General features: G+C 62.4%; 65 protein-coding genes and 1 pseudogene (2 of these 66 cut by a window edge). 21 read left to right on the top strand and 45 right to left on the bottom strand.

The window, feature by feature from the left end:
- The 5 genes from AC07WT_RS24955 to AC07WT_RS24935 form a co-directional block, all read left to right on the top strand.
- Window positions 1-681, top strand: the 3' portion of a protein-coding gene (locus AC07WT_RS24955) for an SDR family oxidoreductase (protein WP_494948988.1). It extends 195 nt beyond the left edge of the window; 681 of the gene's 876 nt are visible here — the last part of the coding sequence; its start codon lies beyond the left edge, outside the window; it ends in the stop codon at window positions 679-681.
- A gap of 542 nt (window positions 682-1,223) precedes the next feature.
- Window positions 1,224-2,831 carry a methyl-accepting chemotaxis protein gene (locus AC07WT_RS24950; protein WP_494948987.1) on the top strand — a complete coding sequence of 536 codons (1,608 nt, stop codon included), beginning with the start codon at window positions 1,224-1,226 and terminating at the stop codon, window positions 2,829-2,831.
- Between the two features lie 270 nt (window positions 2,832-3,101).
- Window positions 3,102-3,395 carry a DUF1330 domain-containing protein gene (locus AC07WT_RS24945; RefSeq protein ID WP_492594624.1) on the top strand — a complete coding sequence of 98 codons (294 nt, stop codon included), beginning with the start codon at window positions 3,102-3,104 and terminating at the stop codon, window positions 3,393-3,395.
- A gap of 320 nt (window positions 3,396-3,715) precedes the next feature.
- Window positions 3,716-4,594: a cyanophycinase gene (locus AC07WT_RS24940; RefSeq protein WP_492594623.1), complete on the top strand. Its 879-nt coding sequence runs from the start codon at window positions 3,716-3,718 to the stop codon at window positions 4,592-4,594.
- 230 nt (window positions 4,595-4,824) lie between these two features.
- Complete coding sequence (locus AC07WT_RS24935; protein WP_494948986.1) at window positions 4,825-5,649, top strand: cyanophycinase; 825 nt, start codon at window positions 4,825-4,827, stop codon at window positions 5,647-5,649.
- A 127-nt stretch (window positions 5,650-5,776) separates the two neighbouring features.
- Here the strand turns inward: AC07WT_RS24935 and AC07WT_RS24930 are convergent, their stop codons facing one another.
- The 4 genes from AC07WT_RS24930 to AC07WT_RS24915 form a co-directional block, all read right to left on the bottom strand.
- Window positions 5,777-7,486 (bottom strand): transglutaminase-like domain-containing protein, encoded by a 1,710-nt coding sequence (locus AC07WT_RS24930; protein WP_494948985.1) that lies wholly within the window; start codon window positions 7,484-7,486, stop codon window positions 5,777-5,779.
- Between the two features lie 147 nt (window positions 7,487-7,633).
- Entirely contained in the window at window positions 7,634-7,942 is a 309-nt protein-coding gene (locus AC07WT_RS24925; protein WP_492594620.1) for a hypothetical protein, read from the bottom strand.
- 130 nt (window positions 7,943-8,072) lie between these two features.
- On the bottom strand, window positions 8,073-10,862 hold the full coding sequence (cphA, locus tag AC07WT_RS24920; protein WP_494948984.1) for a cyanophycin synthetase: 2,790 nt from the start codon (window positions 10,860-10,862) through the stop codon (window positions 8,073-8,075).
- A 472-nt stretch (window positions 10,863-11,334) separates the two neighbouring features.
- A complete protein-coding gene (locus AC07WT_RS24915) occupies window positions 11,335-11,526 on the bottom strand; it encodes a hypothetical protein (protein WP_492594618.1) in 192 nt (63 codons plus the stop codon).
- A gap of 367 nt (window positions 11,527-11,893) precedes the next feature.
- Here AC07WT_RS24915 and AC07WT_RS24910 point away from each other — a divergent pair, with 367 nt between their 5' ends.
- On the top strand, window positions 11,894-12,967 hold the full coding sequence (locus tag AC07WT_RS24910) for an ROK family transcriptional regulator (RefSeq protein WP_494948983.1): 1,074 nt from the start codon (window positions 11,894-11,896) through the stop codon (window positions 12,965-12,967).
- Window positions 12,968-13,010: 43 nt separating this feature from the next.
- On the opposite strand, the gene AC07WT_RS24905 is transcribed toward AC07WT_RS24910, so the two are convergent.
- The 5 genes from AC07WT_RS24905 to AC07WT_RS24885 form a co-directional block, all read right to left on the bottom strand.
- The gene (locus tag AC07WT_RS24905; RefSeq protein ID WP_494948982.1) at window positions 13,011-14,015 is read right to left on the bottom strand and encodes a M14 family metallopeptidase; all 1,005 of its coding nucleotides are present in this window, start codon (window positions 14,013-14,015) and stop codon (window positions 13,011-13,013) included.
- Window positions 14,016-14,046: 31 nt separating this feature from the next.
- A complete protein-coding gene (locus tag AC07WT_RS24900) occupies window positions 14,047-15,393 on the bottom strand; it encodes an MFS transporter (protein WP_494951037.1) in 1,347 nt (448 codons plus the stop codon).
- A 179-nt stretch (window positions 15,394-15,572) separates the two neighbouring features.
- Window positions 15,573-16,481 carry a LysR substrate-binding domain-containing protein gene (locus tag AC07WT_RS24895; RefSeq protein ID WP_494948981.1) on the bottom strand — a complete coding sequence of 303 codons (909 nt, stop codon included), beginning with the start codon at window positions 16,479-16,481 and terminating at the stop codon, window positions 15,573-15,575.
- Window positions 16,482-16,946: 465 nt separating this feature from the next.
- On the bottom strand, window positions 16,947-17,213 hold the full coding sequence (locus tag AC07WT_RS24890) for a DUF1488 family protein (RefSeq protein ID WP_492594614.1): 267 nt from the start codon (window positions 17,211-17,213) through the stop codon (window positions 16,947-16,949).
- Window positions 17,214-17,399: a hypothetical protein gene (locus AC07WT_RS24885; protein WP_492594613.1), complete on the bottom strand. Its 186-nt coding sequence runs from the start codon at window positions 17,397-17,399 to the stop codon at window positions 17,214-17,216.
- 838 nt (window positions 17,400-18,237) lie between these two features.
- Here AC07WT_RS24885 and AC07WT_RS24880 point away from each other — a divergent pair.
- The 5 genes from AC07WT_RS24880 to AC07WT_RS24860 all read left to right on the top strand — a co-directional run bounded on the left by AC07WT_RS24880 (window position 18,238) and on the right by AC07WT_RS24860 (window position 20,787).
- A complete protein-coding gene (locus AC07WT_RS24880; RefSeq protein WP_494948980.1) occupies window positions 18,238-19,113 on the top strand; it encodes a transglutaminase family protein in 876 nt (291 codons plus the stop codon).
- A 24-nt stretch (window positions 19,114-19,137) separates the two neighbouring features.
- Complete coding sequence (locus AC07WT_RS24875) at window positions 19,138-19,947, top strand: transglutaminase-like domain-containing protein (protein ID WP_494948979.1); 810 nt, start codon at window positions 19,138-19,140, stop codon at window positions 19,945-19,947.
- 146 nt (window positions 19,948-20,093) lie between these two features.
- The gene (locus tag AC07WT_RS24870; RefSeq protein ID WP_494948978.1) at window positions 20,094-20,252 is read left to right on the top strand and encodes a hypothetical protein; all 159 of its coding nucleotides are present in this window, start codon (window positions 20,094-20,096) and stop codon (window positions 20,250-20,252) included.
- 104 nt (window positions 20,253-20,356) lie between these two features.
- Window positions 20,357-20,524: a hypothetical protein gene (locus tag AC07WT_RS24865; protein ID WP_494948977.1), complete on the top strand. Its 168-nt coding sequence runs from the start codon at window positions 20,357-20,359 to the stop codon at window positions 20,522-20,524.
- A 56-nt stretch (window positions 20,525-20,580) separates the two neighbouring features.
- Window positions 20,581-20,787: a hypothetical protein gene (locus tag AC07WT_RS24860; RefSeq protein ID WP_492594609.1), complete on the top strand. Its 207-nt coding sequence runs from the start codon at window positions 20,581-20,583 to the stop codon at window positions 20,785-20,787.
- A 204-nt stretch (window positions 20,788-20,991) separates the two neighbouring features.
- Here the strand turns inward: AC07WT_RS24860 and AC07WT_RS24855 are convergent, their stop codons facing one another.
- The 21 genes and pseudogenes from AC07WT_RS24855 to nifH all read right to left on the bottom strand — a co-directional run bounded on the left by AC07WT_RS24855 (window position 20,992) and on the right by nifH (window position 37,520).
- Window positions 20,992-21,198: a hypothetical protein gene (locus AC07WT_RS24855; protein WP_492593449.1), complete on the bottom strand. Its 207-nt coding sequence runs from the start codon at window positions 21,196-21,198 to the stop codon at window positions 20,992-20,994.
- 128 nt (window positions 21,199-21,326) lie between these two features.
- A complete protein-coding gene (locus AC07WT_RS24850) occupies window positions 21,327-21,788 on the bottom strand; it encodes a type II toxin-antitoxin system HicB family antitoxin (RefSeq protein ID WP_494948976.1) in 462 nt (153 codons plus the stop codon).
- A 31-nt stretch (window positions 21,789-21,819) separates the two neighbouring features.
- Window positions 21,820-22,104 carry a hypothetical protein gene (locus tag AC07WT_RS24845; protein ID WP_494948975.1) on the bottom strand — a complete coding sequence of 95 codons (285 nt, stop codon included), beginning with the start codon at window positions 22,102-22,104 and terminating at the stop codon, window positions 21,820-21,822.
- A gap of 418 nt (window positions 22,105-22,522) precedes the next feature.
- A pseudogene (locus AC07WT_RS24840) lies at window positions 22,523-23,086 on the bottom strand (TOBE domain-containing protein); the annotation flags it as partial.
- Window positions 23,087-23,103: 17 nt separating this feature from the next.
- Window positions 23,104-23,895 (bottom strand): ATP-binding cassette domain-containing protein, encoded by a 792-nt coding sequence (locus AC07WT_RS24835; RefSeq protein WP_494948974.1) that lies wholly within the window; start codon window positions 23,893-23,895, stop codon window positions 23,104-23,106.
- A 12-nt stretch (window positions 23,896-23,907) separates the two neighbouring features.
- Window positions 23,908-24,657, bottom strand: coding sequence for a molybdate ABC transporter substrate-binding protein (modA, locus tag AC07WT_RS24830; RefSeq protein WP_494948973.1), 750 nt, complete (start codon window positions 24,655-24,657; stop codon window positions 23,908-23,910).
- Between the two features lie 19 nt (window positions 24,658-24,676).
- The gene (modB, locus tag AC07WT_RS24825; protein ID WP_494948972.1) at window positions 24,677-25,351 is read right to left on the bottom strand and encodes a molybdate ABC transporter permease subunit; all 675 of its coding nucleotides are present in this window, start codon (window positions 25,349-25,351) and stop codon (window positions 24,677-24,679) included.
- A gap of 85 nt (window positions 25,352-25,436) precedes the next feature.
- Entirely contained in the window at window positions 25,437-26,429 is a 993-nt protein-coding gene (locus AC07WT_RS24820) for an LLM class flavin-dependent oxidoreductase (RefSeq protein ID WP_494948971.1), read from the bottom strand.
- Between the two features lie 102 nt (window positions 26,430-26,531).
- Entirely contained in the window at window positions 26,532-27,164 is a 633-nt protein-coding gene (locus tag AC07WT_RS24815) for a globin family protein (RefSeq protein ID WP_492593455.1), read from the bottom strand.
- Window positions 27,165-27,325: 161 nt separating this feature from the next.
- Window positions 27,326-27,904 (bottom strand): nitrogen fixation protein NifQ, encoded by a 579-nt coding sequence (locus AC07WT_RS24810; RefSeq protein WP_494948970.1) that lies wholly within the window; start codon window positions 27,902-27,904, stop codon window positions 27,326-27,328.
- Window positions 27,905-27,915: 11 nt separating this feature from the next.
- Window positions 27,916-28,221, bottom strand: a complete 306-nt coding sequence (fdxB, locus tag AC07WT_RS24805) for a ferredoxin III, nif-specific (RefSeq protein ID WP_494948969.1) — start codon at window positions 28,219-28,221, stop codon at window positions 27,916-27,918.
- 27 nt (window positions 28,222-28,248) lie between these two features.
- A complete protein-coding gene (locus tag AC07WT_RS24800; RefSeq protein WP_494948968.1) occupies window positions 28,249-28,449 on the bottom strand; it encodes a CCE_0567 family metalloprotein in 201 nt (66 codons plus the stop codon).
- A gap of 46 nt (window positions 28,450-28,495) precedes the next feature.
- Window positions 28,496-28,993, bottom strand: a complete 498-nt coding sequence (locus AC07WT_RS24795; RefSeq protein ID WP_494948967.1) for a NifX-associated nitrogen fixation protein — start codon at window positions 28,991-28,993, stop codon at window positions 28,496-28,498.
- Window positions 28,986-29,399, bottom strand: a complete 414-nt coding sequence (gene nifX / locus AC07WT_RS24790) for a nitrogen fixation protein NifX (RefSeq protein ID WP_494948966.1) — start codon at window positions 29,397-29,399, stop codon at window positions 28,986-28,988. Before nifX ends, AC07WT_RS24795 begins: the two co-directional genes overlap by 8 nt.
- A gap of 22 nt (window positions 29,400-29,421) precedes the next feature.
- A complete protein-coding gene (gene nifN, locus AC07WT_RS24785; protein ID WP_494948965.1) occupies window positions 29,422-30,813 on the bottom strand; it encodes a nitrogenase iron-molybdenum cofactor biosynthesis protein NifN in 1,392 nt (463 codons plus the stop codon).
- A 24-nt stretch (window positions 30,814-30,837) separates the two neighbouring features.
- Entirely contained in the window at window positions 30,838-32,319 is a 1,482-nt protein-coding gene (gene nifE, locus AC07WT_RS24780) for a nitrogenase iron-molybdenum cofactor biosynthesis protein NifE (protein WP_494948964.1), read from the bottom strand.
- 165 nt (window positions 32,320-32,484) lie between these two features.
- Window positions 32,485-32,967: a hypothetical protein gene (locus AC07WT_RS24775; RefSeq protein ID WP_494948963.1), complete on the bottom strand. Its 483-nt coding sequence runs from the start codon at window positions 32,965-32,967 to the stop codon at window positions 32,485-32,487.
- 79 nt (window positions 32,968-33,046) lie between these two features.
- Window positions 33,047-33,394 carry a hypothetical protein gene (locus AC07WT_RS24770; RefSeq protein WP_492593464.1) on the bottom strand — a complete coding sequence of 116 codons (348 nt, stop codon included), beginning with the start codon at window positions 33,392-33,394 and terminating at the stop codon, window positions 33,047-33,049.
- Between the two features lie 16 nt (window positions 33,395-33,410).
- Entirely contained in the window at window positions 33,411-34,970 is a 1,560-nt protein-coding gene (nifK, locus tag AC07WT_RS24765; protein WP_492593465.1) for a nitrogenase molybdenum-iron protein subunit beta, read from the bottom strand.
- A 101-nt stretch (window positions 34,971-35,071) separates the two neighbouring features.
- Entirely contained in the window at window positions 35,072-36,535 is a 1,464-nt protein-coding gene (gene nifD, locus AC07WT_RS24760) for a nitrogenase molybdenum-iron protein alpha chain (protein WP_494948962.1), read from the bottom strand.
- A gap of 103 nt (window positions 36,536-36,638) precedes the next feature.
- Window positions 36,639-37,520, bottom strand: a complete 882-nt coding sequence (nifH, locus tag AC07WT_RS24755) for a nitrogenase iron protein (RefSeq protein ID WP_011491824.1) — start codon at window positions 37,518-37,520, stop codon at window positions 36,639-36,641.
- A gap of 411 nt (window positions 37,521-37,931) precedes the next feature.
- Between nifH and AC07WT_RS24750 the strand changes: the two genes are divergently transcribed.
- The 6 genes from AC07WT_RS24750 to AC07WT_RS24725 all read left to right on the top strand — a co-directional run bounded on the left by AC07WT_RS24750 (window position 37,932) and on the right by AC07WT_RS24725 (window position 41,195).
- Entirely contained in the window at window positions 37,932-38,351 is a 420-nt protein-coding gene (locus tag AC07WT_RS24750) for a group II truncated hemoglobin (RefSeq protein ID WP_494948961.1), read from the top strand.
- A 36-nt stretch (window positions 38,352-38,387) separates the two neighbouring features.
- Complete coding sequence (locus tag AC07WT_RS24745; protein ID WP_494948960.1) at window positions 38,388-38,996, top strand: hypothetical protein; 609 nt, start codon at window positions 38,388-38,390, stop codon at window positions 38,994-38,996.
- 76 nt (window positions 38,997-39,072) lie between these two features.
- Complete coding sequence (locus AC07WT_RS24740) at window positions 39,073-39,636, top strand: ankyrin repeat domain-containing protein (RefSeq protein ID WP_494951036.1); 564 nt, start codon at window positions 39,073-39,075, stop codon at window positions 39,634-39,636.
- Between the two features lie 75 nt (window positions 39,637-39,711).
- Window positions 39,712-40,479 carry an ankyrin repeat domain-containing protein gene (locus tag AC07WT_RS24735; protein WP_494948959.1) on the top strand — a complete coding sequence of 256 codons (768 nt, stop codon included), beginning with the start codon at window positions 39,712-39,714 and terminating at the stop codon, window positions 40,477-40,479.
- Between the two features lie 11 nt (window positions 40,480-40,490).
- Window positions 40,491-40,940, top strand: coding sequence for an ArsC/Spx/MgsR family protein (locus AC07WT_RS24730; protein ID WP_494948958.1), 450 nt, complete (start codon window positions 40,491-40,493; stop codon window positions 40,938-40,940).
- A gap of 18 nt (window positions 40,941-40,958) precedes the next feature.
- Entirely contained in the window at window positions 40,959-41,195 is a 237-nt protein-coding gene (locus AC07WT_RS24725; protein WP_494948957.1) for an FmdB family zinc ribbon protein, read from the top strand.
- 156 nt (window positions 41,196-41,351) lie between these two features.
- On the opposite strand, the gene AC07WT_RS24720 is transcribed toward AC07WT_RS24725, so the two are convergent.
- The 15 genes from AC07WT_RS24720 to nifA form a co-directional block, all read right to left on the bottom strand.
- Window positions 41,352-41,726 (bottom strand): ribonuclease HepT family protein, encoded by a 375-nt coding sequence (locus AC07WT_RS24720; RefSeq protein WP_492593473.1) that lies wholly within the window; start codon window positions 41,724-41,726, stop codon window positions 41,352-41,354.
- Window positions 41,723-41,938: an FAD-dependent oxidoreductase gene (locus tag AC07WT_RS24715; protein WP_494948956.1), complete on the bottom strand. Its 216-nt coding sequence runs from the start codon at window positions 41,936-41,938 to the stop codon at window positions 41,723-41,725. The genes AC07WT_RS24720 and AC07WT_RS24715 overlap by 4 nt, the downstream gene beginning before the upstream one ends.
- Window positions 41,939-41,946: 8 nt before the next feature.
- Window positions 41,947-42,243, bottom strand: coding sequence for a 2Fe-2S iron-sulfur cluster-binding protein (locus tag AC07WT_RS24710; protein WP_492593475.1), 297 nt, complete (start codon window positions 42,241-42,243; stop codon window positions 41,947-41,949).
- A gap of 56 nt (window positions 42,244-42,299) precedes the next feature.
- Window positions 42,300-43,142 carry an SIR2 family NAD-dependent protein deacylase gene (locus AC07WT_RS24705; protein WP_494948955.1) on the bottom strand — a complete coding sequence of 281 codons (843 nt, stop codon included), beginning with the start codon at window positions 43,140-43,142 and terminating at the stop codon, window positions 42,300-42,302.
- A gap of 10 nt (window positions 43,143-43,152) precedes the next feature.
- Window positions 43,153-44,316, bottom strand: a complete 1,164-nt coding sequence (locus tag AC07WT_RS24700) for a DegT/DnrJ/EryC1/StrS family aminotransferase (protein WP_494948954.1) — start codon at window positions 44,314-44,316, stop codon at window positions 43,153-43,155.
- Window positions 44,303-44,581, bottom strand: coding sequence for a hypothetical protein (locus AC07WT_RS24695; protein WP_494948953.1), 279 nt, complete (start codon window positions 44,579-44,581; stop codon window positions 44,303-44,305). The genes AC07WT_RS24700 and AC07WT_RS24695 overlap by 14 nt, the downstream gene beginning before the upstream one ends.
- A 132-nt stretch (window positions 44,582-44,713) precedes the next feature.
- On the bottom strand, window positions 44,714-44,932 hold the full coding sequence (gene nifT, locus AC07WT_RS24690) for a putative nitrogen fixation protein NifT (protein ID WP_481362997.1): 219 nt from the start codon (window positions 44,930-44,932) through the stop codon (window positions 44,714-44,716).
- Window positions 44,929-46,119, bottom strand: a complete 1,191-nt coding sequence (locus AC07WT_RS24685) for a cysteine desulfurase family protein (protein ID WP_494948952.1) — start codon at window positions 46,117-46,119, stop codon at window positions 44,929-44,931. The genes nifT and AC07WT_RS24685 overlap by 4 nt, the downstream gene beginning before the upstream one ends.
- A gap of 22 nt (window positions 46,120-46,141) precedes the next feature.
- A complete protein-coding gene (locus AC07WT_RS24680; protein WP_494948951.1) occupies window positions 46,142-46,513 on the bottom strand; it encodes a DUF3024 domain-containing protein in 372 nt (123 codons plus the stop codon).
- Window positions 46,510-46,785 (bottom strand): nitrogen fixation protein NifZ, encoded by a 276-nt coding sequence (locus AC07WT_RS24675; RefSeq protein WP_492593481.1) that lies wholly within the window; start codon window positions 46,783-46,785, stop codon window positions 46,510-46,512. Before AC07WT_RS24675 ends, AC07WT_RS24680 begins: the two co-directional genes overlap by 4 nt.
- Entirely contained in the window at window positions 46,782-47,162 is a 381-nt protein-coding gene (locus tag AC07WT_RS24670) for a nitrogen fixation protein NifZ (RefSeq protein WP_494948950.1), read from the bottom strand. Before AC07WT_RS24670 ends, AC07WT_RS24675 begins: the two co-directional genes overlap by 4 nt.
- A 131-nt stretch (window positions 47,163-47,293) precedes the next feature.
- Window positions 47,294-47,698 (bottom strand): HesB/IscA family protein, encoded by a 405-nt coding sequence (locus tag AC07WT_RS24665; RefSeq protein ID WP_492593483.1) that lies wholly within the window; start codon window positions 47,696-47,698, stop codon window positions 47,294-47,296.
- 50 nt (window positions 47,699-47,748) lie between these two features.
- A complete protein-coding gene (locus tag AC07WT_RS24660; RefSeq protein ID WP_007177249.1) occupies window positions 47,749-47,943 on the bottom strand; it encodes a 4Fe-4S binding protein in 195 nt (64 codons plus the stop codon).
- A gap of 40 nt (window positions 47,944-47,983) precedes the next feature.
- Window positions 47,984-49,579, bottom strand: a complete 1,596-nt coding sequence (gene nifB, locus AC07WT_RS24655; RefSeq protein ID WP_492593484.1) for a nitrogenase cofactor biosynthesis protein NifB — start codon at window positions 49,577-49,579, stop codon at window positions 47,984-47,986.
- Between the two features lie 205 nt (window positions 49,580-49,784).
- Entirely contained in the window at window positions 49,785-51,503 is a 1,719-nt protein-coding gene (gene nifA / locus AC07WT_RS24650; protein ID WP_494948949.1) for a nif-specific transcriptional activator NifA, read from the bottom strand.
- A 319-nt stretch (window positions 51,504-51,822) separates the two neighbouring features.
- On the opposite strand from nifA, the gene AC07WT_RS24645 reads away from it, so the two are divergent.
- The 4 genes from AC07WT_RS24645 to iscA form a co-directional block, all read left to right on the top strand.
- Entirely contained in the window at window positions 51,823-53,073 is a 1,251-nt protein-coding gene (locus AC07WT_RS24645) for an IscS subfamily cysteine desulfurase (protein ID WP_494948948.1), read from the top strand.
- A 70-nt stretch (window positions 53,074-53,143) separates the two neighbouring features.
- Entirely contained in the window at window positions 53,144-53,590 is a 447-nt protein-coding gene (gene iscU, locus AC07WT_RS24640; RefSeq protein ID WP_494948947.1) for a Fe-S cluster assembly scaffold IscU, read from the top strand.
- A 28-nt stretch (window positions 53,591-53,618) separates the two neighbouring features.
- Entirely contained in the window at window positions 53,619-53,993 is a 375-nt protein-coding gene (gene erpA / locus AC07WT_RS24635) for an iron-sulfur cluster insertion protein ErpA (RefSeq protein WP_494948946.1), read from the top strand.
- Window positions 53,994-54,000: 7 nt separating this feature from the next.
- Window positions 54,001-54,143, top strand: partial view of an iron-sulfur cluster assembly protein IscA gene (gene iscA, locus AC07WT_RS24630; protein WP_492593489.1) — the 5' portion only. The gene runs 181 nt beyond the window's last position; 143 of the gene's 324 nt are visible here — the first part of the coding sequence; its start codon is at window positions 54,001-54,003; its stop codon lies beyond the right edge, outside the window.

Here is a 54,143-nt window from a genome sequence, read left to right as displayed (position 1 = left end):
CTTGTCGTGGACATTCGCGACGAGGAACGTGTAAAAGCAGCAGTTGCCGAGACGGTCGGGCTATTCGGCGGCATCGATATACTCGTGAACAATGCGAGCGCCATTCGACTGACCGGCACGCTTGACACCCCCGTAAAACGGTATGACCTGATGCATGGGGTCAATGGCAGAGGCACTTTCGTATGCGCACAAGCATGCCTGCCGCATCTCCTCAATTCGCCGAACCCGCACATCCTCACAGTGTCACCGCCGTTGGTCAGCGATGCGAAGTGGTTTAAGGATTTTCCGGCGTATACGATCTCAAAGTACACGATGAGTCTGTTCACGCTGGCGTTTGCTGGCGAATTCAAGAACCGTGGTGTCGCTGTCAACTCGCTGTGGCCCCGAACGGCTATCGCAACCGCTGCGGTGCGAAACGAAATTGGCGGCGAGGAAATGATTGGGGCGTGTCGCACACCTGAGATAGTCGCCGACGCGGCTCACTATATCCTGACGCGTCCTGCCAAGGCGTGTACGGGAAACTTTTTCCTCGATGACGAGGTGCTGATGGCGGCGGGTGTGCGCGACTTCGCCCAGTACGACGTCCAGGCTGGAACCGCGTTGCAAGCAGACTTCTTTGTAGAGGCCTTGCCAGGCATGTTACCGGCAGACAGTATGATGAAGCGTACCGGCGCCTCTTGAGACACAAACGGCTATCCGTATCTCGGCCTGCGTTCCGCATTTCCGCCAACGACGCGCTGCAGGTCGGTTTTGCCCCTCTCCTTTTAACGGCTTGTCCACGCTTCTCGAAACAGCCGATGTATAGGCCATGAACGAGAAAACGGTGGATAAACCGTTCTGATCCATCCTGCCGCGTTGTAACTGCGATCACCTCGGACGCAGCCGCCTCAGCAATCCGACAAGCTTCCACTCCGCTTTTCACGAGTCGGACTCCAAACGATTCCTGCTGACCACACCGTAGCAAACGGAACGATGGAACAGGCCTTCATAGGAATATCCCTAGCAAATTTTCAGCTACCCCTTACACAAATTTCTCTTCAGCAATCGTCAACCACCGCCGTATATCCATGTTCGACGCCAATTTTTTTGGATTCGCACCAGCGCTTGAACAAGATTGCAACCGCCAGGTACAACTTGATTAAGTCTTTGGATCTGGCAGCTGACGCCACGTCGGGTCCGAGACCTATAGCTTTGCAAATTACCCATGACGAAGAGAAACAACAATGCGCAACAATAGTCCCGTGACCCAACGGGAATACAGCTATCCAAGCGACATGACCCTTATGTCCGTCACGGATACGCAAAGCCATATCACCTACGCCAACGCAGCATTCATCCAGGTCAGCGGGTTTGAACCCAATGAAATAATCGGCCAACCTCATAACATCGTGCGTCACCCCGATATGCCTGCCCAGGCATTTGCGGACATGTGGGCGACGTTGAAAGGGGGCGAGGCATGGACCGCGCTGGTTAAAAATCGTAGAAAGGACGGTGACCATTATTGGGTCCGCGCAAACGTTACGCCAGTGAACCGCAACGGATCGAACGTTGGATATATGTCTGTCAGGACTTTACCTGGTCGTGACGAGATCAGCGCAGCCGAGGCGCTGTATCAGCGTTTCCGCGAAGGTCGTATGCGCGGGCTGACGTTGCGAAAAGGCGTGCTCGTTCGTTCGGGCTGGCTTGCATGGACCTCGGCGTTGAAGACCCTGCCGACACGCTGGCGCATCCGTCTTGCCCTGGTGTTTATCATGGCCTCAACCGCAGGCACTATTTCGCTAGGTGGATTACTCGGGTCGACATGGGGCTATATCCTTCTGGCTGAACTTGCAGCATCCGGACTGCTGGCGTGCGCCTGGCTCGAATCCCAGATCAGCGGACCACTTGTCAGCGTGCTTCAGCAAGCGAAAGCCGTCGCAGCTGGACAAGCAGTCCAGAACGTCAACCTTGAGCGAATCGATGAGATCGGTATGCTCATGCGCGCGGTCAATCAGGCCGGCCTGAATCTGCGCTCACTCGTGGACGACGTTGGTGAGCAGGTATCTGGCGTTCAGTCAGCCAGTAGCGAGATTGCCGGAGGCAATACTGACCTCTCAGCCCGCACGGAAGAGCAAGCGGCGTCTCTTGAGGAAACCGCGTCGAGCATGACCCAGTTGACGGAAACGGTGAAACAGAACGCCGACAATGCGCGTCAGGCCAACATGCTGGCGACGAATGCCACCGACATGGCAAATACGGGCAACGAGGCCGTACAAGCCATGGCCGGGACCATTGGAAAGATCAGCGGAAGCTCGAGCAAGATTTCCGAAATCACCGGCGTGATCGAAGGCATTGCGTTCCAGACCAATATTCTCGCGCTGAACGCAGCCGTTGAAGCTGCTCGTGCTGGTGAACAGGGGCGCGGCTTTGCCGTGGTTGCCAGCGAGGTTCGTAGCTTGGCCCAGCGCTCTGCCGCTGCCGCCAAGGAAATCAAGGAACTGATCGGCTCGTCTGTCTCGATGATTCAGGACGGCTCGAACCAGGCCGTGGAAGTCAGTGCCACCATGGGCCACGTGAAGCAGGCGATCAAGCAGGTCGCCGATATCGTGGGCGAAATCACGGCGGCTTCTGAAGAGCAGAGCCGTGGCATTGAGCAGGTCAATCAGGCCGTCAATCAAATGGACGAAGTGACCCAGCAAAACGCGGCACTCGTTGAGCAGGCATCGGCCGCTGCGCAGTCACTCAAGGAACAGGCGACGAAGCTCAAGGACGCCGTTTCAGTGTTCAAGGTCGCTGATAACGATCTCTCCGCCAACGCCGGGAACAGACATTCAGCTGGGCGGATTCGCTGACGCTGCAAGCCGCCCGACAGCGTTTCCATCGGGCGCAGCAAAAAATTCAGCATTTCACTTTCAGGTGCATGTTTCAGTTAGACACCATCTAGGCCGTGCCGACAGGAAATGAAGAGCTTGATGGCTGGATCGTTACAGCGGACCGTCGTCCTGTGCTGGACACAGCATTCCCACGCACAAACAAACGATGATATCGACACATGCCATAATTCCTTCGTTGTTGCTTGCAACGCAGCAATTGCTTTCTCGCCTTAAAACAAGGAGATTCAAATGAGCAAAGGATATTGGGTGACCGTGTATCGCGAGACGAAAGACGCGTCGAAGTTGGCAGCATATGCACAGTTGGCAGCCCCTGCAGTGACCGCCGCCGGCGGCAAATTCATCGTGCGCGGATTGGCCGACGAGGTTCGCGAGCAAGGTTTGAAGGAACGGACTGTCGTGATTGAGTTCCCGACATACGAGCAGGCAGTGGCCGCATATGAAAGCGATGCATACGAGAAAGCGCTTGTAGCCTTGGGCGACGCCGTCGAGCGCGATCTGCGGATCATTCGCGGCGCAGAATGACTCGCAAGATACGACGGGCCTCACCGGCGCTGTCGTCGGATGCAGTGGCACGATCCTCGACGTCCGGAACTTGGTCTCGAGGATCACGATCCTCGGCGGATCGTCATTGAGTTGCACGTCAATGTCGCACCATATCGGTTCAAATATGCACGCAATTTGTGCATATGCCCTTCCCGCCCCCCTCGTCGGTCTGAAGTCCCGGCGAGTGTCTTCTCATTGCGGCCGGCCCAGCGCGCGCGAGCCCTTGTCAAGGAAACACTGGCGCGTTTTTTGCTGTTACGATGGTCATAGAAGGTAGGGTACAAATCTGGAAGGAGTGAATGATGCACCCCGGAAAATCGCTGAACGGTGCCGCGCGAGGCTTCATTATCCCCATTGGCGGCAAGGAAAATCGGGTCCAGAACCCGGTTATCCTGCGTCGTTTCGTCAAGCTTTGTGGTGGGTCACGCGCGCACATCGCGGTCATCCCGACGGCCTCTTCACTGGACGATACGGGGGATCTCTACGAGACTGTGTTCCGCGATCTCGGGGCTGACCGGGTCAGCATCCTGCCATTCAAGTCCCGCGCCGACTGCGAGTCCGACAAATATCTGAAGGTGCTCGATCACGCTGACGGTGTCTTCATGACCGGGGGCGACCAGGTACGCCTCGCCGAGATGCTGATCGACACGTCGGCCGCGGACAAGCTGCGCCGCCGCAACGCACACGGTATGCACGTAGCGGGCACCTCCGCTGGAGCCTCCGCCATGTCCGCCGCGATGATCGCCGGCGGCAAGAGCGGTGCCACGCCTCGCGCCGGGATGGTCGATCTGGCGCCGGGCCTGGGTTTCATCAGCCGCTTTGTGATCGACCAGCACTTCAGCCAGCGCGATCGACTCGGGCGCCTGCTCGCGGCGGTCGCCTCTATCCCATTCGGGGCGGGCATCGGGCTGGATGAGGATACGGCCGCGTTCATCGGTCCAGACGACACGCTGGAGGTGGTCGGCACCGGTAGCGTCACCATCATCGACGGGTCGAATCTGCGCAATGCGGCTGCAAAGCCGGTTCGCCACGACGACCCGGTAGGACTGACGGGAGTACGTCTGCATATCCTCGTCGAAGGCAATACGTACGATCTCGTAACACACACCCTCTCAGGCGGTATCTTGTCCGCGAAAAGCAACGCCGCGCGCGAATTGACCGCCGCTGCCTTGAGCTGACCGGTTAGAAAGCAGAGCCGCTTCATTCACGAACCGGGCAGCGCGCGTCTGCCGCAATCCGCTTGCCGATATAATCGTACGAGGCACCAGCGGCTGGGTCGGCAGGAACCACAGGCGCCAGCTGATGCGAGCCCGTCGGCAGCAGTGCTGCCGGCGGAACAGGCGGATCACGTGGTGGCTGCACGAGACCTCGGCTACTTCGCGATTTTGCACTCTACCCGGAGTGAAAGTTGAGTCGCGCAAAGGCGTCCACGGGCGGCACACGCGGTTTTATCGTCCCCATCGGCGGCGATGGAAGACGCATACGGAAGGCCCCCATCCTGCGCCGCTTCGTGCAGCTTTGCGGCGGCTCCCGTGCGCATATCGCCATCGTCGCCACGGTCTCCGAGATGCCCGACGCTGGCTATCGTTACGAACGAGCGTTCCGCGATCTGCGGGTTGATCGGGTCAGCCTCCTGAGGTTTGGGTCCCGAGCCGACTGCGAGTCGCAGCGGAACCTGGAAGTGCTCGATAGCGTCGACGGGATTTTCCTTATTGGGAGCGAGATAGTCCATCTTTCCGAGACCCTGGGCAGCACTTCGGTGGCCCAGAAGATCCGCAACCGGAATGCACAGGGTATCCACGTGGCCGGCACCTCGACGGGAGCCGCGTTCCTGCCGGAGCAGATGATTGAGGCCGGACAGAGCGGCACGACGCCCCGCGCGGACATTGTCGAATTGGCGCCTGGCCTGGGCCTGATCGGGCAGTTGATCATCGATCAGCACTATCGTCACCAGGACCGGCTCGGGCGTCTGCTGATGGCCCTGACTTACAACCCGCTAGCCATTGGTATCGGCCTGGATGAAGACACGGCTGCGTTTATTGGTCCGGACCACGGGCTGCAAGTGGTGGGCAGCGGCGGCATCACCATTGTGAACCCGTCCCAACTCCAGCACTCCGCGATCCATCCAGATCGTCGCCATGCGCCGGTCAGCATGATCGGCCTGCACCTGGACATCCTTGTTGAGGGCGACCTGTATGACTTGGCGGCGCATAGGGCGACCATCATGCGCTAATTCGGATTCGCGCCGGTCAGCTTGGGTTTTCTCAAGTCATCACGTGAGCCGCCTTGGCGACCTCTCGCGATCAAGCGGCGGGCTTCCGCCAACCGCCCAGTGCTCATGCGGCGCGGACCGCCGGACGTCAGTCAGGAAACGCTTCATCCAGCGAGGCCTTTCGAAGGACCTCGATCTGGATATCAGGTACAAAAAAGGCCGAATACATCAGATCGTTATCGACCTTTTCCCAGCAACCGGGCTTGCATATTTCGCACATCTTTTCTGTTCTGCTATTTTCTATATAGATCCACGACAGCGCGCCAAAAAACCTTTCATGCCGTTCTGGCGCATTGTCCGATGAGCTTTCCATCGGTACCCACCCTGGCCCGGGCACGTAGAACTCCACCCACGCATGATCGTAATCCGGCGTACAGACCGAGTTGACTCGCGCATATCTCAGCTTATACTCGGGCACCTTGAAATCTCCGACTGGCCTGCATGGGACCCCGCAAAGCCGCATTAATCCTATTAACAGCTCCATGTACTTACCGCAGGTCCCTTCGCCGCCTCTCAAGGTCTCGACGGGACTTGTGTACTGGTTGTTGTATCGGTACTCCAACCTGCTATAAACATATTCGCGCACGGCTTTCGCAATTTTGACCGCATTACCGCGCTCGTTTTCGGGCAGAGCCGAAATCAGCCCGGCTGCAATGTCTCTTAATTCCAGCCGGTCCATATCATACCTCGGCTCTTCTTTAAGAAAGCGCGTCTTGATATCGTCGGGATAGGGCGCATCCGCGACATTCAGCTTGTATCGTATGCCGTACACCTCTATTACAGCACTATAGCCAAAGGAACGGCGCTCTTTATCAAGCTCGACGCCGGTCAGATCGAATTCCGCGATCTCGTTGCCATTTTCGTCTTTTTTTAAAACGCCCGGAACGTCGCCAATAATCCTGATTGACTTGATCTTCTGTCTTCGCGTCTCGACTGGAATCGACAGCCTGACGCACATCTCGACCCCACCGATTCTGTTCAAAACTTCACGGGCGGGCTTGAGCATTTCGGCATAAGTCAATTTCACCTCATACCCTCCCGAAAGACCGAAACTCCCGGCCTCACCAAGTTCTATTATTTTGTAGTCAAGTCTCTCTATAAAACCATCGGAGACATGCTTGTTGAGTTTTATATTCGGACCGCCACGTTTCCCCGATTCAGAACTCGCATCGTCGAAAACGTCCCAGCTATCCTGGTTGTAATATATATAGATGCCGGGCTCTTCTTTATCTGACGTTTTAATGGAAGCGATTCCTGATGCCCCTTCATACGGTATGGTCAGCGATGCCAGATGAATCCCATCAAGGCTGTAGACATAAATGGCCTGGCTGGCGCTGTTCAGTATAAACAGGAGATCTCCATGCAAGGTAATATCGTTGACACCATGACCTACCTCAGTCGCCTGTATTAAACCATCCTCATCCAGAATGAACAGGGCGCCACGTTTGTCGACCGCATAATACCGATCGTTTTTCCAGCACAGCCCAACCAGCTCCTCTGCTTGATCGATCGTAACGGTGTCCATCGCGTCACGGACCGTTCCATTCTCTATCCCGACCGCGTAGATCCGATTGGAACGCGAATAATTGACGATACCATCCGGCCGCATACAGAGTGCAGCCGATCCTTTGAACGCGTTGAAGCTCCTGAAATTGACAATCCCGTAAAAAAATCCCGTGCGAACGTCAATTTTGCCGAGCGCCCCGAGGTCCGGATCGACGACGAACAGCGCATCTTCCTCGTTGCTATCGACAGAGACGATATGCCTCGCAAAGAGAGGTTTTATCGGCGTGACCACAAATCCCCCGTATCGTTCTGATTGACGAGGCACGGGCGGGACCGGTGCCTCGTCAAGTCAGGCGGGACGCGGCGCCCGAGACCGCAACAGGGCTCCATTGAGCGTGAGCGCTGCGCCTGCTACGCCCAGGCAGGCGCAGCAAGTCCGCTAATGCTCCCTGCCCCTCGAGGCTTCCCGGTCCCGATCCCGCGAGGCGTCCCGGTCCCTACCCTTCAAGGCCTCCTGCTCATTGCCTCCCAAGGCCTCCTGTTCACTGCCTCTCAAGGCTTCCTGAATAAAATCGGCATAGTCCGAGAGGTGCCTCAAATTGGAATCCAGGGAATTGCGCGACGACCCGCTCATCGCTTCGTGACGTATCAGGTCCAGCGCGACTTCGACGGCTATCCTCCGTTTCGAGGACGCATCGAGCGCGGCTTCGTTATCGTTGTAGAGAAGAAATCTCTGTCTCTCGTCCATTTTGGCTCTCCTAAGTCTTGACGCTCATGAAGGGTGTGCATCGGATGCTTCACCCGCCTTGGGGTCCTGCTACCAGGTCGGCTTGCGACCGCCTGGGACGTCGCCGTTACCACGGCGAAAACTCATTCATTCAGTCCTCGATGTCTCGTGCCAGCCGCACGCCGCGCTCGTCGCGGATAATCTCCATGCTATTGTCCCATTCGAACCCGCCCAGATCGTCCAGACGGATCTTGACGGGCCCTGGTCTTCTCTCGAGCGCATGCCCTGCTTGCCCATTGGGCCTGAAGTGCACAATCTGCTGCCAGGCACGCGTGTAGTCTTCGCTCAACAGGAGGAGCAGATCGCCAGGGCCGGCCATCTCGAGCGCCGATTGATTCGCTGCCTGCTCATCGGCGATGACCTCGATCTGCTCTGCCCCGACCCCGTTCTCGCGCAGCGCGTAGCACAGCATTTCCGGCACTTCGAGGTGAGCCCGCCCACGCGAGTCGCAGTCCCGGTGGCAGATGTAATGCTCGAAGTGTCCGGCCGCAATACGCGCGATCTCCAGCACGTCCTCGTCACGGCGGTCGCCCGGAACCGTCAGCGAAATGATCTTCGCGCGCGCGGCGCCCAGCCGGTCTACAAGAGCGCACATGGTCTTCACCGCTGCCGGATTGTGCGCATAGTCCAGAATCACCCTGAAAGGATGCTGATCATAGATGTTCGTGCGACCGGGGGTCTGCTGGAAGGTGTTTTCGAACGTGCGCAGGCCCAGGCGGATGCCCTCGAGATCGATCCTGAGACCGCGAGCGAGCGCTGCGGCGAACATCGCGTTCTGCACATTGTGCAGAGCGAGCCCTTGCACCGTGGCCGGAATCAGGTGCGTCCACAACAACGGAAAACGGTGACCACCGTCCCACAGGGTGATCATGTGGCCGTTTATCTCTTCGTCCAGAATGACCGCCACCCCGCCCGCCCGTATATGCTCATTGACCAGGGGGTGAGCAGGGTTCATGGTCACGTAGCCCAGGCGGTTTGCGTGGCTATGATCCGCCATCTTCAGACATAAGGGATCGTCAGCGTTGACGACAGCCATGTCCTTCGCCACTTCGATGACGATGCGCTTGACCTCGGCCATCTGCTCCACGGTCTCGACGCCACGCAGGCCCAGGTGATCGGCGGTCACGTTGAGGCAGCCCGCCACGTTGCACTCCGGATAGCCCAAACCACACCGCAGCAGGCCACCCCGGGCCGTCTCCAGTACGGCGGCGTCGACAGCGGGATCCGCGAGAATCATGCGCGCGGATGTCGCCCCGGTCATGTCGCCCTCCACAGTCAGCCGTCCGTCGATGTAGACGCCATCGGTTGTACCCAGACCCACCGTGTAGCCCGCCAGCTTCATGATATGGGCCAGCATGCGCGACGTGGTGGTCTTGCCGTTGGTGCCGGTAATGCTTGCAATGGGGACGGTCGTTGGAGCACCGGGTGGAAACAGCATGTCGATGATGGGCCCGGCCACGTCCCTGGGCGTGCCGTCGCTCGGCGCCAGATGCATCCGTAGACCCGGGCAGGCATTCACCTCGCAAATGGCGCCGCCAGTCTCACGATACGACGCGGAGATATCGGTGGTGATGAAATCAACACCACCGACGTCCAGGCCAATGGCCCTGATCGCCCGGACGGCCATTTCCCGGTTGTCCGGGTGCACGCTATCGGTGACGTCGATGGCGGTGCCACCGGTGGAGAGGTTGGCGGTGGCACACAGATAGACGGTCTCGCCCGGCTTGGGTACCGTCTCGGGACTCAACCCCTCGTCATTCAGGAGGCGTTTTGCCGCGCCGTCGAGCTCCACGCGGGTGAGCACGTTTTCATGCCCCACACCCCGGCGTGGATCCTTATTCACCTCGTCCACCAACTCCTCTACGGTGTGAACCCCATCGCCCGTCACATGAGCGGGGATGCGCCTGGCAACCGCCAGCAATTCGCCATTGACCACCAGCATGCGGTGATCGGACCCCGGGATATAGCTTTCGACGAGCACCCCGCCGCTGTACTCTTGCGCCCTCTCAAAGGCGAGCTCCACCTGCTCTGGCCTTGTAAGCTTGATTGATATGCCTTGCCCGTGATTGCTGTCCAAGGGCTTGACCACGACCGGGTAGCCGACGCGTTCGGCGCTATAGACAGCGTCGCCTGCGTTATAGACCTTTCGTTGCCGCGGCACCGGAAGTCCCGCGTCATGCAGGGTCCGATTGGTCTGCTCCTTGTCCGATGCCTGGTCTACGGCGATCTGACGCGTCTCGCTGGTGAGCGTCGCCTTGATCCGTTTCTGGAAACGCCCGTAGCCGAGCAGCATCAGGCTCTCGCCGTTCAGGCGCGTACAAGGGATTGCACGCTTCCCAGCGGCGCTCACCAACGCAGCAGTGCTTGGCCCCACGTCGCAACTCCGCGCATAACGGATGAAATCATCCAGTTCATGCTCAAAGTCGAAATCTTGTTCAGGATTCTGCTCCGGCTTCAATTCGTCAGGAAGAAGATGCTCGATCAAGGCACGAGACAGGTTTCCGGCCTGTCGACCGACATCTTCATCATGGTACTCATAGACTACGTCGTAGCATCCCCGCGGCCCGGCTGCACGCGTCTTGCCAAAGCTCACGTCCGAACCTGCCACCTTCTGCAGTTCGATGGCTACGTGTTCCATCACGTGACCCAGCCAGGTTCCCTCGCCTTCCAACATGCGTCGCACGAACCCGCCGGCGGTATTGTACGAACACCCATGCTGTTGAAGGCCGGGGAGATAGCCAAGCAGACGATCGATGAAGTCGTGGCCCAGCCGCATGGTTGGCCATTCCTCAAGCTTCCCCAGATCGACGGTGTACCGAATCACCGGGAAATGTGCATGAATATTAGGTCCTTGATAAGCGACGATCGACTTGATTTCCATCGAATGACCTCCTGAAGTTCTGATCTCAGGTAAGCCGCCCCCCTTCGAGCCATCGTAGAGAGGCACTAAACGACATTCAAAAAATACGACGAATTGTCATAACAATCGCTGGCTGCCCCTCATCTTTTGTTCTCTCGTGCAGAGGATTTTTAGCGAAGCGGAGGCGGCGCACGGAGATGGCCGCAGGCACGGCACGAAAGGCGCATCCGCTTCGCTAAAAATTCTTTGCGCTGGACTACTCCGCCGCTGGTGACGGCTATGTGCATTGAATCGCGGGATAGCAACGGTTTTGCCGATGACGGCGTTGGCGGCAACGCGACCGCCGTATCGTCTTGCGCTTGAGGGCTGCGTACACCATCGTGTAGTGCAAACAGGTCGCGCCACGCGCGCACTGCGCCGCCATGGTCGGACGGCGTCCAAAGCTGTGCCGCAAATCTGCCGCAAAGCGTCGAGTCCGGCGTGCAGAACTCCTCTACAAAAATAGAGGTAATTCCAGATAAAGCAACATCTCTTCTGTAATTGTCCGGTTGCCTTTTCTGTTGCCCTTTTTTTGCGAGTAGCGATTGCGCCTGAAGGAGAAGCCTTCGCGCTGAAGCGTCACGGCCAACGTCTCTGCACGGCACGGCAGTGGCTCGCCATGAGCCGCTGCGCTGCGCTGCGTCATCTGGGCGAGCCTCAGGGGGCCCCCATTCGCGTGGCGCTCACATCGGCGGCAAGCATCGCGTGACGACCCTATGTGATCCTCCAGAGAAATTTAAAAAGCCAGCGCTTCGTACATACATCGGCTTGTGCGGACGTCGCCACAGCGGCGGATCATTGTATTCGTCACGAATACTACACACATTGAGTATTAATATGCGCAGTGTCATCAGCGCCTGGTCGCAAGTCCAGCGTGACGGGCCGGAACGGCCATCAACGAGCGAGACACACCGTCCATGGTTACTAAAAACAGCAACTCAGAGCGGAGTCCCAGCATGCCGGCATCGAATCGGCGAAATCCGCATATCCAGCCAACCAGTACGAGCGAGCGGATGATTCTCGATATCGTCCGTCGTCATCGGGCGATCTCCCGTGCAGCCATATCCCTGGAAACGGATCTGGCACAGCAATCGGTCCATCGCCTTGTCGAGCAGCTAATCGGACGTGGCCTGCTGCAGGCGGGCAAGGCCATCAGGAACGGACGAGGCCAACCCAGTCCGCGCATCGAACTCGTGCGCGAAGCGGCCTATACGATCGGCGTGGCAGTCAACACCGATTCCATGGCGGTGTGTCTCGCCGACCTTGGCTGCCATATCCTCGAGCAAGTGCAGATCCAGACGCCGCCAATGAGTCGAAATGCGTCGCTCATCAGCGTGAATGACGCGATCGACCGCCTCCTCGTACGCCACAACGTGCCGCGCGAGCGCCTTATCGGTGTAGGTTTTGCGATTTCCGGCTACTTTGTTGCCGACCGGCGCCAGGTGAATGCACCGGAGCCGCTACAGGACTGGTCATTGATCGACCTTGAACCGATTCTTGAAAATTGCTTCGAACTGCCGGTATGGATCGAAAACAATGCCACGACGGCAGCTATCGGTGAAAGCCTGCTCGGGGCAGGACTGTGGGCGCGCAGTTTCGTCTACCTGTCATTCAACTATGGGTTTGGCGGCGGCATTGTCATCGACGGCAAACCCTATTTTGGTTCACATGGCAACGCAGGCGAGATGATGATTTATGACGAGGACGAGACCGGTCGTCGTCCGGCGCTGCAGTATCTGATCAAGGAATTGCGGGCAAACGGCGTCGACATCGACTCGGTCGAGGACTTGCGCTTCCGTTTTGATCCGACATGGCCCGGCGTGGAGAGCTGGATCGTGCGCACGCTCCCCGCACTGGATCGGGTCATCAACACCGTGGCCGGTTTATTCGATCCCGAAGCTATCGTATTCGGCGGCCAGTTGCCCGTTCAATTGGGCAGGATGCTGATTGAGCGGGCCCGCTTTTGGGAAAAGCATCGATATGGCGTCGCCCCCCCAAGACCGAAGCTCGTGCTCGGCGAAGCGAACGGCAACGCGGCGGTAATCGGCGCCGCGCTTGTGCCGTTGAAGGAATGTTTCTTCGAGTGAATCAGGCTGCGAGATTGCGCGCGGGGTGTTCCGCCTGTTCTCTTCATTGCCATAGATCGCGCTTGTCAGCCACGTCCATCTTGCCGAGCCTGACCACGGTGACTCCCTTGCCGAGATGGCGCAGAGACGGTTGCAACAACACACAGTTGTCGTAAGGAGTGACGATCCGGCACGCGCCATCGACGGCGATCAGCGTTCCTGCCTCGGCAATCACTTCCATGCCGCGGAAGTCATCGGTGAAGCGGAAGTCCGTCGAGGCCGCCGTGACCGCGTGAGTCACGCGGATGCATTGTGGCCGTAGTGGTGAAGCCGACTTCATCCATGGTGCGACGGACGTCGAATCGATCACGCCGGTGCTTGTCAGGAACCGGCATACAGCATCAAGCGCAACGTCCCGGCCCGCTTTCTCAAAATGCTGTCCGCATTCGATCAGCAGCGCGTTTTTGGAGCTGTTCGGATCGCCGAAGCCGCCATAGTCGCGCAAGCGTCGCCCTGCGGCATGGCCTTCGTCGATCATCAGATGAGCTGGCGCGGCCATCTGCCGCGCTAGCGCCACGCCCTTCGCGAGCGGGCCAGTGAGAATCAGGGGCTCCGACTTCTCATGCATCGAATGAATGTCGAACAGAAAGTCCACGGTATCGATGAGCGGACGCAGTTCACGCGCCCGGCGCAACTCGAGATTGTCGTCCGGTCCGTCCAGCCTTTCAGGCGCCCACAGGCGGTTCATGTCTTCATCGATATAACGCGTGGCGTCTGGATCGGCCGGATCGAATCGGTCATACGCCACCACGTTCGCGAACGACAGCGTCAATCGCCCGCTGCTCGGTCGCAGGCCCGAAGCCAGCAAGATGTCGAGCGCTATCGCGCCGCACATCTCATTGCCATGAGTGAGTGCGTTGATCATCACGTGCGGGCCGGCCACCCCACTGTCGAAACTTTGGACATAGTCGATACCGTCCTGACCGGTCCGCCAGCGGCGAATATCGGGCTTATCCAGCTCAATCGGGTAGCTCGGCAACGTGGCGCGAAGCGCTTCTAGTGTCGTCATTGTTAGTTTTCCCAAAGAACGTGTCGTCGCGTCAGTCTGTGCCGTGCCGAAATGCGCTGCGGCGGCGCAGCAGCCACAACGCGGCGAGGCTGATCAAAGTTGTAGCCAGCACGTAGAAACTGGGCGATGTCTTGTTGTGTGTCGTTCCGATCAGCCAGGTCACGATCAGTGGCGAAAAACCGCCGAAAATCGTCACGGACAAGTTGTAGCTCAGCGCCAGTCCCGTGCCTCGGGTACGGGTCGGGAATATTTCGGAGAGCAGCGCCGGCAAGGGCGCGAGAATCGCCGCAAGCAGTACACCAACGATCGCCTGGGTCGCCAGCAGCGTCGCAAAGGTCGGATACGCGACCATGGTGGAAAACATCGGATACGTGGATACGGCGATCACGATCATCGCGATGGCAATCACGCGGATGCGCCCATATCGGTCCGACAGCAAACCAAAAAACGGGGCCATCACCATCAGCATGACGCCAGTTACCATCGTACAGACGAGCGACGCACTCGTTGCGATATGCAACTGCTTAACGGCATAGGTGGGCATATACACCTTCTGCACGTAGCTGAACGCCGTCACCGCCACCACGACGCCCGCGCCAAGCAAAAGGCCGGGCAAGCCGATCGTCAGCGTATCGCGTAACGGGGAAACCTCGCGTTGATCGCTTCGGCTAGTCGCCTGCAGCGCAAGGAACTCTGGCGTTTCCGGTGTATAGCGACGTATGTAGAGGCCGATCGGCCCGATCAGCAAACCGAACAGGAAGGCTGCTCGCCATCCCCAGGCATCGATCTGCTGCGTGCTGAGGGTATAGGTCAGCACCGTACTAAGACCGGCGGCAAGGACGGTCGCGAGACCTTGAGTCGATGCTTGCCAACTGCCGCTGTAACCCAGCCGCTTGCCATCGGCGTGCTCGACCATGAAGGCCGTCGCGGCGCCGAATTCGCCGCCAGTCGAAAATCCCTGCAGCAACCGCGCGACGATCACGAGCGCGGGGGACCACAGTCCGATACGCGCATAGGTAGGTGCGAGAGCGAGCATCGCCGTGCCGATCATCATCAGCAGGATGGACCAGGTGAGTGCAGCCTTGCGCCCTGCGCGGTCCGCATAGCTACCCAGCACAATGGAGCCTAGCGGCCGCATGATGAACGAAATGCCGAAGGTGCCGACGGACAGCATCAGTGAAGTCCAGTCGTCGCCGGTCGGGAAAAAAAGCTTGCCGATGGTGATGGCGAAATAGCCATAGATCAGCAGATCGTAGTATTCGAGCGCGTTTCCGACGCTCGCCGCCAGTACTGCGCGCCAGGCGGCGGGTCGCGGTGACGTCGCGGTGGTGTTAAGCAACGCGTCCTCTGGACGATCCGCGCTGTCGCCATCTTTCATGCCGAGCGTTCTCGCGAGCATAGTTCTCTCCTCAAAGTCTCCCCGCCAGGTTTGTCCGTCTAGTCGGCGAGGGGTTCGAAGGAGTCTATGGAGCGCAAAAAGACCGTCTGTGCCGTTTTGGCACAAGGTCGGGCTACTTTGAGCAACCGCCGTTGCGTACGGGTGGCGAGCGTTTGTTGCTAGCCCAGCCGCTGGGCGTTGGAGATGGCAAGTTTCCAGACCTCGTCCAGCAACGCGTTCTGATTGCTGCGTACGCGGTACATGCTGATGTCAACGCGAATGTTCCATTCCTTGACGCCCGCAAGACACAACGCGCCAGCACCGAGGTCGTTCTTTACCAGCCGGTGCGGCAGCCACGCCATGCCAAAACCCCGCAAGGCCATTTCCTCCACGGCTTCATAGAAATCAGCCTGGAACACGGGCGTTAGAAAGGCTTTCTGGTCAGTTGCTGCGAGATGACTGTCGAGGATTTGCCGAAGCGTCAGGCCGCGGGAAAACGCAAGCCATGGCAACGGCGAGCCGGCCGAACCGGGCAGCCTGAAACGCGGATGTCCGCGCTTATCGGGAATGCTGACCGGTACAAGCGTCTCGCTGTCCAACCGGCAGTGGTCGTATTTCCGCGGATCGAGCAACGCATCGGCCTGCGGACTCGCATAGGATATGAGCAGGTCGGTCGTGCCATCGGCGAGTTCCAGCACGCCTCCCTGCGTGCCGCCGGTCGTCACGCTAATCGGAAAAGGGCCGCGCTGCTCATACAGATCCTGATACCAGCCCGGCACGAACGTGCGCGCGAGGGTCCTGCCCGTACCGATTTTGAGCGCGACCGGGAGTTCGACTTCACGCAGTAACCAGCGTGCTTCATTCAAGTCATCAATGGCATTGGACGCAGCATCCAAAAATAGCCGCCCAGCTGGCGTCAAGGCGACCGGCTGCACTCCGCGGTCGACCAACGCTGTGCCCACCCATTCCTCCAATGCCCTGATGCGTCGACCGAAGGCCGGATGGGTAACGCTACGATTTTCGGCTGCACGGCTGAAACTGCGCGTCTTTGCCAGTTCCCTGAAATCTTCCAGCCATTTGATCTGCATGCACGCTCTTTGCCGGTTTCAACTGCACTCGAGAATTCGCATTATCCAGTAAATCGAACTAGTCGCGAGCAGGGCTGCACTGTACCCAACGTATTGGGGACGGCTGCAACGGAACAATGCGAGGCGGCCATCGCACCGTGAGTGCGGTGTGCGATGGGGTCGTAAAAGCCGGGATTGTGCACACCTGACCTGAAATTGTCGGGCACGATGGTTTCGGTACAAGACGCCCTGGGAATCCCCGGGAATCTTAATGGCGGAAGGCAGCCGACTCCTACAATCGTCTGCAAAGCTGCGCCAGGTTTGGCTCCCGCATTTCCGGCAGGTGGCTACCCATAATCGAACGCACGAGACTTGCGTCGGCCCGAAGGGTTGCCAGGTCGCAACGTAAGCCGGTGATTGCCTGCGGCCCCGTCCGCGTCAGCAGGAAGGCGCACGTGTGGTGCTCGTGCCGACAGGCCACCTCATTCACGCGATCGTGTACCTGCTCCGGGGGCCACCGCTATAAAGGTCTCTGGCAAGTTCCAGAATTCGGTCGCGATTGCGGTCGAAGGCTGCCAGCAACGCGGGCTCGTCAGAACCCATGTCAGGGTTCAGTTTCGTCAGCATCGCATCGTCGACCAGAAAGGCAATCTCGCGAGAATTGTCGTAGCCCCAGAAGCACACACAGTGTCTGGAAGCGTCGTAGATGCGACTGGGATTAGGAAAGTTGAGCACCGCGCTACCTTTCCCCACCTACTCACCGGAACAGATATATCGCCACTTGCTCGCGTTGACATTGATGCGGGCGTCATTATCGCGCCGCTTCTGGGCGCGCTCGTTTTCCGCCTTCTCCAGCGCAGAGGCGCGCGCCTTCTGCGTGACGATGAAGTCGCTTTGCCTGACAGATGAGGCTGAGTACACTTTGGTTTGCTTTGGCATGCTGGTTCCTGTAAAAAAATTCAAATATCGAGGCCGACGCGACAAGCGGATTTCGTGGACGGCACCCCGCATGAGAGGCGCGATCGGGTGCTTGCGAGCTTACCGCCTGCAGCAACTCCTGCGCACCGAATGCCGGGCCGAACCCCACAGCGCTGCCCGTGTTTGCGCTCCTGCAGATCACAGAATATTGCCGAGTCGATTACGTCATTGAAAACGTCCCGATTCAGACAATTTTTGGAGAAGCGTCTCGAGCGCCAGGCAAGTCGACTACCGAAATAGGGCAAACGCAGACTGGATGACTCACGAAGTTTGCCGCCACGATATTCGCTGTCGGGATCGTTGTGGTGTGCTTTCTGGGGAGCCTTATTGACCGAAGCAATCGCAAGGAGTCGATGAAGAACCAGCGGCCACGCACATCGAACATGACGAGAGTGCGCTCTTTACCGCAGCGATGCAAGTGCAATCGCGAAACGCTCATTCAGGCGACTTTCCCCGCGCACCGCGCCGACACTCTGCGCGCACGGCCCTTTCATGTGACGTGAACCCCCGCCAGGTTCACGGGTCCTTGCCTTGTTGCCACAGCAAGCGCGAGGAATTGCATAGCGTAATTTGCCGATGCCACTCCGTGACGCCGTAGTGTTCAATCAGCAAATTCGAAATGAGGACTTTTAACTTTTTATATCCGTGTATGCTGGAAGACATGCCTGTCGAATCATGCACCCGAGCTGGAAAATTCGGTTAAGACGCTGTGCAGGTCCTTCTTGAAGTTGAAGGCCAGATCACACTGTCACTGCAGGTTTCGTGCAGCAGCAGTGACGCTTGAATCAGGTAGAACGACATGAGTGGGCCGCGATGCCTCACTGTTCGACATAAGAGCACCTATCGCTATTCTGAGCCAGTGAGTTTCGGTGAGCATCGGATGATGTTTCGCCCACGCTCCGGCCATGACCTGCGTCTCGTGACCTCACAATTGTGCATTACGCCGACACCTGCCCGCCTGCACTGGCTGCACGATGTGTTCGACAATTCGGTCGCAATAGCCACGTTTTCCGACGAAGCATCTCAACTCCTGTTCGATAGCACGGTCACGCTCGAGCACTACGAAGCGCCACTGCCTGAATATGCGATCGAGCCCTATGCCGCGACCTGGCCGTTCGCGTACACCAACGAGGAGGCCACAGACCTCGTGAATGCGCGCAGCCGACGGTATCCTGATGCGGCCGTCGACAGGTGGGCGCACAGTTTCATTGCGCGAGGTGGCAACACGTCGACAATGGCGCTCCTGCGGGCCATGACGACGGAGATCAAAGACGGATTTCTTTATGTCCGGCGCGCGGAAAAGGGTGTCTACCTCCCGGCTGATACGTTGTGCCGTCGTAGTGGCAGCTGCCGCGATTTCGCCGTTCTCATGATCGACGCAGTTCGCTCCCTTGGCCTCGCCGCACGGTTCGTAAGTGGCTACGTCTTTGTTCCGGATCACGACGCCACTCAAGGAGGTGGTGCCACACACGCATGGCTGCAGATCTTCCTGCCGGGCGCGGGCTGGGTGGATTTCGATCCGACCAACAGCATTATCGGAAATCAGCACCTGATCCGGGTAGCCGTGGCGTGGGATCAGCATCAGGCCTTGCCCTTGTGGGGAACCTGGACAGGGACGCCAGACTCGTTTCGCGGTTTGGATGTCGAAGTGAGTGTCACCGAGGACCGCTGTTGAATCTTTCTGCGAAAGGCCGCTGCAATGAAACTTCGTGTTGGTTATGAACTGATTTACGAGTGCGTGCAGTACACCCCCATGATGCTGATGCTGAACACGCACTACTCGCGCGCGCAGGATGTATTGTCGGCGGATCTGCTTGTCGTCGCCCCATCGGTGACCATCCTGCAGTATCGGGATGGTTTCGGTAATCTCTGTAGCCGGCTCGTCGCACCGCCGGGTCGAATCGAATTGTCGACCACCGCGTTGCTTGAGATTTCCGACCAACCCGAAGAGCGGGAGCCTTACGGTTACCAGCATCCGGTCGAGGAATTGCCTGACGAATGCATGGTGTTTCTGCTAGGTAGCCGCTATTGCGAGACCGATTTGTTGTCCGATGTCGCGTGGCAGCTTTTCGGCAAATCGTCGCCCGGCCGCGATCGGGTGCAAGCGATCTGTGATTTTGTTCATCGCCATATTGTCTTTGGGTACGAGTTTGCCCGATCGACCAAAACAGCGTGGCAGGTCTACCACGAGCGGCGGGGAGTGTGTCGCGATTTTGCCCATCTGGCAGTCACATTCTGCCGGGCCATGAACATTCCGGCGCGTTACTGCACGGGATATATCAGTGACATCGGTGTGGCCCCACCCTACAGCGCCATGGACTTCGCGGCCTGGTTCGAGGCGTATGTCGGCGGCTGCTGGCAGACATTCGACCCGCGCAACAACGTGCAGCGCACTGGACGGGTGTTGATGGCCCGCGGACGAGATGCTGCCGATGTCGCGATAAGCAACACTTTCGGCCCGGCAAAGCTTGTGACCTTCGCCGTGCATTGTGCGCCGGAGCAAGGGTGACGGCCGGACAGACTTCGCGGCGTCTTGGGCAAGCTCCGAAAACCGGCGTTTCCGACAAGCCAGACGGTGGTCCTCTCTGGCTGGCTCCTGCTATTTCTCTGGTCACCTAAAATATAAGCATGGTTCTGGCCTCAAAGGAGGTTGCCATGAGCCAGTCAATGATCAGTTTTGTAGTGGGGATCGTGGTGGTGCTGTGCGTCGCGATATTCACAGCGGCACGGTACCGGCGAGAACACAAGGACGAGCCGGTGACCCGTTGGCTGGACGCGCATCCGATTCGCGACTGGCTGCGCCATAAGCACTGAGTGATTCAACGTGATATTTGGAAGCGCCGGGGCGCGCGCGTGCTATTTCTCTATCGCGCGGTTTGTCGCCTGATGTAAAGCGAGAACAGATTGAAAAGGATGATATGACGTACGCAATGTGGGGCATCGCGGTCGGGCTGGCGCTGATGTTCGGCGTGTCGCTGCGACGATACAGGCGCAGCCTTCTGCGGAAGCGGGAGATCCGTTGGATGGGTGAACACCACGTATTGGACAGGCTACGCAAGCAATTGGGATTGTCGCTCGAGAAATGACACGCGCTGGGCAGATTGTCAGGTTGCAAAGACTACTTTTTAGAGGAGTTGGCGAGATGACCATGAATTACGCAGGCAGGTCGCACGATGAAGCCGTGGCAGCGCGGCACGGGCAGAAGCAAAAGGCGCAGGAACAGGCAGGCGGCGAAATGGCGGTAGAAGGGACGGAGGCCGACGCGGAGCATAGTTGCGGCGAGCTCTCCGAGCGGGGAAAGCAGGTATGGCGAAGTGGCAGCGGGATCAACGGTGGGGGAAAGGAGTGATATGGTCTCGGTGATCTGATGCGATGCGGGCGGAAATTCACTTCGCCCGCCATCGTGAGCAGGCCCCATTCCGCTACTCCGGCACCATTGGACCCTCGTACCGGGACGATGCCGCGCCACCGCAAGAGAAACCGACGCTTCGCCGGTTCTTCCGCTTCCGCCGTCTCAGGGCGGAACAATATCTTCCTTATGAGTCACCAACGTTCAAGGTCGCATAAAGCCGCTTCCAGCACCCAGCCATTTTCTTGCGTGCCTGACCCATTGCTTCGGCGCTCTGTATTGAGGCCCTTCGACGACTTGCTTTTCATTTTCCGGGGCCACCGGCATGCCATCATCCGTCGCATTCGCTGCGGCCTCTCTCTGTCTTCTGCTTTCTGCCAGTTCTTCGGCATTTACCTGGTCATCAATCATGATGCACTCCTACTATGGAACAAACTGGTTCGCCAACAGGTAGTTGGCGCCGCCCTCGATAGTCGGGACGACGCGACACATCGTAAGTTCGGGTTTGATTCTTGACGCCCGTCGTAGCGCGAGCGGTGTCATCCGTCCACGAACACCCACCGGGAAACCGGCGTACAGGACAATTGCCTTTCGTATCGGTTCTCAAGTTCATGTACGACAGCCTGCGTCATGAACGTGGAGCGCGTCATGTGACGTTGTTTTGCTGCTGCATCGACTCGCTGCAGCAGACTCTCGAGCAGACTGAATTGAACGCCCACGGCTTTCGAGGTAACCCGCGCCAGATTGATCTCGGTGAACATCCAGATCCCTTGTCCGTCGTCCATGTCGAGCGTATGCAATTCCGACGTACTGCAGGTAGGAGCGGGTATGAGTTGCTCGCTGCGGTCGTACATCAATTCGATAACCTCCTGCGCGTTGCGTTTCAGTTCATCGAACGAATGGCCACGCGCAGCGGCGCGGGGAAAATCGGGAAAACTGGCGCGAAAGCCGGTATCGCCGTCGCGGTGCACATAAAGCGGATATTGCATGACCTGCTCCACTCAAGCGGTGGACTGACTGGCATTCGGTGTGTCAGAGTCCGCTCGCCTCAACCTTGCCATCGACGCTGTCTTTGCCGAAATGCATCGCGAGGTCGATGGCGTCTTCCGCGGTGGTGGGACTTACCATGTCGAACAACGTTGCATAGCGCCGGGCCTTGACCTCGCTGGACGGAATGGTGTCGATTCGCACGATCGATGAGAACTGCCTTGGACCTTTGGCATACGGGTCACGGTGCAGCGGGAATACCTGGTGAGAGTACGCACGTAGCTCGTACCCTCTGTATTCGATGGTGGAAATGGTCGTGATGACGCGCACTCCTTAAGCAATACCGACCGTCATGGAACCATGCCTGTCCGGATGCGAAAAACGTACGGCCATGTACATCTGGATCACTTCACCATGCGCTCAATGCCGTCGAAAAGCAAACTAAATCTTGACGGCACAAAGGGGGAAGCCGGCGTCTTGCCGGCTTCCCCGCGACGACCTGCTCATGCAGGGCATCGTTTTCGTGCTTGCGCGCGAGCCGCGCATCTCTATCGCCTACACGATGTCGGGTGTGTCCCACCGACGCATCTTCAGTGTTGCGGCGTTTCACCCGCATTTCCGGCAGAAATTCGTCGCGTGTCGTCAAATGGCCTTTCACCCTCAGGCGTCGGCGGGCTCGCACAGAGGTGGAGAATATCCCCGCTTCGTTGACGACACAGCCTGCAGTTGCACGCGGACGTGCCGAAGCTCACGCCGACGCGACGGCCACCATCACCGAATAGGCCTTGAATACCGCTGTCGCCTGCTGCCCAACAGCTAGCGCAAGCGCATCCACTGCATCGTTCGTCACGCTGGCCGTCAGATTCACGCCGCCCGGAAGCGTCAGCACCACCAGCGACGACACCGCGCCGCGCTCGAGACGAGAAATCGTCCCGGCGAACTGGTTGCGCGCCGACAGCACGTAGCCGGCAAAATCGACCACCAGCACGACCGCCGAAGACTTGATCAGCGCAATCGCCTCCTTGCCCACGGTGAGCTTGAGACGATCGGCCGCAGCGCTAGTCATCGTCGCGACAATTTGCTGGCCGCCGGCGATCGTGACCGAGACCTGAGTGGTCACCGGCCCCGGCTCGATCGCATCGATCGTCCCGACAAACTGGTTGCGTGCGGTCGTTTTCATTGCCATTCTCCTGAGAAGGCCGGCCAGCGCCGGCAGTTGGTTAAGCCACGCGTCCTGCTCGCGCAGGAAGTTTCGATTGATGGTTCGGAGCTTACGCCAAATCCCCAGAAAATCGGCGGCAACCGGCGTCAGCGACCGATTCGCGTGCATTAGCCGTCGACCGGTGCCTGGAGCAGCGCACGCACGCGTCGTTCGCGCGCCGTGAGCGGCGCGGCATCCAGTTCCGGCTCCAACGAGCGGCGCATGATGTCGCGGCCTTCGCCGCTGCGCATGTCGACCTCGCGGACCACCTGGCCGTGCTCGACGACAAAGGCGACATCGGCGAGCGCAAGCACATCGTCGACATCGTGCGTGATCATCACGACGGGCATCTTCCAGCGCCTGAACACATCGGCGAGTTGTCCGCGCAAGTCATGACGCAGCAGCGGGTTCAGCGCGGCAAAGGGCTCGTCCAGCAACAACAGCTCCGGCCCGCACGCGAGCGCACGGGCCAGCGCCACGCGCTGCTGCTGCCCGCCCGACAATACAGCCGGGCGGCTGCGCGCCAGTTCGGTGAGTTCGAAGCTCTGCAGCAGCGCGTCGACCCGCGCGGCGCGATCGCTCGACAGGCCGCGCCGCCACCAGTTAGTCAATCCGAAGGCCACGTTCTCGCGCACCGACAGATGCGGAAACAGCGCGTAGTGCTGGAACAGATAGCCTACGCCGCGCCGGTCCGGCGGCAGGTCGATACCGCGCGTCGAATCGAACAGCACGCGCCCGCCGACGCGCACATGTCCCCTGTCAGGCCGCAATAGCCCGGCGATCGCCTGCAGCGTGAGCGACTTGCCGGCGCCCGAAGCGCCATAGAGCGCCACCACCGGCGCTTCGGACGCGAAGCGAGTCGCCAGCGTAAAGCGGCGCGTGCGATCCGAAACGGTGGCGGTCAGATCGATGTCGATCATTCGCGAGCCTCGTCAGGATTTAACGAAGCCGTAGCGCGCCAGCACGTTCTGCGCTGCCGGGGTCGACAGATAGGCGATGAAATCTTTCGCGAGCGGCTGCTGGCGGCTCGCGCTGACCGTGATGACCGGATAGGTCACCGGCTCGTGACCCTCCACGGTCAGCGCGATCCGGACCTTGCCGGGCGCCAGCATGGCGTCCGTGCGATAGACGAAGCCGGCCTCGGCCTCGCCACGCGACACGTAGTCGAGTACCTGACGCACGCTCTCTGCCTGCACGAACTTCGGCTCCAGCGCGCCCCACCGCCCGGCCCTTTCCAGAGCCTGCTGCGTGTAGCGCCCGACCGGCACGGTGGCCGGCTTGCCGAGCGCAATGCGCTTCACCGCGGGACTCGACAGATCGGCCAGCGTCTTCACGAGCGGCGCTCCCTCCACCGGTACGATCAGCACCACCGAATTGGCGGCGAAGTCCTGCTTCGTGCCCGCATCGAGCAGTTGAGCATCGATGCCACGCGCGACGGTTTCCTGATCCGCACTGGCGAATACATCGACGGGCGCGCCTTGCCTGATCTGCTGAAGCAATACCCCGGAGGCCGCGAAATTGAAGCGCACGGTCACGCCGGGATGGGTCGCCGCGAACTTCGCGCCGATCTCGTTGAACGCGTCGGTCAGGCTTGCGGCGGCGGAGACGGTAAGTTGCTGGGCCGAAGCGAGCAACGGCAGCGCTGCGAGCAGCGCGATAGCGAGGAAACGGACAAAGCGCATCGGAGGATTTCCCCGGTAGTCAGCGAAGGGAGAAGAAGCGGTTCGACGCAAGCATCACCGCGATGGACAGCATGGACGTCACCAGCACGAGCAGCAGTGCGGTGTGGTCCTGGCCGCTCTGCATCGCGTCGTAGATCGCCATCGAAAGAGTCTGGGTTTGCCGGGGAATGTCGCCGGCCACCATCAAGGTCGCGCCGAACTCGCCCATGGCGCGCGCAAACGCGAGCAGCGTGCCGGCCAGAATGCCGGGCCACGCGAGCGGCAACGTGACGCGAATGAATACCGACAGCGGCGACTGCCGAAGCGTGCGCGCCGCCGCTTCGAGCGTGGGGTCGACGCCGGCAAACGAAGCACTGGCCGACTTCAGCACCAGCGGCAACGCCACCACGGCCGCCGCCGCAACCGCGCCGTGCCAGTTGAACACGATCGTGTAGTCGAAGTGCTCGTCAAGCCATGCGCCGGCGACACTGCGCCGGCCCGCCGCGACCAGCAGGCCGTAGCCGATCACGGTCGGCGGCAACACCAGCGGCAACATGCACACGGCCTCGAGCACCGAGCTGCCGGGAAAGCGCCGGCGCGCAAATATCCAGCCGAGCGCAATGCCCGCGGCAAGCGCGAGCACGGTGGCGACCCCGGCCACTTTCAGCGACAGCAGCAACGGCGACCAGTCTATGTTTTGTAGGGAATCCGACATTGGCGACACGGTTCGTTGTGAAGTGAACGACATGACGCCTTGAACGCAAGATGCAGGCCAGTGCGCGGGCGTTCAAGCATGCGCGTTACCTGCGGCTCAGCCCCAGTTCCTCCGCGAACAACGCCAGTGCGGCTCGTGCCTTAGCCGGATCGTGCGTCGCCGGCTTGAGCAGCAGGCGGTGTGGTCCCAGCCGCTCGCTCAAGCGGCGCACCTGCGCCGCGCAATGCGCGGGGTCGCCGATCACCGCATTCGCGAGGATCACATCTTCGCGCGCGTCAGCTGCGAACATCGGCGGTAACGCGCCGGCTTCGAACTGCACCTGCATCAGCCGGGGATAAGACCGCACGCATGCCACGCCGTGCTCGAGCGCATCACGCTGGTCAGGCTCGCAATGAAAGAAGCGCGCAATCGCAAACGGAAAATCGCCGCGCTGCGCACGCTGCCTCGCCACCTGGTCGGCGACGCGCGCCAGATCGGCCGACGGCGTCGCCATCAGCCCATATCCGTGCTCAGCGGCGAGGCGCAGCGAATCGGCGCTGAGGCTCGCCAGCCAGACCGGCACCGGCTGCTGCAGCGGGCGCGGCTGCAACGCGACGTCGTTGCAATGGAAGAAGCGCCCGTCGAAGCTCGTCGCCGGCTCGCTCCATAAACGCTGTATCAACGCGAGCGCTTCGTACATCCGCGCGCGTGCGTCATCCGCCGACGCGATCCCCGCAGCCCGGTACTGCACCGGAAACGGGCCGCCACGCGCTACGCCGAATTCGATGCGTCCTCCGCTCAGCAGATCGAGCGTGGCGATATCCTCGGCGACGCGCAGCGGGTCGTTCAGCGCCAGCAGCGATGCGCCGGTGCCGAGACGGATCGTCGAGGTACGGGCCGCGATGCCGGCAAGCAGCACCGTCAGCGCACTGCCGATCGCGTATGAACTGTAATGGTGCTCGGCGACCCACACATCGTGGTAGCCGAACGCTTCGGCCGCCATCGCATTACGCACGGTTTGCGTCAGCGCATCGCGCGCATCGCCGTCGGGGTTCTCGACATTGAGGAAAAGACCGTAGCGTTGTGTGGAATCCGACATAACAGCTTCTCTCGTGGGAAGACCGACATCAAAGGCAAGTTTTGCGCCCACCGCTCGCGATAGGTGAAATCACGGCGGCGACGACGACGGTTGGCATAGGCGTCATGGCGAGCGCCGCGTGGCATGGCCCGCAAGCGGCTCGCCCGCTGCCGGCGTGAGAAACCAGCTACGCACCGTGTCGTAGGGATAGCGCGTCAGGCCGGCGTGGCGCGCGTGCGGCGCCAGCAGATGCACGGACAGCGGCTCCGCCCAGCTCCAGAAGTCGGCGCGCAGCGCGGGCGGGAAAGCGACATCGTCGAACGCGTGCCACAGTTGCACCAGCCAGAGTTCGCGGCCCTCCTCGTCAAGCAGCAACGGCAGCCCGGAGCCCGCCTGCAGATGCGCATGCCGCTCGCTGTAATGCAGCGGCCCGCCGCAGGACTCGACCACGAAGTCGGCCACCCGCGATGCGACACAATCGAAGCAATGACCCGCACGCGCGAACAGCGGCGTCAGTCTGAGCCGCTGCATATGGTGCAGCACCAGATCGCGCAGCCCCGCTTCGTCGCAGATCGCGAGCAGCCGGTGCGGCGGTTGAGGCAGCGCGGGCACGCAGGCGGGCGGCAACGCCCGGGCGCGCGGCCCATGCTGCTGCGACTCCACCACGGGCCATTGCAGCGTCAGGTAGCAGGCCCGGGTGCAGGGTGTCCAGCGAGCGCGGGGCGCCTGGGACGCGGCAGGTCGGAACGAATCCATGAGTGTGTACGGTTGGTGGTTCGGTTTATCGGTTGTATACCTGGATACATAACGATGGACATGCTTAAGCAAGTCCCACGCCTTCTCACTGCGAATCTGCCGAAGACGCCTGGCAAGCTGGACCCGCAACGTACCTGCCCGAAGGGTCCGGGCGGTTCTGTCTACTCGGCTCCAAAGCAAAGCCCGTGGTCCGTACAGACGCCGCAACTGGGTGCCTTGCAGATGAACAGACCCTCGCGTTCGCACAGTTGCTTGTAGAAGAACTTCTTCCACTTCATGTCTTGCGTATTCTTCGCCGCGAGCCGCGGAAACCAGTGGCCGATCAACGCGGACAACTCGCGCCGCGACGGCAGAAGCAGGTCTTGCCAAAGGTGGTTTTGTCCGAGGCTTGCGCAGGCCAAAGCATGGGCGACGCAGTTCGCCTCCTCTGCCGGGCCGGCGCGGGGATCGGCATGGTCGTTGAGCAACGCCACCAGATCTTCGAGTTCGTCGTCACGCGGCTCGACGCGACGCCCGCTCGCAGACCCAGCCCATGGGAGGCACGCAAGGCCGAGCGCCGGCCCCGCGCCCGGGAACCAGCGGGCAAGCATCCGGCGCGTCTGGTCGGCGTCCAGCCCGGGCATCGGCAGCACATCGACGCCGTGGCGCTCGAACGCGCTCGACAGCACGCCGGCCAGTGCCAGCACGGTGGGATCGCCCGCCTCCACCGCGCACGCCATCAGGGTTGCATAGGCGTTCATCGCGGCATCGCTCAGAGCACGGCCGCCGCGTGCGTGTAGCACTTTTTCGGGCAGATCTTCGCGCACGCGGTGCAGCCGATGCACAGTTCCCGATGCGCGATCGTCATCACCTTCTTTTCGTACTCCTCGTCTTCGTCGTCGCCGTCCAGCGCGATATGCGCGCCGTCCTCGTCGAGCCCGACGAGTTCCAGCACGCCGCGTGGACAGACACGGAAACAGCGTCCACAACCAATGCATTTTTCTTCGTCGAGCGTGTTGACGAAGGTCGGCGTCCAGGTGGCGCCGCTCGGCAGCGTAACGCTGAAGGTATCGCTCATGGTGTGCCTCCGTGGTTACGCGCTGGTTCAGGCCGCTGCCGCAGCGGCGGCCTTGCGGGCTTCCATCAGCGCGGCATGGGCTTCGTGGCAACGCTGGGCGACAGCGAGAATGTTCTCCCAGTTGGTCGGCAGTTCCTCGGACAGGTCGTGCAGGTCCATCTTCGCCTGGGTGGCCTGCGCGTTGAGTCTCTTCAGGCGCGCCTTGAGTTCGTCAGCATCGGTACTCATCGTCATGTTCCCTTCAGGTTCCCTTCATGATCACTTCACGATTCCTTCAGGCGCCGTACTGTGCGACGGCGGGGTACGTCCTGATCATCTCGACCGCTTCGTCGAGAAACTTTCCGCCCGCCTCGGCGAGCTTCTCCAGCGAAGCGAAGCCAAACCGGTGCACGTCGCGCAACTGCTTGTTGACGACGACGAGCCGCCCCGCGATCAACACCATGCGGCCAAAGCCCTCGTGGCTCATCTTCATCATCGGCGAGACCATCTGGCCGGTCTGACGCTCGATCGCCACCGCAATCGCGCTGTAGAAAATCTCAAGCCGCCACAGCGTTTCGGGATCGGGGTCGCCGATGATCGGAATCGCGCGGCGTTCTTCCGGTGTGTGGATGTACGGCTTGAGCAGTTGCAGGTCGGACTTGCCGTCCCACGCGCCGTGGGTGTCCTGCGCGCGCAACTGCTTGACGAGCTGCTGCACGAACGGCGCCGCCAGCAGCGTTTCGTCGCTGGCCGTGCCCGGAACTGCGGATGATTCAGCGGTGGCTTCAGCCATGAGATACCCCGTCGTCTTCAAAGTCGTATACACGTTCGCCATCCTTCGCCAGCGCCTTGCGCAGCCACGGCGGCGGCGTGCCCTTCAACACCTGTTGCAGCTTGCCGAGGATCTCCTCGATGGACTCGGGCTGCGGCACCTTGATCGGGTGAATCTTCAGCGCGACCACGCGCGCCGCGCCCGAACCGCCGATCGCGGCGACGTACAGGATCGCGCAATCCTTGACGGCTTCGAGCTTGGGCGCGAGCTTGTCCTCGTCGCCGTCCTCTTCGAGCTTGCCGCCGAAGTCGAACGCCTCGACGAACTGATAGCCGTGCGGCGTGACGTTATAAGTGACGATGCTCTTCGCCCAGCCAAAATGCGCATCGACGTACTGCCTGTCCTGAGTGGCGAACGCGATCTTCATGCTGTGTGCTCCTTGAGGTGGATCAGGCGCCGGCCGCGACGACCGGAATGTTCACTTCCCGCGCCGGATCGCGCGCGGCCAGATCGATCGCGGCCTGCGGCAGCGGCCAGTCGCCCGGATGGTGATGCGGAATCTGCTCGATCATCAGATTGGCGATTTCGAAGATCAGGTTCATCGTGCCGCGGTAGCCGACGTAGCGGCGATGCGCGTTGCCCACCCGGTCGAACACCGGAAAGCCGATCCGCAACAACGGCTTTTGCAGACGCCCGGCCATCTGGCGCCCGTGCGAATGGGTGATCAGCAGGTCGCAGTCCGTCGCGGCGCGTTCCATGTCTTCGAGATCGCCGATCACGACCTGATCGGCGGGCAGCAACGCGTGCGCGGGCGATCGCGTGGTGCTGATGCAGCAGCGCAATTGCGCGCCCATCTCATGCAGCAGGCTGCCGAGCGCGAGCAGCAGATCGGGCTCCGCACCGATCGCGACCTTGATGCCGCCGGTATAGAAATGGCCGTCGAGCATCGCATCGAGCAACTGGCTGCGCTGACGGCGGTATTTCGCGGGAACGGGCCGCCCGGAGCGTTGCGCGAGCAGTTGCAGCAGGCGGTCGTTGGGTTCCAGTCCGGTGAGCCGCTCGAACACGTCGAACGGGGTGCCGGCGATCGCGTGCAGTGCCCGCGCACCGTCGCGCGTCTGCTCGCCCACGCCGATCGTGAATGCCGATGCACCGGCGGCCCGGATCTGCGCGAGCGTGGTCCCACCCAGTGTGGTGCCGCGCCAGTCCGGCGCGATATGGCCGTCGAGGGAACCGGAAATGTCGGGCAGCACAATGACATCGAAGCCGAACGCTTCGACGATCTCGCGCAGTTCGTCGATGTCGCCAGGCGACAGATGGCTGCCGGGCAGCAGCGTGACCTGATTGGCCACCGTCGGCAACGGCTTGACCAGCGCGTTGACGATGCCGGTAATGGCATGCCGGTAGCCGTCTTCGAATGCGCCGACATAGTCGGGCGTCGACACGTAGACGATTTCGGTGTCGTCGAGTTCGGGCTTGCGCTTGCGCACCGTGACGAGATAGCCCTCGACGTCGTCGCCCTTGGTCTCGGTAAGACCCGTTGAACAGATCGCGATGATTTTCGGCGCGGCGCGCTTGCGGATGTTCAGCAGCGCGGCCTCGATGTTCTCGTAGCCGCCGAGCACAGTGGTGACTTCGTTCATGGCGGTGGTCTGCAGCGGGATCGCCTCCTTGAAGTGGCGCACCAGCAGCACGAGGCCAAACGACGTGCAGCCCTGCGAGCCGTGCATCACCGGCATGCAGGCATCGAGCCCGAGGAAGGCGAGGCTCGCGCCCAGCGGCTGGCTCATCTTGAGCGGATTGACCGCACAGGCTTTCTTCGATTCGACGACTTCGGCCATGGCATGTTCTCCAGATCGGGGGCGTCAGGCCGGCACGCCGGGTTCGAAGCTCATCGCCCACGCCGCCGCGCTCGACAGCGGGCGCGCGGCTTGCGCTTGCACCGCACCGAGCGTCTCGCCGTCGTCGCCCCACGGAGCCGGGATGCGCACCTGTTGCCACACCGGGTTGTAGATCGCGCGGTCGATCTCATGCACCAGTTCGACGATGCCCTCGTAGCCGCCATACGGGTGATGGCGTTCCTGATTGATGTCGAGCCACGGCATGCGCGCCTTCAGCGCGACGAACTGCGAGCGGCCGCCCGACAGCATGATGTCGGCGCGGGCGTCCTTGAGCATCGCGTACATCTCGCGCGGCGTCATGTCGTCGATCATGTGCGCGTCGTCGCCCATGATCGCCTTGATCTTGTCCTTGTCTTCCTTCGTGCTCTTCTTGATGCTGGTGCCGACGATTTCCAGCCCGGCTTCCTGGAGCGCGGCCACCACCGACCACGACTTCACGCCGCCGGTGATGAGCAGCACCCGCTTGCCGGTGAGGCGCGCCTTGTAGTGCGCGATACGCTCCCAGGCGCGTGCTTCCTCGACGGCGATCAGGCGCTCGGTGCGCTCCAGCAGATCGTCCGGCGCGCCTTGCTGCACGAGCAGGCTGGCGATCTGGCGCAGCGTGTCGCTCATGTCGCCGATCCCATAGAACGAGCCCTCGAAGTAAGGGATGCCGTAGCGCTGCTGCATCTTCGTCGCGATGTTGATCATCGACTTCGAGCAGACCATCATGTTGACCCTGGCGCGATGCGAACTGGCGATCTCGTGGTAGCGCCCATCGCCGGAGATGCACGAGAGGATGCGGATGCCCAGCGCGTCGAGCAGGGGCCTGGTCTGCCACAGTTCGCCCGACAGGTTGTACTCGCCGATGATGTTGATGTCGTACGGCGTCGTGTACTCGGGCTCGCGCGTGCCGATCACATAGTCGAGGATCGCCTCGCCGCCGAGCTTGTTACCCAGGTTCTTCGGTCCGGCGAAGCCTGGGGAATTGACCGGGATCACCGGCTTGCCGAATTTTTCGGTGGCGCGCTTGCAGACTGCCTCGATGTCGTCGCCGATCAGCGCGGTGACGCAGGTCTGATAGACGAACATGGCCGGCGGATCGTATTTCTCGATGATTTCGCGCACGCTCCTGAACAGCCGCTTCTCGCCGCCGTACACCACGTCGAGTTCATTGATGTCGGTGGTGAAGCCGGTGCGATAGAGTTGCGAGCCGGACGAAGCGGCGTGCCGGTTGTCCCACGAGTTGCCTTCGCAGGCAATCGGCCCGTGCACGAGGTGCGCGACGTCCACCACCGGCTGCAATGCGATCTTCGCGCCGTCGAATGCGCACCCGCCTGCCGCGGCGCCCGGCGAAAGCTGCTTCGTGCAGCCCTTCTTGCGCTCCTTGTCGCTCTTGCCTTGATTCTTGTCGCAACCGGGTTCGTCGAATACTTCGGCGATCTTGGCGTTGAGCGAAGCAGACATGACAGGCTCCTGATGGATGGACGTTTCTCTAGTGGCAAGTTCCATACCACCGGGGAATGTCCTCAAAACGGTTCAATTGGCCCTGAAGCGCGCTGCTTGCGAGCATCGTCATGGCGGGTTTGAACGGTTTGCGACAGACGGTTTGCGACACAGACAACGGGCAGCTCAGTTGTCGTCGGCCAGCACTTCCAGCGCCACCAGTTGCCCGTACAGTGCGCGCCGTGCCGGCCAGTTCGATTCGCCCGCGAGACATGGGTCGGCGCCTTCGAACGCGCCGATCGCGTCACGGTCGTTCCAGTAGATCAAACAACGCCCGCCGCGCGCGGCCAGCGCAGCCGCCAGCGCATCGCGTTCAGACACCAGCTCGCGCCGGCACACGCCCCGGCCGAGCAGATAATCGGCGCGGTAGAGCAAGGTGTCCCAGCCATACTCGTCGCCCACCGCACAGATCGACGGGTACGCTGCCCGTCCGTTTGCATCGGGAAGGTGATCGACCAGCGCGAGCAGTTCGCGCGGCGTTACCTCGTCGTAGATCTCGGCAGGGCTCAACGGGTCGGACGCCGCCACCTTGCGTGCAAAGTCGTCGTCATCGTAGGCGAACCACGCGCGCGGCGCTGCTGAGTCTGATTGCTCGACAACATAGATCACGTTCCCGCTCCCTCGCTGAGGTTCGTCAGACTGGCTGGCTGCATGCAGCGCAGCAACTTTGTTTTCAGCGGTGTCCCGGCTACTCCACACCCTCCGCCGCGGTCTTCGCCCACACCGCGCGGCGCAGTCGCTGCGCGATGCCGGCCGGGCTCGCGTCGAACTGCCGCTGAGCCGCCGACATTGCACCCTGCGCAATCGCAGTCTCCTCGTGCGTCAACGGCAACCGGCCGGCCACATGCGTGGCCCCCGGCACCGACTGGGCGATCACCTGCCGGTTGGGGTGTTCAAGCAGCGGAACGAGGTGGTCGGCCTCGCGCACGCCGGCCAGACAGACCCAGCCGTCGATGACCTCGACCTTGCGGCCGTCCTGCGTCATCTTGACCAGAACCGCATCTGCCGTGCCCGATGCATCTGCTATGTCTGTCATGGCCGTGCGCTCCTCGTCAGCGGATGATGTCGTAGCTGTAGTCGGTCTTCGCCGCGACGATCGTGTTGGCGTCGAGCGCCTCGAAGAACTCGTCCAGCAGCGTGACCAGCACCCGCAACGCGCCTTCATAGCCCCAGGTCGGGAAGCGATGGTAGTGGTGGCGATCGAAGATCGGAAACACCATGCGTATCAGCGGCGTTTTGGTATCGCGCTCGAGATATTTGCCGTAGGTGTTGCCGATCAGGAAATCCACCGGCTCCGTGAACAGCAGCGAGCGCATGTGCCACAGATCGCGTTTCGGATACACCTTGCAGCCCGCGCCGTACGGCGACGCGTCGAACAGCGCCTGCACCTTCGCAGCCCAGCTTTCGTTGCCGTTGGTCGCCAGCACGTGCGCCGGCTCGGCACCGAGTTCGAGCAGGAACTGTGTGTAGCCCAGCATCTGGTCCGGGTCGCCGTAGAGTGCGAAGCGCTTGCCGTGCAGGTGAGCCTGGCTATCGGCCATCGCGTCGACGAGCTGGCCGCGCTCCTTCTCCAGTTGCGCCGGAATCGGCTTGCCGGTCACGCGCGAGATTTCCATCAGGAACTGGTCGGTGCCCGCCACGCCGACCGGCGCGTTCAGCACCACGACTTCCTGACCATGCTCGGCGATGAACTTGCTGGTCTTCTCGCAGCAGTATTCCTGGAACACGAAGGTCGCCTTCGCATTCAATGCGCGCTCGACCTCCTCCTTGGTCGTGCCGCCTTCATACATCCGGAACTCGCCGTCGGTCGGCGTATTCCATGTTTCGGACGGGTCGCAGATGAGGTTCACCTGCACGCCGAACAAATCGAAGATGCGGCGAATTTCCTTCATGTTGCCGACCACGTAGCCGTCGAACCCGCCGATGAAGTTGACGCTGTCATCGGGCACGCGCTCGAGCGGCGCCGTGGTGCCGGCCTTGCCGTCCCAGAAGTGCTTGAGGATGCCGAGCAGCGCGTTGTCGTAGCCGGTGACGTGGCTGCCGACGAAGGCCGGCGTGTGCGCGAACGGCACGTCGTAGTCTTCCGGCACGCTGCCCTTCTGCTTGCTGTTCTTGATGAACGCGTCGAGGTCATCGCCGATCACTTCCGCCATGCAGGTCGTCGAGACCGCGATCATGTCGGGCTTGTACAGGTTGTACGCGTTGGCGAGGCCGTCGATCATGTTGTTCATGCCGCCGAACACTGCCGCGTCCTCGGTCATCGACGAGCTGACGCACGACGTCGGCTCCTTGAAGTGACGCGAGAAGTGCGAGCGGTAATAGGCCACGCAACCCTGCGAGCCGTGCACGAAACTCAGCGTCTTGTGAAAGCCGTTGGCGACGTACACCGCGCCGAGCGGCTGGCAAGCCTTGGCCGGGTTGACGGTGAGCGAGTCGCGCGCAAAATTCTTCTGCTTGTAGTCCTCGGTCCTGGTCCACTCGACGATCTGCTTGACCTGCTCGTCCGGATGGTTGAATTCGAAGTTTTCCTTTTTCGTGCGGAAAATTTCCTGGTACTCGGGCTCACGGAACAGCAGTTCGTGATCGAGAATCTTGTCTGCGGATTGGGGCATGGGATGCTCCTGATTTTCAATTCGATGGCGTCAATGGCCTGCCGGCCGTTGATCGGGCCGCTGATCGGTGCGGTAGCCGGCGCTTTGCCGGCCGCCGGGACTTAGGCGCTTTTCTTCCAGGGCGCCCTGGCGAGCCCCCACACCGGGCTGGAAATGGCCATGTCCATGTCGCGCGCGAAAATGGCGTAGCCGTCATAGCCGTGGTACGGGCCGGAATAGTCCCAGCTATGCATCTGACGGAACGGCACGCCCATCTTCTGGAATACGTACTTTTCCTTGATGCCGGAGCCGACCAGGTCGGGCTGGATCTGCTCGACGAACTTCTCGAACTCGTAGCCGGTCACGTCGTCGTAAATCAGCGTGCCGTCCTTCACGTAGTGCGTGGTGCGCTGATAGTCGTCGTTGTGGCCGAACTCGTAGCCGGTGCCGACCACGTGCATGCCGAGGTCTTCATAAGCGCCGATCACGTGGCGCGGACGCAGACCGCCGACGAACAGCATCACCGTCTTGTCCTGCAGACGCGGCCTGAACTTCGCGTTCACCGCATCGACCAGCGGACGATACCTGGCGATCACCTTCTCCGCATTGGCCTTGATCGTGTCGTCGAAATGGCTGGCGATTTCGCGCAAGCTCTTCTCGATCATCGTCGGGCCGAAGAAGTTGTATTCGACCCAGGGAATGCCGTACTTCTCTTCCATGTGCCGGCTGATGTAGTTCATCGAGCGATAGCAGTGCAGCACGTTGAGCTTGGCCTTCGGCGTGTTCTCGAGTTCGGCGATCGAACCGTCGCCCGACCATTGCGCGATCACGCGCAGGCCGATTTCTTCGAGCAGAATCCGGCTCGACCACGCATCGCCGCCGATGTTGTAGTCGCCGATGATCGCGACGTCATACGACGTCGAAACAAAATCGGGACGCTTGTCCGGATCGGCTTTGTCGAACACCCAGTCGCGGATCGCATCGTTGGCGAGGTGGTGGCCCAGCGACTGGCTGACGCCGCGAAAACCCTCGCAGCGCACCGGCACGATGGTGTGCCCTTCATACTGCGCACTCTTCTTCTTCGAGACGGCCTCGATGTCGTCGCCGATCAGGCCGATCGGGCATTCGCTCTGGATCGAGATGCCCTTGTTCAGCGGAAACAGTTCCTGAATCTCGTCGATGATCTTGTCGAGCTTCTTGTCGCCGCCGAAGACGATGTCCTTTTCCTGGAAGTCCGAGGTGAACTGCATCGTCACGAAGGTGTCGATGCCGGTGGTGCCGATGTAGTAGTTGCGGCGCGCGGCCCACGAGTACTGGCCGCAACCGACCGGGCCGTGGCTGATGTGGATCATGTCCTTGATCGGCCCCCACACGACACCCTTCGAGCCGGCGTACGCGCAGCCGCGAATCGTCATCACGCCCGGCAATGACTTGATGTTGGATTTCACGCCACAGTCGGGCTTGCCGTCCTCGAAGGTGCCCAAATGCTTGGCGCGCCGTTTGGCCATCTTCTCCGGATAGGCCTTCAGCACTTCATCGATCAGGGCCTTGTTCGTGGCCTTGCGCTCTTCAACAGTGACGCTCATGGGAATGCTCCATAGGGTGAATATCAAACCCGGCAGCGGGTAGCAGGCACGGCCCGGGTCATCGCCTGAAGCAGAAACCCGGACCGCGCGCAGCGGCGCCCGCTTAGGCAGTCAGCTCCGCCGCGGTCTTGCCGACTTGCGATTCGTCGATGGACTTCATGATTCCGTGTTCCATCAACAGGTCTTCCAGTTGATCCATCGTGATCGGCGTCGGGATCGTGCCGTTGCCCGCGTTGTTGTGCACCTTGGTGGCCAACTGGCGGTACTCTTCCGCCTGTTTGGATTCCGGCGCGAACTCGATCACCGTCATGCGGCGCAGCTCGGCGTGCTGCACGATGTTGTCGCGCGGCACGAAGTGAATCAGCCTTGAACCGAGCATCTTCGCCAGCGCTTCGGCGAGTTCGAGTTCCTTGTCGGTCTGACGCTCGTTGCACACGAGGCCGCCCAGGCGCACGCCGCCGCTGTTCGCGTACTTCAGAATGCCCTTCGAAATGTTGTTGGCCGCGTACATGGCCATCATTTCGCCGGACATCACGATGTAGATTTCCTGCGCCTTGTTTTCACGAATCGGCATCGCGAAGCCGCCGCACACCACGTCGCCGAGCACGTCGTACGACACGTAGTCCACGCCGTCATAGGCGCCGTTTTCTTCGAGGAAGTTGATCGAGGTGATCACGCCACGGCCCGCGCAGCCGACGCCCGGTTCCGGGCCACCGGACTCCACGCAACGGATGTCGCGGTAACCGATCTTCATCACGTCCTCGAGTTCGAGGTCCTCCACCGAGCCGGCTTCGGCCGCCAGCGACAGGATGGTGTCCTGCGCCTTTGCGTGCAGGATCAGGCGGGTCGAGTCCGCCTTGGGATCGCAGCCGACGATCAGGATCTTCTGGCCGAGTTCGGTCAGGGCTGCCAGGGTGTTCTGCGAGGTGGTCGACTTGCCGATGCCACCTTTACCGTAGAACGCGATTTGCCGAAGTTTGGACATTGCATTTCTCCATTCAGGAAGAAGGGTTGAAACCAGGGTTGCGTAACCGCGACCATGTCAGCCTGTCGTGCCTGTATGGGTCTTCTTATATCGAGTCACGCATCGGCCGGACCTGTGTCCGCGCTGGACCCCAAATGCAGCTTCCGTGCCATGTCGCCGGCGGTACTGCGTCGCGTCCGTCCCGCCGCGCTGCACGGTTCGTTCGGGACTTTTCCGGACGCCTGTTTTGTCTTGTCGGTTTCGCGACAAACCACGCGAACTTCGTCGCGAATCAAACCGTTCGGACGCGTTTGTCGGGCGATTTCTGTCGCATTGGCCTGCATGCAGCCGGCCAATCGCCGCGTTTTCGCCTGGTGATGGCCCGGTGATGGCCTGGATTCAGCCTGGTTCGGTTATTGCATTGATCGCACCATGGACACACCTGCCACCCACTCCTCGCTGCAATTGCCACGCGAGACGCACTTCGACCGTCTAGGCGGCGAGCCTGTCGTCATCCGTCTGGTCGACAACTTCTATCGGCACATGGATACGCGGTCCGACGCGCAACGCATTCGCGCGATGCATCACCCGGACCTGTCGTCGACGAAGGCCGTGCTGGTGCTGTATCTGTGCGAATGGCTCGGCGGCGGCAAACGGTACTCGGCACAGCGCGGCCATCCACGGCTGCGCATGCGTCATGCGGCATTCGCGATCGGCAGCGCCGAACGCGATGCATGGCTGGCCTGCATGCGCGCCGCGCTCGACGAGACGGGTGTCGATCCGGCGCTGCGCGACGAACTGATGCAGGCGTTTTTCAAAACCGCCGACTGGATGCGCAACACGCAGACGTGAATCCCTCTTCAACGCTGTTTAACCCAAGGATCTGTGATGACCGAAACGCTCGCCCACAAGGAGATCGACGACACCGCGTTCGCCCGTCTCGAACACGAAGGCCGTCTGCTCAACCCGGTGCTCAAGGGGCTGACGAACAAGTTCGGCCGGGTCGGCTTCCGCGGCGAGCTCGCGCTGCGCTTTGCCCCGAAGCTCGCCGACGAAGCGCGGCCGCCGGAGCTGACCTGCGATCAGGTGATGGCCTTCGCGACGATCGGCGAGAAGCACTTGCCGTTCTTCGCCGGGTATCTGCTGAGCTTCGAGCATCTGAAGGACGTGGCCGAGGTGCTCGGCGACACGCTGTCGGCGGGTGGCAAATACTTTCTGTTTTGCGACAACATCGACCTGAGCAAGCGGTATCAGGTGCCGTACAAGGGCGCGATGTTCTATGTGCTGCCGATTCTCGAGTCCACCGTCTACAACGAAATGCTCGAACTGCTGTACCTGGAAAAGAACGAACTGAAGAAGAAGGACACAGGCGGCAAGCTCGATGCGGTAGCGGACGCGGCCATCAGGTTCGACGTGACCTTCGACACGATCACCTACAGCGAAGGACTTGAACTGATGGGGCCGGTGCGCAACCCCAACGAGAACCGCCCCGTCTGAAGCGCGGGTCCCGACGGCAGCCGCCCACGCGGCTGCACCCACCGATGTTCCCTTGCACCCGAACGCGACCATGATCATGCACACCGGCACTGCCCTCGTCGTCCGCGAACGCCCGCCCCGGCGGGTTGCCCAGAGCGCCGATGCGCGCCTCGAAACGATCGTGCCCGCTGCACTTTCCAGCTGGCTGGCGTACCACGGCTTCCCCGATCTGCATTCGCGCAGCGTGAACGGCGAAACCCCGTTGATGCGTGCTGCGCAGCACGGCGAAGACGCGGTGGTCGAAGCGTTGCTGGCATTCGGCGCACGCGCCGACGCGCTCGATGACGACGGCAACCATGCATTGTGGTTCGCGTGCCTGCACGGCGGCCCCGCGACCATCCTGCGGCTGATCGAAGCCGGCACACCCATCGACCATGCGAACGACGACGACATCACCTGCCTGATGCAGGCAGCGGCGAGCGGCCGCCTCGACGTCCTGCAGATGCTGCTTGCGCATGGGGCGAGCGCGGAACTGTGCGCGCCCGATGGCCGCAGCGCGCTCGACATGGCGGCCGACCTCGGCCTGCAACTGCTGCGCGCGGCGCGCCAGATGGAAGGAGCGGGCACGCCATGTATTTCCGCGGCACCGAAGCTCCTTTGAAATGCGGGCCATCGGTCAACAAGCGCATCGGCACCGAACCCGGTACGGCCGCGATCGCCGGCAGGAGATCGCAAGATGAAAGGCCAACGCGTGTTTCGTCGCCTCACGTTCGACGAGCTCCGTGCGTGGCTGGCGCGACGGCCAGACGCGCTGCTGCTCGACGCGCGCGACGCCGCCAGTTACGCACACGATGGCTGGCCCGGCGCCGTGCGCCTCTCACCCGGGAACCAGGACGCACTGCTGCTGCGCACCGACCGGCAGCGGCCCGTGCTGATCTATTGCTACAAGGGCAACGCCAGCCAGGTGTGGGCGCAGATGTTCGCGGACTTCGGCTTTACCGATGTATGCGACCTGGTCGGCGGCCATCGCGCGTGGGTGGCCGGCGTCGATGGGTCGAACCCGTCAGGCAAGGTGCTCACGCCCGAACTCGCCGCGTGGCTCACGCTTGAAGGCTTCATCGGCACGCAGGCGCGCGGTGCGCACGGCAACACGCCGCTGATGACCGCCGCATGGCGCGGCGCGTCGGCCGTCGTCGGGCAACTGCTCGCGTCCGACGTTGCGCTCGACGCCGTCAACGACGACGGCAACAACGCGCTGTGGTTCGCCTGCGTGACCGGCAATCCGTCACTCGTCACGCGCCTCGCTGCGGCCGGTGTGCCGATCGATCATGCGAACGCGACCGGCGCCACCTGCCTGATGCTCGCGGCCTCGTCAGGCAAGGCCGACGTGGTGCGCACGCTGCTCGGGCTGGGCGCCGATCCGGCGGTGCGCTCCCAGGACGACTTCACTGCCCTCGACATGGCGGCCAGCCTCGACTGCCTGCAACTGCTGCGTCAAACCTGAGAACCCTGACGATGGCCCACCTCACCTTCTACGAAAAACCCGGCTGCGCCGGCAATGCACGCCAGAAAGCCCTGCTGCGCGCGGCCGGCCACACGCTCGACGTGCGCAACCTGCTGAGCTGGCCGTGGACCGCCGAAGCGCTGCTGGCGTTCATCGCGCCGCTGCCGGTCAGCGAGTGGTTCAACCGCGCGGCACCGCGCATCAAGTCGGGCGAGGTCGTGCCGGCAACGCTCGACGCCGATGCCGCGTTGGCGCTGCTGCTGGCCGAACCGCTGCTGATCCGCCGGCCGCTGATGCAGTGCGACGCGCGCCGCATGGTCGGCTTCGATGCGGCCCAAGTGCATGCCTGGGTCGGGCTCGGCGCGCACGCACCGGCCCCGGACACGCCACTCGAAGGCTGCGCCGCAATGACGGCCCACAGCGCAGACCAACACGCGATCCGCTGCGCCCCACCCACCTGAAACGGAGATCAGAGCACCATGCCCCTGTACGACTACCGCTGCGCGGCCTGCGGCCACGCATTCGAAACGCTGGTGCGCGCCGGCCACACGCCGGTCTGCCCGCAATGCGGCAGTACCGCGCTCGCCAAGCAGGTCAGCGCGCCGGCCGCGCCCGGCAAGAGCCGCGCGATCATCTCCTCCGCGCGGCGCCAGGCGGCGCGCGAAGGGCACCTCAGCAACTATTCGCCGGCCGAGCGCAGCAAGCTGCTGCGCTGAGCCGAACGGGGAATCGATCATGGATCTCGTCTACCAGACCACCATGCTGACGCAGGGCGGACGCGGCGGCCAGCCGTGGGGAGAGCGCAACGCGTTCTAGCGGGGCTCCCGTTGATGCCAGCACGAAGGCCCGGTTTGACGGTTCGCGTCGGCGGCTCACATCGTCATCTTGAACAGCGCCGGCTGGCTTCGGCGATGCACCCGCAGCCACAGCAGCGTGGCCGGCACCAGCGCTTCGCAGGCGAACCACAGCGCGTCGTCGAGCACCGCGCCGGGTGGCAGTCTCAGTTGCGCGCCCATCGCCTGCCAGCCGGACCAGTCGATCTCCGGCATCGCGGCCCGAACCGCCGGGGCGATGCCCGCCGCACTGTCGGCCAGAATCCGTAACTGCCGCTGCACCTCGGCACGCGTGCCCCGCGAACGCAGCAACTCGTCACGCTCCACGCCTTCGGTCAGGATCATCGCCGCCGTGCCGGACTGCTCGATGATCGCCAGCCGCGCGCTGGTTTCGATCGCGGCGCTGCGGGTCATGCCGGCACCGCCGCAGGATCAATGTCCGGGCAGGCGTGCACGAGACGCGCGTTCAATTCGAGCGCGAACTCGCGCCAGGCGGCCGCGAGATCGCGCGCTTCGATGACCACGACGGAAATATCCTGCGCATGCAGTGCGCGCGCCAGCGCGAGGCCGCAGAGACCCGCGCCGATGATGGCCACGTCGGCCACCAGCGATTCGATCGTGGTCATCTCGCCGCTCAGACGAAGCTCAGCAGTTCGACGGTCACCGGCTCTTCGCCGAGCACGGCCTGACACGCGAGGCGCGACTTGGAGCCGATGCCGACGAGCGTATCGAGCTTGTCGTTTTCGAGCCGCTGGATCTTCGACAGGCTCTTGCGCCCTTCCTGTACGAACAGGTGGCACGATCCGCAGTCGGCCTTGCCGTCGCACTTGTGCGCGATGCGCTCGCCGACGGCGAGCAGTGCCTGCAACAGGGTCGCGCCGGCGGCGACGTCATAGGTCTTGCCCGAAGGCAGTACGGTCAGTGTAGTCATGATGGTGAGCTTGATAAAAGGCGACGGAGAAAGAACAACGGATAAGCGGCCACGCTTCACGCGGCCAAGGCGGGTTGCAACGCATCCACCAACGCTTCGGCGAATCCGGCCAGCGGCATCGCGATGCGCGTGATGCGCTGCTCTTCGAGAAAGCGCGCTTCCATCCGCGTCGGCTCGTCGGGCAGCACGGCCCAGTGCGTGTCGGAAGAACGCTTCATGATCTGGCGCGCGAAGCTGCGCGTGAGCTGGTCGTCGAAACGGCAGCCCAGAAACAGAAAGCTGCGGCCGCTGCGCCATGCCTGCACCGCGGGCGGAATCGGCGTCTGAATGTCGATCTCGGTCAGCACTTCGACGAAGTCGCTGTCGGAGACCAGGTAGTTCGACGCGGGCGCGTGGCCGCCGATCGGCTTGTAGAGCAGCGCGCCCGAGGCCGGCACCGCATGCAGGAAGGCGCCGTCCGGCGCATACGCGCCAAACCACTGGCCGAAATGTTCCGACTGCGACAAACCCTGCACCTGAACCCAGCCGCCTTGCGGCCGCGCCTCGTCGAGGGCGGTGGCAAACGTGTCGTCGTACCAGCAGTCGACATACAGCCCCGCGCCGCTGGCCGCGAGCACCAGGTGCAGCGCCGACGGCGCCGGCGTGGTGGCGAACGCATCGTTCATCAGGTTCACCACCGACTTGCGATGCTTGAAGTTCTCGATGAATTGCGCCGCCTGGGTAAGCCGCTTGCGGATCTTGTGCGGCACGCTGACTTTCGCGGTCATGATCTCGGCCAGTGCGCCGGGCGTGGCGGGCACGGCCGAATCGGGACACAGCGCGAGCAGCGCCGGGCCAAGGTAGGGAATGACGCCGCCGCCCTGGAGCTGGCGAGCGATGGTCTGGACTGAAACGGTCATGGAGTGAGCCTCAAAGATAAATGGCGGCGCCGGCGCCCACGTTGGTCGCGGTGTCTTTCAGCGTCTTGACGATGTACTTGACCTGGTCGGCGTCGAGCAGCGTGTGCAGCGGCAGCGCCAGCGCGCGGTCGCCGATGCGCTCGGTGTCGGGCAACAGACCGCGCTTGCGGCCGATCGCATCGCCCGCGTTCATGTAGTGGAACTGCTGATGCAGCGGATGGCTGTAAGGCGCCGTCTCGATGCCGCAGGATTTCATGTCGTCGATCATCTGGGCACGCGCGCTCTGCGTAAAACGCTTGCCCAGGTGGACGACATAGAGCATCCAGTTCACTTCTTCGACGTCCTCGGCCACGTAGGGCGGCTTGATCCCTTCGAAGCTCTGCATCTGCTCGTGATACCACGTCTCGACCTGCTTGCGCTGGGCGAGGCGCGTGTCGAGTTCGGCCAGTTGCGCGAGGCCAAGCGCGGCGGTCAGATCGCTGATGCCGGCCTGCAGCGGCACCCACGAGCCGACCGAAACGGACGCGCGGTCGGTGACGCGCCGCTCGCGCAGATAGCGCAGTTCGTGGACGAGTTCATCATCGTCGGTGACGAGCATGCCGCCCGCCCCTGTGCACAGCGCGGACGGGCCGGAAAAGTCGAAAACGGACACGTCGCCGAAACAGCCGGCGTTGCGGCCGCGGTAGCGCGAGCCGAGCGCCTCGGTGCTGTCTTCGATCAGCCGCAAGCGATGCGCGTCGGCCAGTTCCCGCAGCGGCCCCCACGCGGCTGGGTGACCATTGGTATTGCCGGCGAGGATCGCGCGCGTGCGAGGGCCAATCTTCCGCGTGGCTTTTTCGGCGCTCAGACAACCGCTCCAGTAGTCGATGTCGGCGAACACCGGCACGGCTCCCGCCAGCGTGATCGCCTGCGCCACCTGGTGCCAGGTGTGCGATGCGCAGACCACCTCGTCGCCCGGGCCGATCCCCATCGCGCGCAACGCAATCCAGGTCGCGAGCGTGCCGCTCGCCACCGCGACCGCATGCGTGCGGCCCACCCAGCTGGCGAACGCGCGCTCGAACGAGTCGAGCATCGGTCCGTCGCTCCAGCGCGAGGACTGCAGCACGGCGTTGACGAAGTTGATCTCGCGCGCCGCGCAAGCCGGTTCGCTCAGCGCGATCTCATCGATTTCCATGAGCCTCGTCCTCGGTCAGGATCAACGCATCGGCCTCTTCGGGCCGCTGCGTGATCGACCAGCAATGTCCATTCGACGCCGCGAGATAGACGCTGCGCGCGCCCAGTTTCAGCGCGGCGGTCTCGTCGCGCATGTCCATCGCGTCGACCAGCAGCGTGCGCACTTCGGGATGACGTTGGCGGCATTGCGCGGCGGCGTCCCGCAGCGTCGGCGCCGCGCCGATCAGTGCGCCGGCGTTGTGCAGTTGTTCCGGCGTGACGCTCATCTCAGTGCGCGCCGGGCCGCCCCAAGTGCACTGAGAGCCCCCTCGGGGGGAGCTTTGCATGGGACAGGAGTAAGCGCTAAAGCGCCAACTCCTGTCGACAGCGAACGAAGTGAGCGTGGGGGTCGTTTCATCTCAGTCTCCCGAGCCGGCGATGCGCCGCGCTTCAACGGTGATGGGCAGCGGCGTGTCGTCGGCCATCGAAGGCAATTCGAGCTGCCAGCCGTTCGCGAGCGTGACGAGACCGCCCCACATCCCGGGCAGCGCCATCGCGACAATGGGCTCCTCCAGGTCCTTCTTTGGCACGTAGGCGCTCAGCGCGCCCTTGCTGTCCTTGCGGATCATGACTTTCATGGATGCGGACTCCGGAGATTGACGACAGGTTCAAGCGAGGCTCGAGCGGGATGCGCTGCTTCCTCCAGCAGCGGACGAAGCAGCGGCGGCAGATGGGCGAGCACGTACTGGATGTCCTGCGCTGTGGTGGTTTCGCCGAGCGACAGCCGCACCGCCGCCAGTGCCTCATCGCGCGGCACGCGCATCGCTGTCAGCACATGCGAAGGCTCGCTGCCGCCCGACGAGCAGGCCGAGCCCGACGACGCGGCGACACCCAGCCGCTCGAGCCGCTGCAACACGACCTCGGCGGGAAGCTGGCCGAAGCGCAGGTAGCTGGTGCCGGGCAGGCGCGATGCCTGCGCCGAATAAACGTGGACGTCCGGCAGCGCACGCCGCAGCCCTTGCTCCAGTGCGTCGCGCAGCGCGGCCACGCGCGCCGCTTCGCTCGCCACGTCGCTGACACGCTCGAGCGCCGCCGCAAAACCGGCGATGGCCGGCAGGTTCTCGGTGCCGCCGCGCCGCTGCCGCTCCTGGCTGCCCGGTACCTGCGGCACCAGCGTCACGCCGTGGCGCACCAGCAGTGCGCCGATGCCCTTCGGCCCGCGCAGCTTGTGAGCCGACAGCGACACCGCATCGATCCCGCTCTGCGCGAAATCGAACGGCAGCCTGCCGATGAACTGCGTCGCATCGACATGAAGGCGCGCGCCGGCCGCGTGCACGAGGTCGCGTACTTCGGCGACCGGCATCAATACACCGGTCTCGTTGTTGGCCGCCATCAGCGAGACCACCGCGACGTCGGGTCCGATCAGTGCGGCGGCGCTGTCGAGGTCCAGCGTGCCGCCGGGCCGTACGGCGATGTAATCGACCGCCACGCCGCGCGCAGCCAGCGCACGCGCCAGCTTCAGGTGCCCTGCATGCTCGACCGCGCTGAATACGACACGGTGCCGGCCCTCCGGCGCCGCCGCGTGCAACCCGCATACCGCCAGGTGATTGGCCTCGGTGGCGCCGCTGGTGAACACCAGCTCGGCCGGCTTGCAACCGAGCGTTCGCGCGATCGTCGCGCGGGCCGCCGCGAGCGCACCCTTCGCCTGCTGCCCGAGCGCATGCTGCGACGACGCGTTGCCCCACACATCGGTCAGGATGGACAGCATCGCCTGCGCCGCGGCAGGGGCCGGCGGCGTGGTTGCGTTGTGGTCGAGATAGATCATCGCCCGGCTCCGTTGGTTTGCTTCAAGGCCAGAACACACGTTCGCGGTCGATGCACAGCGCGTCCAGCAGTTCGGCCAGATCGGTGCTCTCGTGCTGGGGCATCCACCGGTGCGACGCGTGATCGCGCGCGCTCAGGTGCCACATGCCGTCTTCATCGCGCGTGAGCCAGGCGATGTCGATCAACCCGCCGTTCGCGTCGACATTGCGCGAACAGCACGGGCTCTCGATACGAAACCCCTGCCCCTCGCGCAGCACACGCGGCACCACATAGCGATAGCGGGTACGCTCGCGCAGCGCCTGCTCGATCTGGCGCCGGGTCAGGTCGAACAGGCGGCCCGCGCACAAGCCGTCGCGCCGCGGCGCCGCTTCCGGCGCGTTAGCCCGAACCGTCATGACATGGCTCCTTGTTCGGATAGCAGGCCAGCGGGCACAGGCGCAATCTCATCCTCCGTGCATCCGACAACGCGGTTGCCGAACTCCACCAGATAGACCGGCTCGCCGCTCTCCACCAGCTGGCCGACATTGACGATTTCGCCGACCGTACCCGCCTCGGCCAGACATTCGTCCTCGCCGCGCTCAGGGAAGCTGCCGTCGTTGCACAGGTCGTCCAGCGCGATCACGCGCATGCCCCACTGATAAGCGGGCTGAACCGGTTCGATGCTCATGCCGATGGCTCCTGCGGTTGCGACGTTTCCGGCTGAACCCGCGTGCCGATCTTGCGTAGCGCTTCGGCCCGCTCGCCCAGACCTTGCAGCACGTCGTCGGGCAGGTTGTCGAGCGTGCATAGCTCTTTCGCGCGCATGCCGACACGGTGGCCGCTGTCGACGAAATCCACCGCATAGATGTAGAACTGCTGCAGGAAGGTGTTGATGCTGGTGACGTAGCCGATCTCGCCCTTGTTCACCAGCACTTCGCCGATGTCCTTGCCGTTGTACGTGCCATCGTTGCGGATCACCGAGCGAGCGATCACGCGCTCGCCATAGTTGAAGCGCGGGGGAAACGCGACCTCGATCAGGTCGTCGTCGCGGTTGATGTCAGCCATGGTCCACTCCTGCTGATCGTTGCGTCTGTCCGGTGGTCATCAAGCTCGTGATCTCGTTCGACTGCCGCCGCGGGCGCGGTCATGGCATCGTCGAGAACACGATCGCCGGTATCCATCGCCATCGCTCCTCTTCAGGAGACCTGACGCGGCAGCGGCGGACGCCCGCGGCCGATCGCGCCGATCTCGATGGTCGCCACGCCTGGCGGCGCCGACTCCGCACTGCTGCAACCGCAGGCCGCCTGGTTCGGATTGAAGAAGGTCAAACCGGACTGGGTCGGCGTGTCGGCGAAATCGATCGTCACGCCTTCGAGCATCAGCCGGCTCTCGGCCGGCAGGAATACCCGCAGGCCGTTGACGTCGAGTTCCTGTTCGCCCGCTTGCAGCGCCGGCTCGGCGGTGAATTCCGCGCTATAGCCGGAACAGCCGCCGGCGCTCACCACCAGCCGAAAGCCAGCGCCAGCCGGCAGACCCGAAAAGCGCACGATACGGCGCATGAACTTCTCGGCGGCGCTTGTGACAGTTACGTTGGACAGCATGATGCGCAGTCTCCTGATGGATGAATGGCCGGCCCGGCGACGAGCCGGACTCAGACCTGAACGATGCAGCCGTCCACGGGACACACGGCGACGCACTGCGGGTCGTCGAAGTGGCCTTCGCATTCGGTGCATTTCTTGGGGTCGATCACGAAGATGCCGCCTTTCTCGCTGATCGCGACGTTGGGGCATTCCGGTTCGCAGGCCGAGCAGCCCGTACAGGTGGACGCAATAATCTTGAGGGCCATGGCAGTTCTCCTGGTGTCCTGTCTTTAAGAATGTGGGGGGTCACGCTGCTGAGCCTGACGAGGTGTAAGCGCCCTGGCGGATCGAAGCATCGCCGCGGTCCTGGTGCACGATGGCACCGCTGGCGATGCGGCTGCGGTAGTCGTTGAACCAGGCGAGCGCCGCCTTTTCGATGAATTCGCCGACGTACTGATCGACCGGTTCGATACCGGCTTGCGCCAGTTCGTCCTTCGGGCACGCGCCGATCTTCGCGACCAGCACCGCGTGGCAGTCGTTGATTGCACGCACCACCGACGGCAGTTGCTCGTCGTCGCCGTAGCCGCCCTGGCAATACAGGTCCACCCGGCGATGGCCGACGAACAGCGCTTCGGCGGCCGAGACCTCGAAGATCTGAAACTCGGTGACGTGACCGAAGTGCTCGTTGACCCGGCCGCCGCCCTTCGTTGCAACCGCAACCAGCACCTTCATGTCGTCGGCGACGTCGATCTCGCGAGAGACAGCCAGCGCTTCCTGCTTCGCGTCGTGCTGAGCCTGACGCTCGGCTTCGACGCGCTGCTGATATTCACGGCGGCGCTCGAGGTCGTAGACCACTTCCATCTGCTCGATCTTGTCGAGCGTGAATTCCTCGCTGCGGTCCTCGCCCAGCAGGCCGACCGCATCCGCGCGGCATTGGCGGCAATGGCGCATCAGGTTGGCGCCGCCCATGCAGGCGTCCTGCACGGCCTTGAGTTCCTGCGCAGTCGGTCCGCGCTGGCCGCTCAGGCCAAAGTGGGTGCCGTGCTCGGGCTCCGAGATCAGCGGCATGATGTTATGCAGGAACGCGCCGCGTTTCTTGACCTCGCGGTTGACCTCGATCAGGTGCTCGTCGTTGATGCCGGGAATCAGCACCGAGTTGATCTTGGTCAGCACGCCGCGTGCGGTGAGCATCTCGAGACCCTTCATCTGCCGCTCATGAAGGATGCGGGCCGCTTCGTAGCCGGTCACGCGCTTGTGCTCCCAGAAAATCCACGGATAGATTTTCTCGCCCACCGCCGGGTCGACCATGTTGATGGTGATCGTCACGTGGTCGATGTTGTACTTGCAGATTTCGTCGACGAGATCGGGCAGCGCGAGGCCGTTGGTCGACAGGCACAGCTTGATGTCCGGTGCCTGCTCCTGCAGCATCCGGAACGTCTCGAAGGTTTTCTTCGGGCTCGCCAGCGAATCGCCGGGGCCGGCGATGCCGAGCACCGTCATCTGCGGAATCTCGCTTGCGACCGCAACGACTTTCTTGACCGCCTGTTCCGGCGTGAGCTTCTGCGAGACCACGCCGGGACGCGACTCGTTCGAGCAGTCATATTTGCGGTTGCAGTAGTTGCACTGGATGTTGCAAGCCGGCGCCACCGCCACATGCATGCGCGCATAGTGATGGTGGGCTTCTTCCGAGTAGCACGGATGATTCTTGACCTTCTCCCAGATCTCCGCCGGCATGTCGTCGGGACCATCCGACGAGCCGCAACTGGCCTTGCCCTCGCCACCGTGCGTACCGCAGCCGCCACCGGTGGACGGCACCTCGATCTTCACGCCGAGAGGTTTGATCTGGCCGATGCCGATATAGGCAGCTGCGGGCAAGTCGCCCGCATTTGAACTCGCTTGCATGGATATCTCCTCGCAACCGACAGCGGCCGCGCGCAGGCTATAAAGCCAGATCCATGCCACTCGGCAAGAACGCCTTGAATCAACGCCTCAGCCGATATTTCGCAGTTCTGTATGATCGAGGCACCGACGAATCCCCACAATTTCGTTGCGTCGTGTCGGTGTTGCGACAAATCTCACACTGTGCGGGCGAAGCCTTCCACCCTGGTCAGAAGCGGCGAACCTCAATAGCGTATTTATGCAGCGCATAGCCCATCTGCCGGGGCGTGATGCCCAGCAGCCGCGCCGCCTTCGCCTGCACCCAGCCACAACGTTCCATCGCCCAGATCAACCGCTCGCGTTCGCCTTCCGGCTTCCCGGCTTGCGATGTCGCGAACGTGCGGTCGTCCGTCGCCGGGTCCAGCTCAGCGGCAACGTCCGTGGCCGTGCCGCCGGACCAGGCAGCCGGCGCCGACGGTGCATCCAGATCGTGATGCCCGTACGGCGGCTGCGACGACGGCACTTCGGTGATCGGAATGTCAGCCAGCCGCGCGGGACGCACGGCATCTTCGCGCTCGATGTAGTGCAGCACCTTCGTCAGGCAACGATCCTCCTGGCACAGGAACTTGAACCGGTCGATCACGCCGTCACGCGTCATGGTCGCCGTGCGCTCGACACAGTTCTCCAGCTCACGCACGTTGCCGGGCCAATAGCAGCTCGTCAGGACCCGCATCGCTTCGGTGTCGAAGCGCAGCGACTGCGAGTTTTCGCGGTTGAAACGGGCGAGAAAGTGCTGCGCCATCGCCGGAATATCTTCACGCCGCTCGCGCAGCGGCGGCAATTCGATGCTGACCACGTTGATACGGTAGTAGAGATCGGCGCGAAATTCGCCGGCCTTCACCATCCGCTCGAGGTTGCGGTTGGTGGCGAGAATCAGACGCACATCGACCTTCACCGGCGTCGTGCCGCCGACACGCTCGAACTCGCGTTCCTGCAGCACGCGCAGCAGCTTGGCCTGAAACGACGGCGAAATGTCGCCGATTTCGTCGAGGAACAGCGTGCCGCCGTGCGCCAGTTCGAAACGGCCCTTGCGCTGCCCCTGCGCACCGGTGAACGCGCCCTTCTCGTGGCCGAACAGTTCGCTCTCCAGAAGGGATTCCGTCAACGCCGCGCAATTGACCCGCACGAACGCCTCGCCGCTGCGCGGCGACAGATTGTGGATCGCACGCGCGATGACCTCCTTGCCGGTGCCGCTCTCGCCGCGCAGCAGCACGGTGGTCCGCGCCGGAGCGACCTGGCGAACCTGGGCGAACACCGCCTGCATCGCCGCCGAGACGCCGACCACCTGGTCGATCTGCTGAGCGGGCTTGATCGCCTTCTGCATGCGTCTGACTTCATCCTGCATGCTGTCGTGCGCCGCGCTGACGCTGCGCTGGAGCAGCAACGCCTGCCCCATCAGCGTCGCGACGATCTTCATCAGATGCAGATCGTCGGCGAACAGCCGGCTGGCACCGGGATTCACACAGTCGACGGCGAGCACACCCAGCGTGCGCCGGTCGGCGTGGATCGGCGTCGCGAGCATCGCGATGCACACCCCCGGCATCTGGTCCGCGCCGCCGGTGCGATTCAGGAACACCGGCTCATCGTTCACGTCCGGCACGATCACGCCGATGCCGCTCTTGAACGCGCGGCCGACGATGCCTTCGCCGGGACGAAACTGCAGACGCTGCTGCTCGTCGCGCGAAAGACCCGCGGCGCACAGGCCGCGCAGTTGACCGTCGGGTTCGGCCAGCACCACAAAAGCGCGCCGCCACTCCATCGTGTGCACAAGATAGTTCAGGGACTCGCGGAAGGTTTTTGCCACATCGAGCGACGAAACCAGCGTCTTGCTCACCTCGTAGACGCCGTCCAGCGCTTGCCGGGCAACGGCTGCCTGAATGTTCACCATGGATTTCTCCTTCGTGCGCTGCGCGCTTTCGATGCACCAGCGCAAGGCGCTAGATCGACGCAAAGGCACAGCATCGGAATCAAGCAATTTCTACGCCTGACGATTCAGCGATCGTGCATGTCAATCCCGCGTGCGGAACGACAAATCCGACAAAGAGAACAGCGGGAATCCTCGTTCGTCGCGCGCATCGATACAAAGACAACAGCGAGACCACAGCAAGACCACAGCGACCCCGCTGAAAGAGGCCACTCAGGCATGAAAGTCCGGTGGCATGGAAGTTGCCCTGAAGGTCGTACTACCCAGCCTTCAGGAGCCTGTGATGTCGGATCTCCAACGCGTCAGCACCGGCCTCCGTCCGCGCGGCGCCAACCCCGTGTACCTGGATCATGCCGCCACCACGCCGGTCGATCCGCGTGTGGTCAGACGCATGCTGCCCTACCTGACCGAGATGTACGGCAATCCCGCCAGCCGTTCGCACGCCTATGGCTGGGTCGCCGAGGAAGCGGTCGAACTGGCCCGTGAGCAGGTCAGCTCGCTCGTCAACGCGGACCCGCGCGAGATTGTCTGGACCTCGGGCGCGACCGAATCGAACAACCTCGCGATCAAGGGCGCGGCGCACTTTCATCGCGCCAAAGGCAATCACCTGGTGACGCTCGCGACCGAGCACAAGTCGGTGCTCGACACGATGCGCGAACTCGAGCGCGAAGGCTTCGAGGTCACGGTGTTGCCGGTGCAGGAAAGCGGCCTCGTGGACCTCGCCGTGTTCGAAGCGGCGCTCAAGCCGGGCACCGTGCTGGCGTCGGTGATGTTCGTCAACAACGAGACGGGCGTGATCCAGGACATCGCCGCGATCGGCGCGCTCTGCCGCGCCCGCGGCGTCCTGTTGCACGTGGATGCCGCCCAGGCCGCCGGCAAGGTGCCGATCGATCTCGCCGCCTTGCCGGTCGATCTGATGTCGTTCTCGGCTCACAAGATTTACGGTCCCAAAGGCATCGGCGCGCTGTATGCGGGCCGCCGGCCGCGCGTGCGGATCGCGTGCCAGATGCATGGCGGCGGCCACGAGCGCGGCATGCGCTCCGGGACGCTGCCCACGCATCAGATCGTCGGCATGGGCGAGGCGTTCTGGCTCGCGCGCGAAAACATGGCGTCCGACAACGCGCGCATTCAGGCGCTGCGCGACCGGCTGTGGAGCGGCTTCCAGAAGATCGACGCGGTGGAACTCAACGGCGATGCCGGGCGCCGCGCGCCCCACTATCTCAACGCGAGCTTCAACTACGTCGAAGGCGAATCGCTGTTGATGGGGATCAAGGAAGTTGCAGTTTCGTCGGGCTCGGCCTGCACGTCCGCGAGCCTCGAACCCAGTTACGTGCTGCGGGCGATGGGCCGCAACGACGAACTCGCGCACAGCTCGATCCGTTTTTCGATCGGCCGCTTCACCACGGCCGACGAGATCGACTTCACGATCGATCTGATCACCCAGGTCGTATCCCGGCTGCGCGCGATGAGCCCGCTCTGGGACATGGTGCAGGCCGGCGTCGACCTGCAGACGATCCAGTGGGCAGAGCACTGACGTGCTCGCTCCACCTGAGCACATGGACACCCGAATACTCGAGCATTCAACAACCTGCGCGGAGCACCTCATGGCATACAGCGACAAGGTCATCGATCACTACGAGAACCCCCGCAACGTCGGCGCGTTCGATCCGGACGCCGCGAACGTCGGCACCGGCATGGTCGGCGCGCCGGCGTGCGGCGACGTGATGCGGCTGCAGATTCGCGTCAACAGCGAAGGCGTCATCGAAGATGCGAAGTTCAAGACCTACGGCTGCGGCTCGGCGATCGCGTCGAGTTCGCTCGTCACCGAGTGGGTGCGCGGCCGCACGCTCGACGAAGCGCTCGCGATCAGGAACACGCAGATCGCCGAGGAACTGGCGCTGCCACCGGTCAAGATCCACTGCTCGATTCTCGCCGAGGACGCGATCAAGGCGGCCGTAGCCGACTTTCGCTCACGTCAGGCGATTCAAGGCGCAGCAGCCGACGGCCTGCAACTCGCCGAGCAACCGGCCTGCTCGTCCAACCCGAACTGAACCAATTCAAAGCCTGAGAGGAACCTCCATGGAAACGCTCGCCCAACCTGCTCCCGCCACCTCCGGCGTCATGCCCGGTCTGCTCGAATTCACGCCTCAAGCCGCCGCGAAAGTCGCCTCGCTGATCGAGGAAGAAGGCAATCCCAACCTGAAGCTGCGGCTGTACGTGTCCGGCGGCGGCTGCTCGGGCTTTCAGTACGGCTTCGCGTTCGACGACCAGGTGGCGGACGACGACATGCAGACCGTCACCGACGGTGTCACGCTGCTGGTCGATTCGATGAGCCTGCAATACCTGCCCGGCGCGCGCGTCGACTATGAAGACGGCCTCGAAGGTTCGCGCTTCGTCATTCACAATCCCAACGCGCAGAGCACTTGCGGCTGCGGCAGCTCGTTTTCCGTGTGAGGCAATCATGGCAATCTCACTGACGCCCGCCGCCGCGAGGCATGTCGAGAAATCGCTGCGCAAACGCGGCAGCGGCATAGGACTGCGCGTCGCGGTCAAGACGAGCGGCTGCTCGGGCTTCGCGTACGCGCTGGAATTCGTCGACGCGGC

The sequence above is a fragment of the Paraburkholderia sp. GW821-FHT02A12 genome (genome assembly GCF_059422005.1).
Note: the sequence above shows the minus strand (reverse complement) of the source record. Positions and strands in the feature narration are given on the sequence as shown.

What these genes read in the sequence shown, in the direction of transcription:
- AC07WT_RS24950 (WP_494948987.1), top strand. Translation starts at nt 1,224, where the DNA reads ATGCGCAACAATAGTCCCGTGACCCAACGGGAATACAGCTATCCAAGC.
- AC07WT_RS24945 (WP_492594624.1), top strand. Translation starts at nt 3,102, where the DNA reads ATGAGCAAAGGATATTGGGTGACCGTGTATCGCGAGACGAAAGACGCG.
- AC07WT_RS24940 (WP_492594623.1), top strand. Translation starts at nt 3,716, where the DNA reads ATGATGCACCCCGGAAAATCGCTGAACGGTGCCGCGCGAGGCTTCATT.
- AC07WT_RS24925 (WP_492594620.1), bottom strand. Translation starts at nt 7,942, where the DNA reads ATGGACGAGAGACAGAGATTTCTTCTCTACAACGATAACGAAGCCGCG.
- cphA (WP_494948984.1), bottom strand. Translation starts at nt 10,862, where the DNA reads ATGGAAATCAAGTCGATCGTCGCTTATCAAGGACCTAATATTCATGCA.
- AC07WT_RS24915 (WP_492594618.1), bottom strand. Translation starts at nt 11,526, where the DNA reads ATGACGCAGCGCAGCGCAGCGGCTCATGGCGAGCCACTGCCGTGCCGT.
- AC07WT_RS24910 (WP_494948983.1), top strand. Translation starts at nt 11,894, where the DNA reads ATGATTCTCGATATCGTCCGTCGTCATCGGGCGATCTCCCGTGCAGCC.
- AC07WT_RS24905 (WP_494948982.1), bottom strand. Translation starts at nt 14,015, where the DNA reads ATGACGACACTAGAAGCGCTTCGCGCCACGTTGCCGAGCTACCCGATT.
- AC07WT_RS24900 (WP_494951037.1), bottom strand. Translation starts at nt 15,393, where the DNA reads ATGAAAGATGGCGACAGCGCGGATCGTCCAGAGGACGCGTTGCTTAAC.
- AC07WT_RS24895 (WP_494948981.1), bottom strand. Translation starts at nt 16,481, where the DNA reads ATGCAGATCAAATGGCTGGAAGATTTCAGGGAACTGGCAAAGACGCGC.
- AC07WT_RS24885 (WP_492594613.1), bottom strand. Translation starts at nt 17,399, where the DNA reads ATGCCAAAGCAAACCAAAGTGTACTCAGCCTCATCTGTCAGGCAAAGC.
- AC07WT_RS24880 (WP_494948980.1), top strand. Translation starts at nt 18,238, where the DNA reads ATGAGTGGGCCGCGATGCCTCACTGTTCGACATAAGAGCACCTATCGC.
- AC07WT_RS24875 (WP_494948979.1), top strand. Translation starts at nt 19,138, where the DNA reads ATGAAACTTCGTGTTGGTTATGAACTGATTTACGAGTGCGTGCAGTAC.
- AC07WT_RS24870 (WP_494948978.1), top strand. Translation starts at nt 20,094, where the DNA reads ATGAGCCAGTCAATGATCAGTTTTGTAGTGGGGATCGTGGTGGTGCTG.
- AC07WT_RS24865 (WP_494948977.1), top strand. Translation starts at nt 20,357, where the DNA reads ATGACGTACGCAATGTGGGGCATCGCGGTCGGGCTGGCGCTGATGTTC.
- AC07WT_RS24860 (WP_492594609.1), top strand. Translation starts at nt 20,581, where the DNA reads ATGACCATGAATTACGCAGGCAGGTCGCACGATGAAGCCGTGGCAGCG.
- AC07WT_RS24855 (WP_492593449.1), bottom strand. Translation starts at nt 21,198, where the DNA reads ATGATTGATGACCAGGTAAATGCCGAAGAACTGGCAGAAAGCAGAAGA.
- AC07WT_RS24835 (WP_494948974.1), bottom strand. Translation starts at nt 23,895, where the DNA reads ATGATCGACATCGATCTGACCGCCACCGTTTCGGATCGCACGCGCCGC.
- modA (WP_494948973.1), bottom strand. Translation starts at nt 24,657, where the DNA reads ATGCGCTTTGTCCGTTTCCTCGCTATCGCGCTGCTCGCAGCGCTGCCG.
- modB (WP_494948972.1), bottom strand. Translation starts at nt 25,351, where the DNA reads ATGTCGGATTCCCTACAAAACATAGACTGGTCGCCGTTGCTGCTGTCG.
- AC07WT_RS24820 (WP_494948971.1), bottom strand. Translation starts at nt 26,429, where the DNA reads ATGTCGGATTCCACACAACGCTACGGTCTTTTCCTCAATGTCGAGAAC.
- AC07WT_RS24815 (WP_492593455.1), bottom strand. Translation starts at nt 27,164, where the DNA reads ATGGATTCGTTCCGACCTGCCGCGTCCCAGGCGCCCCGCGCTCGCTGG.
- AC07WT_RS24810 (WP_494948970.1), bottom strand. Translation starts at nt 27,904, where the DNA reads ATGAACGCCTATGCAACCCTGATGGCGTGCGCGGTGGAGGCGGGCGAT.
- fdxB (WP_494948969.1), bottom strand. Translation starts at nt 28,221, where the DNA reads ATGAGCGATACCTTCAGCGTTACGCTGCCGAGCGGCGCCACCTGGACG.
- AC07WT_RS24800 (WP_494948968.1), bottom strand. Translation starts at nt 28,449, where the DNA reads ATGAGTACCGATGCTGACGAACTCAAGGCGCGCCTGAAGAGACTCAAC.
- AC07WT_RS24795 (WP_494948967.1), bottom strand. Translation starts at nt 28,993, where the DNA reads ATGGCTGAAGCCACCGCTGAATCATCCGCAGTTCCGGGCACGGCCAGC.
- nifX (WP_494948966.1), bottom strand. Translation starts at nt 29,399, where the DNA reads ATGAAGATCGCGTTCGCCACTCAGGACAGGCAGTACGTCGATGCGCAT.
- nifN (WP_494948965.1), bottom strand. Translation starts at nt 30,813, where the DNA reads ATGGCCGAAGTCGTCGAATCGAAGAAAGCCTGTGCGGTCAATCCGCTC.
- nifE (WP_494948964.1), bottom strand. Translation starts at nt 32,319, where the DNA reads ATGTCTGCTTCGCTCAACGCCAAGATCGCCGAAGTATTCGACGAACCC.
- AC07WT_RS24770 (WP_492593464.1), bottom strand. Translation starts at nt 33,394, where the DNA reads ATGACAGACATAGCAGATGCATCGGGCACGGCAGATGCGGTTCTGGTC.
- nifK (WP_492593465.1), bottom strand. Translation starts at nt 34,970, where the DNA reads ATGCCCCAATCCGCAGACAAGATTCTCGATCACGAACTGCTGTTCCGT.
- nifD (WP_494948962.1), bottom strand. Translation starts at nt 36,535, where the DNA reads ATGAGCGTCACTGTTGAAGAGCGCAAGGCCACGAACAAGGCCCTGATC.
- nifH (WP_011491824.1), bottom strand. Translation starts at nt 37,520, where the DNA reads ATGTCCAAACTTCGGCAAATCGCGTTCTACGGTAAAGGTGGCATCGGC.
- AC07WT_RS24750 (WP_494948961.1), top strand. Translation starts at nt 37,932, where the DNA reads ATGGACACACCTGCCACCCACTCCTCGCTGCAATTGCCACGCGAGACG.
- AC07WT_RS24745 (WP_494948960.1), top strand. Translation starts at nt 38,388, where the DNA reads ATGACCGAAACGCTCGCCCACAAGGAGATCGACGACACCGCGTTCGCC.
- AC07WT_RS24740 (WP_494951036.1), top strand. Translation starts at nt 39,073, where the DNA reads ATGCACACCGGCACTGCCCTCGTCGTCCGCGAACGCCCGCCCCGGCGG.
- AC07WT_RS24735 (WP_494948959.1), top strand. Translation starts at nt 39,712, where the DNA reads ATGAAAGGCCAACGCGTGTTTCGTCGCCTCACGTTCGACGAGCTCCGT.
- AC07WT_RS24730 (WP_494948958.1), top strand. Translation starts at nt 40,491, where the DNA reads ATGGCCCACCTCACCTTCTACGAAAAACCCGGCTGCGCCGGCAATGCA.
- AC07WT_RS24725 (WP_494948957.1), top strand. Translation starts at nt 40,959, where the DNA reads ATGCCCCTGTACGACTACCGCTGCGCGGCCTGCGGCCACGCATTCGAA.
- AC07WT_RS24720 (WP_492593473.1), bottom strand. Translation starts at nt 41,726, where the DNA reads ATGACCCGCAGCGCCGCGATCGAAACCAGCGCGCGGCTGGCGATCATC.
- AC07WT_RS24715 (WP_494948956.1), bottom strand. Translation starts at nt 41,938, where the DNA reads ATGACCACGATCGAATCGCTGGTGGCCGACGTGGCCATCATCGGCGCG.
- AC07WT_RS24710 (WP_492593475.1), bottom strand. Translation starts at nt 42,243, where the DNA reads ATGACTACACTGACCGTACTGCCTTCGGGCAAGACCTATGACGTCGCC.
- AC07WT_RS24705 (WP_494948955.1), bottom strand. Translation starts at nt 43,142, where the DNA reads ATGACCGTTTCAGTCCAGACCATCGCTCGCCAGCTCCAGGGCGGCGGC.
- AC07WT_RS24700 (WP_494948954.1), bottom strand. Translation starts at nt 44,316, where the DNA reads ATGGAAATCGATGAGATCGCGCTGAGCGAACCGGCTTGCGCGGCGCGC.
- AC07WT_RS24695 (WP_494948953.1), bottom strand. Translation starts at nt 44,581, where the DNA reads ATGAGCGTCACGCCGGAACAACTGCACAACGCCGGCGCACTGATCGGC.
- nifT (WP_481362997.1), bottom strand. Translation starts at nt 44,932, where the DNA reads ATGAAAGTCATGATCCGCAAGGACAGCAAGGGCGCGCTGAGCGCCTAC.
- AC07WT_RS24685 (WP_494948952.1), bottom strand. Translation starts at nt 46,119, where the DNA reads ATGATCTATCTCGACCACAACGCAACCACGCCGCCGGCCCCTGCCGCG.
- AC07WT_RS24680 (WP_494948951.1), bottom strand. Translation starts at nt 46,513, where the DNA reads ATGACGGTTCGGGCTAACGCGCCGGAAGCGGCGCCGCGGCGCGACGGC.
- AC07WT_RS24675 (WP_492593481.1), bottom strand. Translation starts at nt 46,785, where the DNA reads ATGAGCATCGAACCGGTTCAGCCCGCTTATCAGTGGGGCATGCGCGTG.
- AC07WT_RS24670 (WP_494948950.1), bottom strand. Translation starts at nt 47,162, where the DNA reads ATGGCTGACATCAACCGCGACGACGACCTGATCGAGGTCGCGTTTCCC.
- AC07WT_RS24665 (WP_492593483.1), bottom strand. Translation starts at nt 47,698, where the DNA reads ATGCTGTCCAACGTAACTGTCACAAGCGCCGCCGAGAAGTTCATGCGC.
- AC07WT_RS24660 (WP_007177249.1), bottom strand. Translation starts at nt 47,943, where the DNA reads ATGGCCCTCAAGATTATTGCGTCCACCTGTACGGGCTGCTCGGCCTGC.
- nifB (WP_492593484.1), bottom strand. Translation starts at nt 49,579, where the DNA reads ATGCAAGCGAGTTCAAATGCGGGCGACTTGCCCGCAGCTGCCTATATC.
- nifA (WP_494948949.1), bottom strand. Translation starts at nt 51,503, where the DNA reads ATGGTGAACATTCAGGCAGCCGTTGCCCGGCAAGCGCTGGACGGCGTC.
- AC07WT_RS24645 (WP_494948948.1), top strand. Translation starts at nt 51,823, where the DNA reads ATGTCGGATCTCCAACGCGTCAGCACCGGCCTCCGTCCGCGCGGCGCC.
- iscU (WP_494948947.1), top strand. Translation starts at nt 53,144, where the DNA reads ATGGCATACAGCGACAAGGTCATCGATCACTACGAGAACCCCCGCAAC.
- erpA (WP_494948946.1), top strand. Translation starts at nt 53,619, where the DNA reads ATGGAAACGCTCGCCCAACCTGCTCCCGCCACCTCCGGCGTCATGCCC.